General features: G+C 62.5%; 60 protein-coding genes (2 of these 60 cut by a window edge). 29 read left to right on the top strand and 31 right to left on the bottom strand.

Going from position 1 to position 54,532, the window contains the following annotated elements; genetic code table 11:
* On the top strand, nt 1-371 hold the 3' portion of the coding sequence (locus AAG092_RS01890) for a L,D-transpeptidase family protein (RefSeq protein WP_373388312.1). The gene continues 583 nt to the left of window position 1, outside the view; the window shows 371 of its 954 coding nt (coding positions 584-954); its start codon lies off the left edge, out of view; its stop codon occupies nt 369-371.
* Nucleotides 372-495: 124 nt separating this feature from the next.
* Here the strand turns inward: AAG092_RS01890 and oprI are convergent, their stop codons facing one another.
* Nucleotides 496-747, bottom strand: a complete 252-nt coding sequence (oprI, locus tag AAG092_RS01885; RefSeq protein WP_003239826.1) for an outer membrane lipoprotei OprI — start codon at nt 745-747, stop codon at nt 496-498.
* A 319-nt stretch (nt 748-1,066) separates the two neighbouring features.
* Between oprI and AAG092_RS01880 the strand changes: the two genes are divergently transcribed.
* Together AAG092_RS01880 and AAG092_RS01875 are read left to right on the top strand one after the other, a co-directional pair.
* A complete protein-coding gene (locus AAG092_RS01880) occupies nt 1,067-2,332 on the top strand; it encodes a hypothetical protein (RefSeq protein WP_373388309.1) in 1,266 nt (421 codons plus the stop codon).
* Between the two features lie 19 nt (nt 2,333-2,351).
* Entirely contained in the window at nt 2,352-2,633 is a 282-nt protein-coding gene (locus tag AAG092_RS01875) for a GNAT family N-acetyltransferase (RefSeq protein ID WP_110683175.1), read from the top strand.
* Nucleotides 2,634-2,690: 57 nt separating this feature from the next.
* Here AAG092_RS01875 and AAG092_RS01870 read toward each other — a convergent pair whose 3' ends face one another.
* Nucleotides 2,691-3,767: a 3-deoxy-7-phosphoheptulonate synthase gene (locus AAG092_RS01870; RefSeq protein WP_373388308.1), complete on the bottom strand. Its 1,077-nt coding sequence runs from the start codon at nt 3,765-3,767 to the stop codon at nt 2,691-2,693.
* 121 nt (nt 3,768-3,888) lie between these two features.
* Nucleotides 3,889-4,308 (bottom strand): PilZ domain-containing protein, encoded by a 420-nt coding sequence (locus AAG092_RS01865; RefSeq protein WP_373388307.1) that lies wholly within the window; start codon nt 4,306-4,308, stop codon nt 3,889-3,891.
* A 37-nt stretch (nt 4,309-4,345) separates the two neighbouring features.
* On the opposite strand from AAG092_RS01865, the gene AAG092_RS01860 reads away from it, so the two are divergent.
* The 5 genes from AAG092_RS01860 to cysB all read left to right on the top strand — a co-directional run bounded on the left by AAG092_RS01860 (nt 4,346) and on the right by cysB (nt 8,214).
* Nucleotides 4,346-4,693, top strand: a complete 348-nt coding sequence (locus tag AAG092_RS01860) for a thioredoxin (RefSeq protein WP_373388305.1) — start codon at nt 4,346-4,348, stop codon at nt 4,691-4,693.
* Nucleotides 4,693-5,667 carry a putative 2-dehydropantoate 2-reductase gene (locus AAG092_RS01855; protein WP_373388303.1) on the top strand — a complete coding sequence of 325 codons (975 nt, stop codon included), beginning with the start codon at nt 4,693-4,695 and terminating at the stop codon, nt 5,665-5,667. The genes AAG092_RS01860 and AAG092_RS01855 overlap by 1 nt, the downstream gene beginning before the upstream one ends.
* The gene (locus AAG092_RS01850; RefSeq protein ID WP_110683170.1) at nt 5,648-6,553 is read left to right on the top strand and encodes a 5'-nucleotidase; all 906 of its coding nucleotides are present in this window, start codon (nt 5,648-5,650) and stop codon (nt 6,551-6,553) included. The genes AAG092_RS01855 and AAG092_RS01850 overlap by 20 nt, the downstream gene beginning before the upstream one ends.
* Before the next feature lie 62 nt (nt 6,554-6,615).
* Nucleotides 6,616-7,101, top strand: a complete 486-nt coding sequence (locus AAG092_RS01845) for a universal stress protein (protein WP_373388302.1) — start codon at nt 6,616-6,618, stop codon at nt 7,099-7,101.
* A 138-nt stretch (nt 7,102-7,239) separates the two neighbouring features.
* Entirely contained in the window at nt 7,240-8,214 is a 975-nt protein-coding gene (cysB, locus tag AAG092_RS01840; RefSeq protein WP_373388301.1) for an HTH-type transcriptional regulator CysB, read from the top strand.
* Between the two features lie 45 nt (nt 8,215-8,259).
* Here cysB and AAG092_RS01835 read toward each other — a convergent pair whose 3' ends face one another.
* Nucleotides 8,260-9,042, bottom strand: a complete 783-nt coding sequence (locus AAG092_RS01835) for a phosphoadenylyl-sulfate reductase (RefSeq protein WP_258371557.1) — start codon at nt 9,040-9,042, stop codon at nt 8,260-8,262.
* Between the two features lie 140 nt (nt 9,043-9,182).
* Between AAG092_RS01835 and thrH the strand changes: the two genes are divergently transcribed.
* On the top strand, nt 9,183-9,800 hold the full coding sequence (gene thrH / locus AAG092_RS01830; protein WP_373388299.1) for a bifunctional phosphoserine phosphatase/homoserine phosphotransferase ThrH: 618 nt from the start codon (nt 9,183-9,185) through the stop codon (nt 9,798-9,800).
* 51 nt (nt 9,801-9,851) lie between these two features.
* On the opposite strand, the gene pabB is transcribed toward thrH, so the two are convergent.
* The 4 genes from pabB to AAG092_RS01810 all read right to left on the bottom strand — a co-directional run bounded on the left by pabB (nt 9,852) and on the right by AAG092_RS01810 (nt 14,339).
* A complete protein-coding gene (gene pabB, locus AAG092_RS01825; RefSeq protein ID WP_373388298.1) occupies nt 9,852-11,195 on the bottom strand; it encodes an aminodeoxychorismate synthase component I in 1,344 nt (447 codons plus the stop codon).
* Nucleotides 11,196-11,279: 84 nt separating this feature from the next.
* Nucleotides 11,280-12,263 carry an alpha-L-glutamate ligase-like protein gene (locus AAG092_RS01820; RefSeq protein ID WP_181418794.1) on the bottom strand — a complete coding sequence of 328 codons (984 nt, stop codon included), beginning with the start codon at nt 12,261-12,263 and terminating at the stop codon, nt 11,280-11,282.
* Between the two features lie 7 nt (nt 12,264-12,270).
* Nucleotides 12,271-13,797, bottom strand: coding sequence for an inactive transglutaminase family protein (locus AAG092_RS01815; RefSeq protein ID WP_373388297.1), 1,527 nt, complete (start codon nt 13,795-13,797; stop codon nt 12,271-12,273).
* A 5-nt stretch (nt 13,798-13,802) separates the two neighbouring features.
* Nucleotides 13,803-14,339 (bottom strand): ATP-dependent zinc protease, encoded by a 537-nt coding sequence (locus AAG092_RS01810; protein ID WP_110683162.1) that lies wholly within the window; start codon nt 14,337-14,339, stop codon nt 13,803-13,805.
* A gap of 274 nt (nt 14,340-14,613) precedes the next feature.
* On the opposite strand from AAG092_RS01810, the gene AAG092_RS01805 reads away from it, so the two are divergent.
* The 5 genes from AAG092_RS01805 to prpF all read left to right on the top strand — a co-directional run bounded on the left by AAG092_RS01805 (nt 14,614) and on the right by prpF (nt 21,341).
* Nucleotides 14,614-15,336: a GntR family transcriptional regulator gene (locus AAG092_RS01805; protein WP_373388295.1), complete on the top strand. Its 723-nt coding sequence runs from the start codon at nt 14,614-14,616 to the stop codon at nt 15,334-15,336.
* Nucleotides 15,333-16,220, top strand: coding sequence for a methylisocitrate lyase (gene prpB / locus AAG092_RS01800; protein WP_373388294.1), 888 nt, complete (start codon nt 15,333-15,335; stop codon nt 16,218-16,220). Before AAG092_RS01805 ends, prpB begins: the two co-directional genes overlap by 4 nt.
* A gap of 41 nt (nt 16,221-16,261) precedes the next feature.
* Nucleotides 16,262-17,422 (top strand): 2-methylcitrate synthase, encoded by a 1,161-nt coding sequence (prpC, locus tag AAG092_RS01795; RefSeq protein ID WP_373388293.1) that lies wholly within the window; start codon nt 16,262-16,264, stop codon nt 17,420-17,422.
* Complete coding sequence (gene acnD, locus AAG092_RS01790; RefSeq protein ID WP_373389544.1) at nt 17,422-20,031, top strand: Fe/S-dependent 2-methylisocitrate dehydratase AcnD; 2,610 nt, start codon at nt 17,422-17,424, stop codon at nt 20,029-20,031. The genes prpC and acnD overlap by 1 nt, the downstream gene beginning before the upstream one ends.
* Nucleotides 20,032-20,153: 122 nt before the next feature.
* Entirely contained in the window at nt 20,154-21,341 is a 1,188-nt protein-coding gene (gene prpF / locus AAG092_RS01785; protein WP_373388292.1) for a 2-methylaconitate cis-trans isomerase PrpF, read from the top strand.
* Between the two features lie 7 nt (nt 21,342-21,348).
* Here the strand turns inward: prpF and AAG092_RS01780 are convergent, their stop codons facing one another.
* Together AAG092_RS01780 and AAG092_RS01775 are read right to left on the bottom strand one after the other, a co-directional pair.
* On the bottom strand, nt 21,349-21,996 hold the full coding sequence (locus AAG092_RS01780; RefSeq protein WP_220034079.1) for a LysE family translocator: 648 nt from the start codon (nt 21,994-21,996) through the stop codon (nt 21,349-21,351).
* Nucleotides 21,997-22,019: 23 nt separating this feature from the next.
* Nucleotides 22,020-22,838 carry a pyruvate, water dikinase regulatory protein gene (locus AAG092_RS01775; RefSeq protein WP_110683156.1) on the bottom strand — a complete coding sequence of 273 codons (819 nt, stop codon included), beginning with the start codon at nt 22,836-22,838 and terminating at the stop codon, nt 22,020-22,022.
* A 155-nt stretch (nt 22,839-22,993) separates the two neighbouring features.
* Here AAG092_RS01775 and ppsA point away from each other — a divergent pair, with 155 nt between their 5' ends.
* From ppsA to galU, 11 genes are all read left to right on the top strand, one after another.
* On the top strand, nt 22,994-25,366 hold the full coding sequence (gene ppsA, locus AAG092_RS01770) for a phosphoenolpyruvate synthase (protein ID WP_373388290.1): 2,373 nt from the start codon (nt 22,994-22,996) through the stop codon (nt 25,364-25,366).
* 56 nt (nt 25,367-25,422) lie between these two features.
* The gene (locus AAG092_RS01765) at nt 25,423-26,391 is read left to right on the top strand and encodes an alpha/beta fold hydrolase (RefSeq protein WP_373388289.1); all 969 of its coding nucleotides are present in this window, start codon (nt 25,423-25,425) and stop codon (nt 26,389-26,391) included.
* Nucleotides 26,392-26,456: 65 nt separating this feature from the next.
* Complete coding sequence (locus AAG092_RS01760) at nt 26,457-26,756, top strand: Rieske (2Fe-2S) protein (RefSeq protein WP_373388288.1); 300 nt, start codon at nt 26,457-26,459, stop codon at nt 26,754-26,756.
* 24 nt (nt 26,757-26,780) lie between these two features.
* A complete protein-coding gene (rraA, locus tag AAG092_RS01755) occupies nt 26,781-27,269 on the top strand; it encodes a ribonuclease E activity regulator RraA (protein WP_373388287.1) in 489 nt (162 codons plus the stop codon).
* Between the two features lie 16 nt (nt 27,270-27,285).
* Nucleotides 27,286-28,266, top strand: a complete 981-nt coding sequence (locus AAG092_RS01750) for a zinc transporter ZntB (protein ID WP_110683151.1) — start codon at nt 27,286-27,288, stop codon at nt 28,264-28,266.
* A 55-nt stretch (nt 28,267-28,321) separates the two neighbouring features.
* Nucleotides 28,322-28,561: a CrfX protein gene (locus AAG092_RS01745; RefSeq protein WP_110683150.1), complete on the top strand. Its 240-nt coding sequence runs from the start codon at nt 28,322-28,324 to the stop codon at nt 28,559-28,561.
* Between the two features lie 2 nt (nt 28,562-28,563).
* On the top strand, nt 28,564-29,388 hold the full coding sequence (locus AAG092_RS01740; protein ID WP_110683149.1) for a mechanosensitive ion channel domain-containing protein: 825 nt from the start codon (nt 28,564-28,566) through the stop codon (nt 29,386-29,388).
* A gap of 86 nt (nt 29,389-29,474) precedes the next feature.
* The gene (gene sigX, locus AAG092_RS01735; protein WP_373388284.1) at nt 29,475-30,065 is read left to right on the top strand and encodes an RNA polymerase sigma factor SigX; all 591 of its coding nucleotides are present in this window, start codon (nt 29,475-29,477) and stop codon (nt 30,063-30,065) included.
* A 115-nt stretch (nt 30,066-30,180) separates the two neighbouring features.
* Nucleotides 30,181-31,146, top strand: a complete 966-nt coding sequence (locus tag AAG092_RS01730; RefSeq protein WP_373388283.1) for an OmpA family protein — start codon at nt 30,181-30,183, stop codon at nt 31,144-31,146.
* Between the two features lie 128 nt (nt 31,147-31,274).
* Nucleotides 31,275-32,636, top strand: coding sequence for a UDP-glucose/GDP-mannose dehydrogenase family protein (locus AAG092_RS01725; RefSeq protein WP_373388281.1), 1,362 nt, complete (start codon nt 31,275-31,277; stop codon nt 32,634-32,636).
* A gap of 45 nt (nt 32,637-32,681) precedes the next feature.
* Nucleotides 32,682-33,521 carry a UTP--glucose-1-phosphate uridylyltransferase GalU gene (gene galU, locus AAG092_RS01720; protein WP_110683145.1) on the top strand — a complete coding sequence of 280 codons (840 nt, stop codon included), beginning with the start codon at nt 32,682-32,684 and terminating at the stop codon, nt 33,519-33,521.
* 58 nt (nt 33,522-33,579) lie between these two features.
* Here galU and AAG092_RS01715 read toward each other — a convergent pair whose 3' ends face one another.
* On the bottom strand, nt 33,580-34,002 hold the full coding sequence (locus tag AAG092_RS01715) for a VOC family protein (protein ID WP_373388280.1): 423 nt from the start codon (nt 34,000-34,002) through the stop codon (nt 33,580-33,582).
* 79 nt (nt 34,003-34,081) lie between these two features.
* Here AAG092_RS01715 and gorA point away from each other — a divergent pair, with 79 nt between their 5' ends.
* The 4 genes from gorA to AAG092_RS01695 are packed head-to-tail and all read left to right on the top strand — an operon-like array spanning nt 34,082 to nt 37,470.
* A complete protein-coding gene (gene gorA / locus AAG092_RS01710) occupies nt 34,082-35,440 on the top strand; it encodes a glutathione-disulfide reductase (RefSeq protein ID WP_373388279.1) in 1,359 nt (452 codons plus the stop codon).
* 60 nt (nt 35,441-35,500) lie between these two features.
* On the top strand, nt 35,501-36,124 hold the full coding sequence (locus AAG092_RS01705) for a trimeric intracellular cation channel family protein (RefSeq protein WP_110683142.1): 624 nt from the start codon (nt 35,501-35,503) through the stop codon (nt 36,122-36,124).
* 55 nt (nt 36,125-36,179) lie between these two features.
* Entirely contained in the window at nt 36,180-36,839 is a 660-nt protein-coding gene (locus AAG092_RS01700; RefSeq protein ID WP_110683141.1) for a paraquat-inducible protein A, read from the top strand.
* A complete protein-coding gene (locus tag AAG092_RS01695) occupies nt 36,826-37,470 on the top strand; it encodes a paraquat-inducible protein A (RefSeq protein WP_373388277.1) in 645 nt (214 codons plus the stop codon). The genes AAG092_RS01700 and AAG092_RS01695 overlap by 14 nt, the downstream gene beginning before the upstream one ends.
* Before the next feature lie 17 nt (nt 37,471-37,487).
* Here the strand turns inward: AAG092_RS01695 and AAG092_RS01690 are convergent, their stop codons facing one another.
* From AAG092_RS01690 to AAG092_RS01595, 20 genes are all read right to left on the bottom strand, one after another.
* Entirely contained in the window at nt 37,488-37,694 is a 207-nt protein-coding gene (locus tag AAG092_RS01690) for a 4-oxalocrotonate tautomerase family protein (RefSeq protein WP_110683139.1), read from the bottom strand.
* Between the two features lie 306 nt (nt 37,695-38,000).
* Nucleotides 38,001-38,384 (bottom strand): hypothetical protein, encoded by a 384-nt coding sequence (locus AAG092_RS01685; RefSeq protein ID WP_373388275.1) that lies wholly within the window; start codon nt 38,382-38,384, stop codon nt 38,001-38,003.
* A 416-nt stretch (nt 38,385-38,800) separates the two neighbouring features.
* Nucleotides 38,801-39,142 carry a lysozyme inhibitor LprI family protein gene (locus tag AAG092_RS01680; protein WP_373388273.1) on the bottom strand — a complete coding sequence of 114 codons (342 nt, stop codon included), beginning with the start codon at nt 39,140-39,142 and terminating at the stop codon, nt 38,801-38,803.
* A gap of 411 nt (nt 39,143-39,553) precedes the next feature.
* A complete protein-coding gene (locus AAG092_RS01675; RefSeq protein WP_373388271.1) occupies nt 39,554-40,342 on the bottom strand; it encodes a hypothetical protein in 789 nt (262 codons plus the stop codon).
* 105 nt (nt 40,343-40,447) lie between these two features.
* Complete coding sequence (locus AAG092_RS01670; RefSeq protein ID WP_373388270.1) at nt 40,448-40,954, bottom strand: hypothetical protein; 507 nt, start codon at nt 40,952-40,954, stop codon at nt 40,448-40,450.
* Between the two features lie 90 nt (nt 40,955-41,044).
* Nucleotides 41,045-41,524, bottom strand: coding sequence for an ankyrin repeat domain-containing protein (locus tag AAG092_RS01665; protein ID WP_373388268.1), 480 nt, complete (start codon nt 41,522-41,524; stop codon nt 41,045-41,047).
* Between the two features lie 454 nt (nt 41,525-41,978).
* Nucleotides 41,979-42,467: a DUF2199 domain-containing protein gene (locus tag AAG092_RS01660; RefSeq protein ID WP_373388266.1), complete on the bottom strand. Its 489-nt coding sequence runs from the start codon at nt 42,465-42,467 to the stop codon at nt 41,979-41,981.
* Nucleotides 42,468-42,565: 98 nt separating this feature from the next.
* Nucleotides 42,566-42,922, bottom strand: coding sequence for a Ypar14, super integron cassette (locus tag AAG092_RS01655; protein WP_373388264.1), 357 nt, complete (start codon nt 42,920-42,922; stop codon nt 42,566-42,568).
* A gap of 107 nt (nt 42,923-43,029) precedes the next feature.
* Complete coding sequence (locus AAG092_RS01650; protein WP_373388263.1) at nt 43,030-43,323, bottom strand: hypothetical protein; 294 nt, start codon at nt 43,321-43,323, stop codon at nt 43,030-43,032.
* Nucleotides 43,324-43,414: 91 nt separating this feature from the next.
* The gene (locus AAG092_RS01645) at nt 43,415-43,840 is read right to left on the bottom strand and encodes an Imm50 family immunity protein (protein WP_373388262.1); all 426 of its coding nucleotides are present in this window, start codon (nt 43,838-43,840) and stop codon (nt 43,415-43,417) included.
* A gap of 109 nt (nt 43,841-43,949) precedes the next feature.
* Nucleotides 43,950-44,225, bottom strand: coding sequence for a hypothetical protein (locus AAG092_RS01640; RefSeq protein WP_373388260.1), 276 nt, complete (start codon nt 44,223-44,225; stop codon nt 43,950-43,952).
* 107 nt (nt 44,226-44,332) lie between these two features.
* Complete coding sequence (locus tag AAG092_RS01635; RefSeq protein WP_373388259.1) at nt 44,333-44,605, bottom strand: hypothetical protein; 273 nt, start codon at nt 44,603-44,605, stop codon at nt 44,333-44,335.
* 131 nt (nt 44,606-44,736) lie between these two features.
* A complete protein-coding gene (locus AAG092_RS01630; protein WP_373388258.1) occupies nt 44,737-45,159 on the bottom strand; it encodes a hypothetical protein in 423 nt (140 codons plus the stop codon).
* A 578-nt stretch (nt 45,160-45,737) separates the two neighbouring features.
* Nucleotides 45,738-45,974, bottom strand: coding sequence for a hypothetical protein (locus tag AAG092_RS01625; RefSeq protein WP_373388257.1), 237 nt, complete (start codon nt 45,972-45,974; stop codon nt 45,738-45,740).
* A gap of 96 nt (nt 45,975-46,070) precedes the next feature.
* Nucleotides 46,071-48,026 carry an acetoacetate--CoA ligase gene (locus tag AAG092_RS01620; protein WP_373388256.1) on the bottom strand — a complete coding sequence of 652 codons (1,956 nt, stop codon included), beginning with the start codon at nt 48,024-48,026 and terminating at the stop codon, nt 46,071-46,073.
* A gap of 202 nt (nt 48,027-48,228) precedes the next feature.
* On the bottom strand, nt 48,229-49,137 hold the full coding sequence (locus AAG092_RS01615) for a hydroxymethylglutaryl-CoA lyase (protein ID WP_373388255.1): 909 nt from the start codon (nt 49,135-49,137) through the stop codon (nt 48,229-48,231).
* A gap of 29 nt (nt 49,138-49,166) precedes the next feature.
* Nucleotides 49,167-51,116 (bottom strand): acetyl-CoA carboxylase biotin carboxylase subunit, encoded by a 1,950-nt coding sequence (locus tag AAG092_RS01610; protein ID WP_373388254.1) that lies wholly within the window; start codon nt 51,114-51,116, stop codon nt 49,167-49,169.
* A complete protein-coding gene (locus AAG092_RS01605) occupies nt 51,113-51,913 on the bottom strand; it encodes a gamma-carboxygeranoyl-CoA hydratase (RefSeq protein WP_373388253.1) in 801 nt (266 codons plus the stop codon). Before AAG092_RS01605 ends, AAG092_RS01610 begins: the two co-directional genes overlap by 4 nt.
* 145 nt (nt 51,914-52,058) lie before the next feature.
* Entirely contained in the window at nt 52,059-53,666 is a 1,608-nt protein-coding gene (locus AAG092_RS01600; protein WP_373388251.1) for a carboxyl transferase domain-containing protein, read from the bottom strand.
* A gap of 137 nt (nt 53,667-53,803) precedes the next feature.
* Nucleotides 53,804-54,532, bottom strand: partial view of an isovaleryl-CoA dehydrogenase gene (locus tag AAG092_RS01595; RefSeq protein WP_373388250.1) — the 3' portion only. The gene runs 435 nt beyond the window's last position; the window shows 729 of its 1,164 coding nt (coding positions 436-1,164); its start codon lies beyond the right edge, outside the window — the gene reads right to left on this strand; it ends in the stop codon at nt 53,804-53,806.

Raw genomic sequence — 54,532 nt, 5'->3', positions numbered from 1 at the left:
TCGGCATCGGCATGCGAGTCAGTCACGGCTGCTTCCGCATGCTCAACCACAACGTGCTGGAACTGGCCAAGATGGCGCCGGTGGGCACCAAGGTGCGCATCATCAATGAGCCCTACAAGTTCGGCGTGAGTGGCGGCAAGGTTTACCTGGAGGCGCATGCGCCCCTGAGCGACAGCGAGGAGCCGTCCGTGGTGGACAAGCATGCCGCGGTGATCAACGCCCTGCTGAAGAACGAGCAGCTCGGCGCCAGCATGCGTCTGGACTGGGAAATGGTGCGTGAGGTGGTGGCTTCCGAGGACGGCATGCCGATCGAGATCGCCCAGCCCCAGGAGGCCGTGGCCAGCCAGGACAGCGTGCCGCTGGAAATCTGACCGGCTCATTGCGGAAGCCCGCCAGGCGAGAGCCTCGCGGGCTTTTTGTTGTGCGCAATAATCGCGGGCATTAAAAAAGCCGACCCGGCGAACCGGGTCGGCTTCTTCAAAGCCTCGGCAAGTATTACTTGCGGCTGGCTTTTTCCAGCATGCGCAGAGCGCGCTCGTTGGCTTCGTCAGCGGTCTGCTGAGCCTTCTGAGCAGCAGCCAGAGCTTCGTCAGCCTTGCGGTAGGCTTCGTCAGCACGAGCCTGAGCGCGGGCAGCGGCGTCTTCGGTAGCGGTCAGACGGGCTTCGGTTTCTTTGGACATGCTGCTGCAACCGGTAGCCAGAACGGCGGCCAGGGCCAGAGCAGAGAATTTCAGAACGTTGTTCATCGTGTTCCCCTTAAGGTGGACTTTCCATGAAAAGCAATTTCCCGAGCGTGGGAAATTAGCCGGGCTACATACTACCCATTACTTTTAGTAAGTAAACCGACCTGAGGCAAGCGAAGCAAAAATTTTTTCGGTCTGTTCAAGTTTGACTCTTTTTTGTTTAAAAAACATACAGTTCGCTCTTTCAAAGAGCCTCTGGCGCGACACTTCATGTGGAACGGCAGTGCATATCGGATGCATGGTCTGGCGTCCGGGCAGTTGTTAAGATCAGTGTTGTCGTATCCGGCAGGATGCAATTCCCGGGCAGTTCAAGGAAGTACGGATGTCGAAACTCATCAAGTGGGGTCTGTTGGCCGTTTTGGCCGTGGCCGTGTTGATCAAGGTCTCATTGTGGCTCTCGGTGCGTTCCATCATGAACGAGGCGATCGAACAGATGGCGCCGATGATGCGGATGAGCTACGAGGGCATCACCTCATCCTTCGATGGCCGGGTCGGCATCGAGGGTATCCGGGTGGACATCCCCATGTTTCGCGATCAGTTCCGCATTGCCCATGCCGAACTGCAGTTCAAGGGGCTCAGGGATCTGCTGTCCTTCAAGGAACGCCTGGAGCAGGGCAAGTTCCCCGAACAGATGGCCGTCAACATCCGTGGGTTCGAACTGGATGTGCATGGCCCGTTCATGGAAATGATCCACCAGGCTCCGCAGCAGCCGGACCTGCAGGCGGCCATCAGCAGTGTCGCCTGCGGCAGCTCCAGGCAGATCGGTGTCGATGAGTTGCTGGAAATGGGCTATCGCACCCTGGAAACCGATGGCCAGTTCTCCTACCTGTTCCAGCCCGGCGCGCAGAAGTTGACCTTCACCCTGAATGCCGACACCCGCGACATGGGCGACTATCGCGTCAGCTTTGCCCTGGCTAACATGTCGGAGAAGCCGGGCGACCTGCGGGTGAACCCACCACGGATTGCGTCGATCACCCTGGAGATCAATGACAACCAGTATCAGCGCAAGGTCAACGATTACTGCGCCGGCAAGCTTGGGCAGTCGGCGGAGGAGTACCTGCAGACTTCCGTCGATCATCTGGATGGAGCGCTGCGTGCACAGCGTATCGCCCTGGATCCGGCGTTGCTGGAGTCGCTCAAGGGGTACTACCGCGATCCCCAGGCGTTACGCATGGAGCTTCTGCCGACCGAGGGCGTTGCCTGGAACGGCTTGCAGTTTTTCGAGCCCAAGGACGTGATCGCGATGCTGCGTCCGGTGCTGCTGATCAATCAGCAGGCGGTGGAACCTCTGGCGTTTTCCTGGGTCGATCCCCAGGCGGTCGCTGCACCTGAGCCGGACGAGCTGGTGCGTGCGCAAGAGCAAGAGCAGGAAGATGTGGGGCCGCGATACGAGTTCGTCAGTGTGGCGAGCCTACCCGGTCACGCAGGCAAGCGGCTACAGTTCATTACGCATGACGGCACCTACTATCAGGGGGTGCTGCACAAGGTGGAGAACGGCAGGGCCTTCCTGAGCGTGCAATTCGGTTCGGGATCTGCCGAGATGTTTCTTCGTCTGAAAAAGATCGATAAGGTAAGGGTTCTGCTCTAGAACCTGACGAGGAGATGAAATGAGCGAGGGGTTGTCCATCCACCATGACCAGGCGGGTCATCAGTTCGAGGCTGTCATCGACGGCCACCGCGCCTATCTGGCCTACATGGATCTGGGCAAGCAGACGCTCGACATCTATCGGACCTTCGTGCCCAACGCTCTGCGCGGGCGTGGTATCGCGGCGGCACTGACCCAGCAGGCGCTGGAGTATGCCGAGGCCATGGGCTACACGGTCATTCCGTCCTGCTCCTATGTGGAGCGCTATCTGGAGCGCCGCCAGCGCCAGCAGCTCAAGCACTGAGCGCAGGCGCACAGAAAAACGCCGGGCATTGCCCGGCGTTTTCGTTTCTGCCGCGGATCAGCCGCGCTGGCGCTTGGGCAGCACGTCCTTGAGCTTGGCATGCATGCTGCGCAGGGTCTTCTCGGTGGTGTCCCAGTCAATGCAGGCATCGGTGATGGAGACGCCGTACTTGAGATCGCTGAGGTCCTTCGGAATCGCCTGGTTGCCCCAGCCCAGGTGGCTCTCCACCATCAGGCCGACGATCGAGTTGTTGCCCTCGAGGATCTGATTGGCGACGTTCTCCATGACCAGCGGCTGCAGGGCCGGGTCCTTGTTGGAGTTGGCGTGGCTGCAGTCGACCATGATGTTCGGGCGGATCTTGGCCTTGCTCAGTTCCTGTTCGCAGATGGCCACGCTGACCGAGTCGTAGTTCGGCTTGCCGTTGCCGCCGCGCAGCACCACATGGCCGTAGGCATTGCCCTTGGTGGTGACGATGGAGACGCCGCCTTCCTGGTTGATGCCGAGGAAACGGTGCGGGCTGGATACCGATTGCAGGGCGTTGATCGCCACGGTCAGGCCGCCGTCGGTGCCGTTCTTGAAGCCCACGGCGGAGGACAGACCCGAGGCCATCTCGCGGTGGGTCTGGGATTCGGTGGTGCGCGCGCCGATGGCCGACCAGCTGATCAGGTCCTGCAGGTACTGCGGGGAGATCGGGTCGAGCGCCTCGGTGGCGGTCGGCAGGCCCATCTCGGCCAGGTCGCGCAGCAGCTGGCGACCGATGTGCAGACCGTCCTGGATCTTGAACGAGTCGTCCAGGTAGGGGTCGTTGATCAGGCCTTTCCAGCCCACGGTGGTGCGCGGCTTCTCGAAGTACACGCGCATCACCAGGAACAGGCTGTCGGACACCTCGGCAGCCAGCACCTTGAGGCGCTCGGCGTATTCGTGGGCGGCCTTGATGTCGTGGATGGAGCAGGGGCCGACCACCACGAACAGGCGGTGATCCTTGCCGTCGAGAATGTCGCGGATCACCTGGCGGCCATGGGCGACGGTGCGCTGGGCGGCTTCGGTGAGGGGGATTTCGCGCTTGAGCTGCGCCGGGGTGATCAGGGTTTCATTGGATGAAACGTTGAGATCGTCAATCGGTAAATCAGCCATCGTGGTACTCGTCAGGTCACGGGAGCCGAGCGCCTCTTCAGGCGGAATCATGGGGCGCAGCGGGGGACAGGAACCTTAACGCGTTCCAGGCCGTCTAGACAATGGCCGAAACTCGCCGGTGCTAGTGGATTTGCGTGCTGGGGAACTCGGCGGCGTGCAGGGTGATCCATTCGCGGGCGATGGTTTCCACCTCCAGTGGCCTGCCCAGCTCCTCCTCGCGCTGGTGGCGATAGTGCTCAATCTGGCAGACCTGCTCGACCATGCGGGCGCGAAACAGGGTGTCCTCGTCGATGAAGGCGATGCCGACCAGGTAATTGTCCAGCTGCCTGCGACACCAGGCCACCACGCCCGGATAACGGGCCTGCTCGCCGAGCAGGGGGATGCGCAGCTCGACGGCGGTGCCCTTGCGGAAACCCTTGCTGCAATTGCACGCGACCCCACCCAGGCTGATATTGTTCAGCCTCTGTTTCGGCAGAAAGGCGTGCTTGCGCTGGACCAGCTCCACCGGCATGTCGCTCGGGTGACGCAGAAAACGACGCATTTCGACTACTCCGGATGCCATCCCTTTGACATCAGTCATGAACAGTATAGTCCCCAGTCTGGAACTGACCGACCTGGATGCCGACCGCCGGTTGCTGGACCTGGCGGGCCGCTCCTTGCTCATATTCACTAGCATGGGCTGTGCCAGTTGCCGCTGGGCGCGCCGCGAGTTGCCCGCGATGCCGCTGGCTGTCGAGCGCCTGTGCTGGGTGGATGCCGGCCACAATGGCGGTCTGGTCGAGCGCTACGGCGTCTTCCACCTGCCCAGCCTGTTTCTGATCCGCGATGGCCAGTTTCTTGGCGCACTGCACACCCCGCTGCGCCTGCCCGAGCTGGCAGCCGCACTGCTGCAGGCCCTACGCCGTGATCCCGAGGAGCTTCCCTGATGCCGGATCAGCAACGCCCGCGCATTGGCATCATCGGCACCGGTGCCATCGGCGGTTTCTACGGCCTGATGCTGGCCAAGGCGGGGCATGACGTGCATTTCCTGCTGCGCAGCGAGTACCCGGCAGTGCGGGAGCAAGGATTGCAAATCGATAGCGCCGTGCATGGCCGTTTGCACCTGCACCCGGTGCAGGCCTGGCATAGTGCCGCCGAGATGCCGCCCTGCGACTGGCTGCTGGTGGGGGCCAAGACCACCAGCAATGCCGAAATGGCGCCGCTCATCGCCCAGGCCGCTGCCTCTGGGGCCAAGGTGGTGCTGTTGCAGAACGGCCTGGCGGTGGAGCAAGCGCTGCGCCCGCTGCTGCCGGATTCTTTGCACCTGCTCGGCGGGCTCTGCTTCATCTGCGTCCATCGTGCTGCCCCGGGGGTGGTCGAACACCAGGCCCTGGGCGCGGTGAACCTGGGCTACCACTCCGGCCCTGCGGTTTCGGCGCAAGAGCGCCAGGAGCTGGTCGAGGAGGGCGCCCGGCTGTTCCGCTCAGCCGGCGTCGAATCCACGGCCATGGCCGATCTGCAGCAGGCCCGCTGGCAGAAGCTGGTGTGGAACGTGCCCTACAACGGCCTGTCCGTGCTGTTGAATGCCAGCACCACACGGTTGATGGCCAGTGACGACAGCCGGGCGCTGATCCTTGCACTGATGCAGGAGGTGATGCAGGGGGCTGCCGCCTGCGGCCACGCGTTGCCGGATGGCTATGCGCAGCAGCTGTTGGCGGCGACCGAGCGCATGCCGGACTATATGCCCAGCATGTACCATGATTTCCGACACAAGCGTCCGCTGGAGCTACAGGCCATCTACGCCGCACCTCTGGCGGCCGCAGCGGCGGCAGGCTGCGAACTGCCGAAAATGCGCCTGTTGCATCAGGCGCTGCGCTTTCTCGAGGCCAACCGAGGCGACTATGGGCAAGGGACTGGGTGACAAGCTGGTGCTGGCGATCTCCTCGCGGGCGTTGTTCGACCTGCGTGAGAGCCACCGCATCTACGAGAACGAGGGTGTCGAGGCCTACCGGCAGTACCAGATCGATCACGAGGACGAGATTCTCACCCCGGGCGATGCCTTTCCCCTGGTGGAGAAGCTGCTGAGCCTCAATGGCAACCTCGGCCAGGCCCGGGTCGAGGTGATCCTGGTGTCGCGCAACAGCGCCGACACCGGCCTGCGGGTGTTCAACTCGATTGCCCATCATGGCCTCGGCATCTCCCGCGCGGCCTTTGTCGGCGGGCGTAGCCCCTATCCCTACCTGGCCGCCTTCGGCAGCCACCTGTTCCTCTCCACCCATGCCGAGGATGTGCGCAGTGCCCTGGAGGCCGGCTTCGCTGCCGCCACCATCCTCTCCGGCGGGCCGCGGCGTGCCGCCAGTACCGAGCTGCGCATCGCCTTCGATGGCGATGCCGTGCTGTTCTCCGACGAGTCCGAGCGGGTCTACCAGCAGGGAGGGCTGGAGGCCTTCCAGCGGCACGAAAAGGATTCGGCCCGCGAGCTGCTTGGCGGCGGTCCGTTCAAGCCGTTCCTGTCCGCCCTGAATCGACTGCAGCGCGAGTTCCCCGAGGAAACCTGCCCGATCCGCACGGCGCTGGTCACCGCCCGTTCGGCGCCGGCCCACGAGCGGGTGATCCGCACCCTGCGCGAGTGGGATATCCGCCTGGACGAGTCGCTGTTCCTCGGCGGTCTGGACAAGTCGGCCTTCCTCGAGGCCTTCGCCGCCGACGTGTTCTTCGACGACCAGACCGGTCACTGCGAGCGCGCCCGCGACGTGGTCGCCACCGGCCATGTGCCGCACGGGGTGAGCAACGAACTGCAGCCCTAGGCGACTTGCCCAGCGCTGCTAAGCTCAGAACAGGGCCGCTAGCAGGAAGTCAGGGAGGCCGCATGCTGCGTTCGATACTCTACGCCACCGACCTGGGACTCTATGCCCCCTATGTGCTGCAGCATGCCCTGGCGCTGGCCCGGGCCTTCCGGGCCGAACTCCATGTGGTGCATGCGGTGGAACCGCTGGGGCTGTTCGCCGAGTCGGTGCTGCAGACCTATCTGGACGAGAAGACCCTGCAGGAGCTGCGCAGCAAGGGGCTGACCACCGTGATGGGCAGCATCGAGCAGCGCGTGCTGGAGGGCTTTCGCGACGAGATGGGCGAGGCGCAGCAGGACATGCAGATCATCCGCAGCGTGCGCGTGGGGCAGGGCGACCCGCCCCAGGTGATTCTCGACGAGGCGCGCAAGCTCGGGGTCGATCTGCTGGTCGTGGGCAGCCACAGTCATGGTGCTCACCACGATATCCCGCTGGGGCGCACGGCAGCGCGCCTGCTGCAGCTGTCCGAGACGCCGGTCTATCTGGTGCCCATGTTGCAGCACCGCTGATGGGGCTTATCGCCAATGGCTAGACGAACGGCATGCACAGCTCGAAAAATCGTCTAGTTTTAAAGACTAAACCGCTAATATGGTTATATCGCTGAGCTGGCAAATTCAGGCGGCGTCTATCTGCTTTGAGGGGATTCTATGAAGCTGCAGCAGCTGCGCTACATCTGGGAAGTGGCGCACCATGATCTGAACGTTTCCGCCACGGCGCAGAGCCTCTATACCTCGCAGCCCGGCATCAGCAAGCAGATCCGCCTGCTGGAGGACGAGCTGGGCGTCGAGGTGTTCGCCCGCAGTGGCAAGCACCTGACCCGCGTCACCCCGGCCGGCGAGCGCATCATCACCACCGCCGGCGAAATCCTGCGCAAGGTCGAAAGTATCAAACAGATCGCCCAGGAGTTCTCCAACGAGAAGAAGGGCACCCTGTCCATCGCCACCACCCACACCCAGGCGCGCTATGCCCTGCCTGCGGTGATCAGTGGCTTCATCAAGCAATACCCAGAAGTGGCCTTGCACATGCACCAGGGCACGCCGATGCAGATCGCCGAGATGGCATCCGACGGCACCGTCGACTTCGCCATTGCCACTGAGGCGCTGGAACTGTTCGGCGACCTGGTGATGATGCCCTGCTATCGCTGGAACCGCTGCGTGATCGTGCCGCAGGGCCATCCCCTGACCAAGCTGCCCAAGCTGACCCTGGAGGCCCTGGCCGAGCACCCGATCGTCACCTACGTGTTTGGCTTCACCGGGCGCTCCAAGCTGGACGAGGCCTTCAGCCATCGCGGGCTGACGCCCAAGGTGGTGTTCACCGCGGCCGATGCCGACGTGATCAAGACTTATGTGCGCCTGGGGCTGGGGGTCGGCATAGTCGCGCGCATGGCGGTGGACGCCAAGCTCGACAGCAACCTGGTGGTGCTGGACGCCAGCGAGCTGTTCGAGCCCAGCGTGACCAAGATCGGCTTCCGCCGGGGCACCTTCCTGCGCGGATTCATGTGCGACTTCATCGAGAAGTTCGCGCCGCACCTGACCCGCGATGTGCTGGCCAAGGCGGTGCAGTGCCACACCAAGGCCGAGCTCGACGAGCTGTTCGAAGGGGTCGAGCTGCCCGTCCACTGAGACGGCTGACGAAAAAAAAGCCCGGCATGTGCCGGGCTTTTTCATTCAGGCTCTGGCAATCACGTTGCCGGCGTGCAGGCCGCATTCCTTCTGGGTTTCCTCCTCCCACCACCAGCGCCCCTCGCGCTCGTGCTGGTTGGGTAGCACGGGGCGGGTGCAGGGCTCGCAGCCGATGCTTATGAAACCGCGCTCGTGCAGGCTGTTGTAGGGCAGCTCGAGCATGCGGATATAGGCCCAGACTTCCTCGCTGCTCATTTGCGCCAGCGGGTTGAACTTGTACAGCGGTTTTTCCGGCGAGGAGAAGGCCGCGTCCAGTTCCAGCACGGATACCTGGCTGCGGGTACCGGGGCTCTGGTCGCGACGTTGGCCGGTGGCCCAGGCCCTGACGCTGGCCAGCTTGCGCTTGAGCGGTTCGATCTTGCGGATGCCGCAGCACTCGCCGTGGCCGTCCTTGTAGAAGCTGAACAGTCCCTTGGCGCGCACCAGGGCCTCCAGTTTCTCGGCGTCCGGGCTCATCACCTCGATGGCGATGCCATAGTGCTCGCGCACCTGCTCGATGAAGCGATAGGTCTCCGGGTGGAGCCGGCCGGTGTCGAGGGTGAAGACCTTGACCTGCTTGTTGATCTTCCAGGCCATGTCCAGCAGCACCACATCCTCGGCGCCACTGAAGGAAATCCACAGCTCGTCGCCGAAGTGTTCGAAGGCGAGCTTGAGGATTTCCTGGGGGGATTTGTTGGCATAGGCCGCTGCCAGTTCGGCAACGTTGAAGTTCTGGCTCATCGGGCTGGCTTCCTGGTGGTCGGCGCTCGGGCGCTCTGTGGCGGGGATCTTAGCAAGAAAGCCGTTATGCGCCTAAATAACCAAATCAGAGAGTAACTGAGGTATTCAGGTATAAGCATCGCGTTGCACCCTGTCCGGTGAATCGCTAGAGTGCCGGCTTCCTTCATTCAGCCCGTTAGGAGTCTCCCGTGGAAATCGCCTGCCTCGACCTCGAAGGTGTACTGGTTCCGGAAATCTGGATCGCCTTCGCCGAAAAAACCGGCATCGACGCGCTCAAGGCCACCACTCGCGACATTCCTGACTACGACGTGCTGATGCAGCAGCGTCTGCGCATCCTCGACGAGCACGGCCTAAAGCTGCGCGACATCCAGGAAGTGATCGCCACCCTCGAGCCGCTGGAGGGCGCAGTGGAGTTCGTCGACTGGCTGCGCGAGCGTTTCCAGGTGGTGATCCTCTCCGACACCTTCTACGAGTTCTCCCAGCCGCTGATGCGTCAGCTGGGCTTTCCGACCCTGCTGTGCCACAGACTGATCACCGACGAGACCGATCGGGTGGTGAGCTATCAGCTGCGCCAGAAGGACCCCAAGCGCCAGTCGGTGATCGCCTTCAAGAGCCTGTACTACCGCGTGATCGCCGCCGGCGATTCGTACAACGACACCACCATGCTCAGCGAGGCTCACGCCGGCATCCTGTTCCACGCCCCGGACAACGTGATCCGCGAGTTCCCGCAGTTCCCGGCGGTGCACACCTACGAGGACCTCAAGCGCGAGTTTCTCAAGGCGTCCAATCGCCAGCTCAGCCTGTAAGGTTCAGCTCAATGAAAAAGGCCCGCATTTGCGGGCCTTTTTCATGGGCGCTCAGAGCGCCTCCAGCGTCTGCAGCAGCACCTTCACCTTGGTGATGGACTCCTGGTACTCGGCCTGCCAGTCGGAGTCGGCCACTATGCCGCCGCCACCCCAGCAGCTGACCATGCCATCCTTGACCAACAGGCTGCGGATGGCGATGGAGCTGTCCAGTTCGCCGCGCACGTCGAGATAGAGCAGGGAGCCGCAGTACAGGGCGCGGCGGGTCGGCTCCAGTTCGTCGATGATCTGCATGGCGCGGATCTTCGGCGCGCCAGTGATGGAACCGCCGGGGAAGCTGCCGGCGATCAGGTCCAGCGCGTCCTTGTCCGCGGCCAGTTCGCCGGTCACGGCGCTGACCAGGTGATGCACGTTGGGATAGCTCTCCAGGGCGAACAGCTGCGGTACCCTGACCGAACCGACGCGGCAGCTGCGTCCCAGGTCGTTGCGCAGCAGGTCGACGATCATCAGGTTTTCGGCGCGGTCCTTGGCGCTGGCCTGCAGCTCAGTGGCATTGGCCGCGTCCTCGCCTGGCGTGGCGCCACGAGCCCGGGTGCCCTTGATCGGCCGGGTTTCCACCCGTCCACGGCTGACCTGGATGAAGCGCTCCGGTGACAGGCTGAGGATGGCGCCGCCGTCCTCCAGCGCCTGGAAGCCGGCGAAAGGCGTCGGGCAGGCCGCCCGCAGTGCCTGGTAGGCACTCCAGGCGTCGCCCTGGCAAGGCGCCTGGAAGCGCTGGGCGAAGTTGACCTGGTAGCAGTCGCCGGCCTGGATATAGGCTTGGATACGCTCGATGGCGTTTCGATAAGCGTCCTTATCGAGGTCGGGGTGGAAGGGGCGCCGCAGGGAAAAGGGTTGGCTAGGTGCCGGGCTGGCGGTCTCGAACAGCTGGATCAGGCGCGCGCATTCGCTCTGCGCCAGCTGTGGGTGGAACACCAGCTGGCTGGTTTGCCGATGATGGTCGCTGATCAGGGCCCAGGCGTAGAGGCCGAAGCGGGCATCGGGCAGCGCCAGGTCGTCGATTGCCTGGCTCGGCAGTCGCTCCAGGCGGCGACCGAAGTCATAGGCCAGGTAGCCGATCAGGCCGCCGGTGAAGGGCAGCTCGCAGCTGTCCGGCGCATCGGCATGGCCCAGATCCGCCAGCCCGCCGCGCAGCCGCTGGAAGAAGGCTTCGCCGCTTTCCCCAGGGTGCGGAGAGTAGCTGGCTCGCGGCCAGGCGCTGAGCAGGTCATAGCGGCCACGTTCGGCCTGCGGGCGGCCGGCGTCCAGCAGCACCGCGCCCGGTGCCTGACGCACCAGGGCGAAATAGGCAGCGGGGTCGGCCTGGTAGGGCAGCGGGTGAAGGCGACAGAGACTCATGGGCTTCTTCGGGGCTATGGAGCGTCCATTGTAAGGCTCAATGAAAAAGCCCGGCATCGCCGGGCCTGTTCCTGTCGCCGCAACTCAGATGTCCTTCGGCTTGACGTGACCGAACAGCTGCTGGGAGAAGCGCACGCGTTCCTCCACGCTTTCCTTCACGCCCTTCTTCTCCAGTTCGGCGATATGCGCCTCCACCGCGTGGGCGCGATGGGTCAGGCCGCAATCGTTGGCGATCTGGATATTCAGGCCGGGGCGGGCGTTGAGTTCGAGGATCAGCGGGCCCTTGTCCTGGTCCAGCACCATGTCCACGCCGATATAGCCGAGACCGCAGAGTTCATAGCAGCCGGCGGCCAGCTTCATGAAGCCGTCCCAGTTGGGCAGTTGCACGCCGTCCACCGCATTGGTGGTGTCCGGGTGCTTGCTGATCTTGTTGTTCAGCCAGGTACCCTTGAGGGTGATGCCGGTGGCCAGGTCGACGCCGACGCCGATGGCGCCCTGGTGCAGGTTGGCCTTGCCGTTGGACTGGCGGGTCGGCAGGCGCAGCATGGCCATCACCGGGTAGCCCATCAGCACGATGATGCGGATGTCCGGCACGCCCTCGTAGCTGATGCTCTTGAAGATCGGGTCCGGGGTCACCCGGTACTCGATCAGCACGCGGTCACGGTGCCCGCCGAGAGAGTAGAGGCCGGTGAGGATGCTGGAGAGCTGGTGCTCGATGTCTTCCTGGCTGACGATCTTCCCGGACACGGTCTTGAAGCGCCCCTCGAAGCGGTCGGCGATCACCAGGATGCCGTCGCCGCCGGCGCCCTGCGCCGGCTTGATCACGAAGTCGTTGTGGCCCTCGATGATCTTCTCGAAGTTCTCGATCTCCTTTTCCGTGGAGATGATGCCGTACAGCTCCGGCACATGGATGCCGGCCTCGATGGCCCGCTCCTTGGTGATGATCTTGTCGTCGACGATCGGGTACAGGTGCCGCTTGTTGTATTTCAGCACGTAGTCCGCGTTGCGTCGGTTGATACCCATGATGCCTTTGGCTTCAAGGGCCTTCCACGTCTTCCACAGGCCGATCATGGGTTCAATCCTTCAGGAAGGCTTTGAAGCGGAACAGTTCGGTCAGGCGGTAGCCGCGATAACGACCCATCGCCAGCATGAAGCCCACCAGGATCAGCAGCACCGCCGGGAAGGTGAAGACGAAGTAGGTCAGCTGCTCGATGGTCATCAGGGCATGCGCCAGCGAGGCGGCGATCAGGGTGCCGACGGCGACCTTGAAGGCATGATTGCCGCCACGCTCTTCCCAGGTGATGGACAGGCGCTCGATGGTCATGGTCAGGATCACCATCGGGAACAGGGCCACCGACAGGCCGCGCTCCAGGCCGAGCTTGTGGCTGAACAGGCTGATCACGGCGATCAGTACGACCACGAAGGTCAGCACCACCGACAGGCGCGGCAGCATCTGCAGCTTGAGGTGCTCCAGGTACGAGCGCAGTGACAGGCCGAGGGCGGTGATGATGGTGAACAGCACGATACCGAAGCCCAGCTGGGTTTCGCGGAAGGCCAGGGCGATCAGTACCGGGGTGAAGGTGCCGAGGGTCTGCAGGCCGCCGAGGTTGCGCAGGATCAGGATCACCAGCACGCCGATCGGGATCATGATCATGATCTGGTAGGTCTGCTGGGTCTGCAGCGGCAGGCCGTACAGCGAGTACTCGAGGAAGTCGACGTCGGTGTTCTCGTCAGTCAGCTTGGCCAGGCGGATGGCGTTCATCTCGCTGTTGTTGAGGGTGAAGCTGACCTGCGGCTTCTTGCCGCCTTCGATGGTCACCAGCGGCTCGTCACCGGTCCACCAGACCACGCGGTCGCTGGGCAGGCCCTGTTCGCCGCTTTCCGGGTTGAAGTACAGCCAGTTCTCGCCATTGAAGCTGCGCAGCCACAGCTCCGGGCTCTGCTGGGCATCGGCGACCAGGCGAATGGTGTGCACACGCTCCATCGGTACGTGGGCGATGGACAGCAGCAGGTCGATCACCTTGGCCTTGTTGGCGGTGGAGGCATCGCCACCGAGCAGCAGCTTGACGTTGTCGTCGTTGACGTTATTGACGCGCTTGATGGTCTCGCTGATGAAGGTCTGTACGTCCGCCGAGTGCTGGCGGATGGGGGCGAGCAGTGCTTCGGCGGCGATCTTCTCCGGGCCTTCGACCGGGATGCTGTCACGGAAGATCGGGCCCTTGGCCTTGGCCGGTTCGCCGCTGTAGCGCTTGGTCAGCACCAGGCGGTAGTAGAGGGTCTGGTTGCCGTTGGCGCGGCGGGCCGACCAGGTCAGCTTGCGGTTGCCATCGACGCGGTTGACGCTGACGCCGTAGTTGTTGGAGATGAAGCTCTCGTTGAGGCTGACATAGTCCTGGTTCAGCGGCGGCACGAACATCTGCACCTTGACCGGCTCGCGCGGGCTGGCCTGGAACTCGACCTTGGCGTCGATGTTCCACAGGTCATCGGTCTCGTCTTCGGTCACCGGGATGCCGAGGATGAAGATCTGATAGGCCGTGACCAGAATGCCCACCGTCACCAGGAGGGTGATAAGGACTTTCAGATGCAGGGTAAGAGAGCGCATGTGAGTTACTCGGCAGAGTTTGCGTCAGGGGTGCAGCCGGGTTTGCCGGCCGCATATTTAAGGCTGGGGTCGACCACGGCATCCAGGCGTTTCAGCGCCTCGGAGCCGATCAGCAGCGGGTATTGGAAAGCGCTGCGGTCGGTCAGGTTCACTTCGATGGTGCGCAGGGACTTGCCCATGCACACCTGCAGTTCGATCACCGGGCGGGCAGTGTAGGTCTTGCCTTCTTCCGGATCATAGTCGCCGGCGCGCCGCTTGATCTTGCTGATGCGTGCCAGCGGCCGCTCGATCGGGTGCTCGTGGGCGTCATCGATGGCCAGGTAGAAGCGCACCCAGGTCTCGCCGTCACGCTTGAAGCGCTTGATGTCGCGGGCGCTGAGGGAGGCGGTCTTGGCGCCGGTGTCCAGTTTGGCAGCGACCTCCAGGTCGAGGTCGGCAAGGTGGATGTATTCGTTCAGACCATAGACGGTCTTTTCGGCGGCGAGACTCAGGCCGGGAAGCAGGCTGCAGCAGAGGAAGATGGCGAGAGACTGGAGTCGCATAAATCCTTGGATGGTCGCGTCGTCGGGGGCGGCGGCGGGGCGCAACAGCCGGCGGGTGAAGTCTAGCAGGTGCGGCCAATGGCCTGCGCCGGCTCGAGCGGTCGGCATTCTAACATGGGGTTTTTCTGCGGCGACAGCCGCTTATGAGCGTTTCTGCAGGTGAAGTGCACGATTCGATGGCAAGAACCGCTCGGGCAGATTGTCGACAATACGCCTTGACCATGAGCTTCTCTGGGCGTAATTTCCGATCATCTGTGAATTGGTGTCGACAATCATGCTCGAGCATCTCGAACCCCCGATCGCCGATCAGGCGGACTCGGAAACCCTGGCGGAGTCCGTCTTCCGACGTATCCAGGCCGCCATCGTGTGTGGCGAGATCGCCCCGGGCAGCAAGATTTCCGAACCCGAGCTGGCGCGCACCTATGGCATCAGTCGCGGGCCGCTACGTGAGGCGATCCACCGCCTGGAGGGGCAGCGCCTGCTGGTGCGGGTCCCCCATGTTGGTGCGCGGGTGGTCTCGCTCAGCCACGCCGAGCTGATCGAGCTGTACGAGATCCGCGAGTCGCTGGAGGGCATGGCCTGCCGTCTGGCGGCCGAACGCATGACCCAGGGGGAAATCGACGAGCTGCGCCGGGTGCTCGATCTGCATGAGCGCGATGCCGCGTTCCAGGCCGGGGTCGGCTACTACCAGCAGGAAGGCGACTTCGACTTCCACTACCGGATCATCCAGGGCAGCGGCAACAAGACCCTGGCCCAGATGCTCTGCGGCGAGCTGTACCAGCTGGTGCGCATGTACCGCCTGCAGTTCTCCGCCACGCCCAACCGGCCGCGCCAGGCCTTCGCCGAACACCACCGCATTCTCGATGCCATCGCCGAGCGTGACGGCGAACTGGCCGAGCTGCTGATGCGCCGTCACATCGGCGCTTCCAAGCGCAACATCGAGCGTCACTACCTGGATGCTCAGTCCAAGACAGCCAAACCACGAGGTGAGTCATGAGTCAGCTTTCCCCCGGCCAGCGCTTCCGCCAGGCCCTGGCCGAAGAAAAGCCCCTGCAGGTCATCGGCGCGATCAACGCCAACCACGCGCTGCTGGCCAAGCGTGCCGGCTTCCGGGCCATCTACCTCTCCGGGGGCGGCGTTGCGGCAGGATCGCTCGGCCTGCCGGACCTGGGGATCAACACCCTGGACGACGTGCTCACCGACGTGCGCCGCATCACCGATGTCTGCGACCTGCCGTTGCTGGTGGACATCGACACCGGTTTCGGCCCCAGCGCCTTCAATATCGAGCGCACCATCAAGAACCTGATCAAGGCCGGCGCCGCCGCCGCCCATATCGAGGACCAGGTCGGCGCCAAGCGCTGCGGTCACCGCCCGGGCAAGGAAATCGTCTCCTGCGAGGAGATGGTCGACCGCGTCAAGGCCGCCGCCGATGCCAAGACCGACCCGAACTTCTTCCTGATCGCCCGCACCGACGCCATCCAGGCCGAGGGCGTGGACGCCGCCATCGAGCGTTGCCAGCGCTACGTGGAGGCGGGCGCCGACGGCATCTTTGCCGAGGCCGCCTACGACCTGCCGACCTACCAGCGCTTCGTCGATGCGCTGAAGGTGCCGGTGCTGGCCAACATCACCGAGTTCGGTGCTACCCCGCTGTTCACCCGCGACGAGCTGGCCTCGGTCGGCGTGTCCATCCAGCTCTACCCGCTGTCGGCCTTCCGCGCCGCCAACAAGGCCGCGGAAACCGTCTACACCTCGATTCGCCAGAACGGCCACCAGAAGGACGTGATCGAGCTGATGCAGACCCGTGCCGAGCTGTACGACCGCATCGGTTACCACGCCTTCGAGCAGAAGCTCGACGCGCTGTTCGCCGCCGGCAAGAAGTAAGCGGCCCGCCCACAACAATAAGCAGTCTTGAGGAGATCGCGATGAGCGCCAGCGAAACCACCACTGCCGGCTTCAAGCCCAAGAAATCCGTGGCCCTGAGCGGCACCGCCGCCGGCAACACCGCCCTGTGCACCGTCGGTCGCAGCGGCAACGACCTGCACTACCGCGGCTACGACATCCTGGATGTCGCCACCACCTGCGAGTTCGAGGAAATCGCCCACCTGCTGGTGCATGGCAAGCTGCCCAATGTCGCCGAGCTGGCCAGCTACAAGGCCAAGCTCAAGGCCCTGCGCGGTCTGCCGGCTGCCCTCAAGGCCGCCCTGGAGCAGCTGCCGCCCTCCGCCCACCCGATGGATGTGATGCGCACCGGCGTGTCCGTGCTCGGCTGCCTGCAGCCGGAGAAGGATGACCACAACCATCCGGGTGCCCGTGACATTTCCGACAAGCTGATGGCCTCGCTGGGCTCCATGCTGCTGTACTGGTATCACTTCAGCCACAACGGCAAGCGTATCGAGGTGGAGACCGATGACGACTCCATCGGCGGCCATTTCCTCCATCTGCTGCATGGTGAGAAGCCGCGCGAGTCCTGGGTGCGCGCCATGCACACCTCGCTGATCCTGTATGCCGAGCATGAGTTCAACGCCTCCACCTTCACCTCGCGGGTGATCGCCGGCACCGGCTCCGACATGTTCTCCTGCATCGCCGGTGGCATCGGCGCGCTGCGCGGGCCCAAGCACGGCGGCGCCAACGAAGTGGCCTTCGAGATCCAGAAGCGCTACGACGACCCGGACGAAGCCGAGGCCGATATCCGCGAGCGGGTAGGGCGCAAGGAAGTGGTGATCGGTTTCGGTCACCCGGTCTACACCGTGAGTGACCCGCGCAACAAGGTGATCAAGGAAGTGGCGCGCCAGCTCAGCGCCGAGCAGGGCAACAGCAAGATGTTCGATATCGCCGAGCGCCTGGAAAGCGTGATGTGGGAAATCAAGAAGATGTTCCCCAACCTCGACTGGTTCAGCGCCGTCAGCTACCACATGATGGGCGTACCGACCGCCATGTTCACCCCGCTGTTCGTCATCGCCCGCACCTCGGGTTGGTCTTCGCACGTCATCGAGCAGCGCATCGACGGCAAGATCATTCGCCCGAGCGCCAACTACGTCGGCCCGGAAGATCTGAAGTTCGTGCCGCTGAAGGACCGCAAATGATGAACACTCAATACCGCAAGCACCTGGCCGGCACCGCCCTGGACTACTTCGACACTCGCGAGGCGGTCGACGCCATCGCCCCAGGCGCCTACGCCAAGCTGCCGTACACCTCGCGCGTGCTGGCCGAGCAGCTGGTGCGCCGCTGCGAGCCGGAGCTGCTGAGCGATGCGCTCAAGCAACTGATCGAACGCAAGCGCGACCTCGATTTTCCCTGGTACCCGGCACGCGTGGTGTGCCACGACATCCTCGGCCAGACCGCACTGGTCGACCTGGCCGGCCTGCGTGACGCCATCGCCGAGAAGGGCGGCGATCCGTCCAAGGTCAACCCGGTGGTGCCGACCCAGCTGATCGTCGACCACTCGCTGGCCGTGGAGGCGCCGGGCTTCGACCCGGACGCCTTCGACAAGAACCGCGCCATCGAGGAGCGCCGCAACGAGGATCGTTTCCACTTCATCGAGTGGACCAAGACGGCGTTCAAGAACGTCGACGTGATCCCGGCCGGCAACGGCATCATGCACCAGATCAACCTGGAGAAGATGTCGCCGGTGATCCAGGCCCGAGGCGGCGTGGCCTTCCCGGATACCTGCGTGGGCACCGACTCGCACACCCCGCACGTCGACGCCCTGGGCGTGATCGCCATCGGCGTCGGCGGCCTGGAGGCCGAGACCGTGATGCTCGGCCATCCGTCGATGATGCGCCTGCCCGACATCGTCGGCGTCAGGCTGAGCGGCAAGCGCCAGCCCGGCATCACCGCCACCGACATCGTCCTGGCCCTGACCGAGTTTCTGCGCAAGGAGCGCGTGGTCGGCGCCTATGTCGAGTTCTTCGGCGAGGGCGCGGACAGCCTGTCGATCGGTGATCGCGCGACCATCTCCAACATGTGCCCGGAATACGGCGCCACCGCGGCGATGTTCTACATCGACCAGCAGACCATCGACTACCTCAAGCTGACTGGTCGCGAGCCGGAGCAGGTTGCCCTGGTCGAGCAGTACGCCAAGACCACCGGTCTGTGGGCCACCGCCCTGGAGACGGCCGAGTACGAGCGCGTACTCGAATTCGACCTGTCCAGCGTGGTGCGCAACATGGCCGGCCCGAGCAACCCGCACAAGCGCCTGCCGACCTCGGCACTGCACGAGCGCGGCATCGCCGACGAGGCCAAGCTGGCGGCGGCCAAGACCGAGGAAGCCCAGGGGCTGCTGCCCGATGGCGCGGTGATCATCGCCGCCATCACCAGCTGCACCAACACCTCCAACCCGCGCAACGTGGTGGCGGCCGGGCTGTTGGCGAAGAAAGCCAATGCGCTGGGCCTGGTGCGCAAGCCCTGGGTCAAGACCTCCTTCGCGCCGGGTTCGAAAGTGGCCAAGCTGTACCTGGAGGAGGCCGGCCTGCTGAGCGAGCTGGAAAAGCTCGGCTTCGGCATCGTCGGTTACGCCTGCACCACCTGCAACGGCATGTCCGGCGCGCTGGACCCGAAGATCCAGCAGGAGATCATCGACCGCGACCTGTATGCCACCGCCGTACTCTCCGGCAACCGCAACTTCGATGGGCGCATCCACCCCTACGCCAAGCAGGCCTTCCTGGCCTCGCCGCCGCTGGTGGTGGCCTATGCCATCGCCGGTACCGTGCGTTTCGATATCGAGCAGGACGTGCTGGGCACCGACCAGAACGGCAAGCCGATCACCCTGAAGGACCTGTGGCCGAGCGACGAGGAGATCGACGCCATAGTCGCCGCCAGCGTCAAGCCGGAGCAGTTCAAGCAGGTCTATATCCCGATGTTCGACCTGGGCGCCGTCAAGGAAGCCGAGAGCCCGCTGTACGACTGGCGCCCGATGTCCACCTACATCCGCCGCCCGCCATACTGGGAAGGCGCCCTGGCCGGCGAGCGCACCCTCAAGGGCATGCGCCCGCTGGCAATCCTGCCGGACAACATCACCACCGACCACCTGTCGCCGTCCAACGCCATCCTGGCGGATTCGGCCGCCGGCGAGTACCTGGCGAAGATGGGCCTGCCGGAGGAGGACTTCAACTCCTACGCCACCCACCGCGGCGACCATCTGACCGCCCAGCGCGCCACCTTCGCCAACCCGCAACTGGTCAACGAGATGGTGGTGGTCGACGGCGCGGTGAAGAAGGGCTCGCTGGCGCGCGTCGAGCCGGAAGGCCAGGTGATGCGCATGTGGGAAGCCATCGAAACCTACATGAACCGCAAGCAGAACCTGATCATCGTCGCCGGCGCCGACTACGGTCAGGGCAGCTCGCGTGACTGGGCTGCCAAGGGCGTGCGTCTGGCTGGTGTGGAGGTCATCGTCGCCGAAGGCTTCGAGCGCATCCACCGCACCAACCTGGTGGGCATGGGCGTGCTGCCGGTGGAGTTCAAGCCGGGCACCACCCGCCTGACCCTGGGGCTGGACGGCACCGAGACCTACGACATCGAAGGCGAGCCGTCGCCGCGCTGCGACCTGACTCTGGTGGTCAATCGCCGCAATGGTGAAGTGCTCAGGGTGCCGGTGACCTGCCGCCTGGATACCGCCGCCGAGGTGCGCGTGTACAAGGCCGGCGGCGTGCTGCAGCGCTTCGCCCAGGACTTCCTCGAGTCCACTGCCGGCTGAGGCCGGCACTGACCCCCTCTCCCTCGGGAGAGGGGCTTCAGCCTGTAGCCCGGATGCAATCCGGGGTGCTCCAGTCCTCCCGGATTGCATCCGGGCTACCTTGACTCAGCCAGGACGAAATCATGGCTCATCAACCCCAGATCAAGATTCCCGCCACCTACATGAGGGGCGGTACCAGCAAGGGCGTGTTCTTCCGCCTGCAGGACCTGCCCGAGCGCTGTCAGGTGCCGGGTCCGGCCCGCGACGCGCTGTTCATGCGGGTGATCGGCAGTCCCGATCCCTATGCCGCGCATATCGACGGCATGGGTGGCGCCACGTCCTCGACCTCCAAGTGCGTGATCCTGTCGAAAAGCAGCCAGCCGGACCACGACGTCGACTACCTCTACGGCCAGGTCTCCATCGACAAGGCCTTTGTCGACTGGAGCGGCAACTGCGGCAACCTGTCCACCGCCGCCGGGGCCTTCGCCATCCAGGCCGGGCTGGTCGATCCGGCGCGCATTCCGGACAACGGCGTGTGCGTGGTGCGCATCTGGCAAGCCAATATCCACAAGACCATCATCGCCCATGTGCCGGTCAGCAATGGCCAGGTGCAGGAGACCGGCGACTTCGAGCTGGACGGGGTGACCTTCCCGGCAGCGGAGATCGTGCTGGAGTTCCTCGATCCGTCCGACGATGGCGAGGAGGGCGGCTCGATGTTCCCCACCGGCAACCTGGTCGATGAACTGGAAGTGCCCGGCGTCGGCACCTTCAAGGCGACCATGATCAGCGCCGGCATCCCCACCGTGTTCGTCAATGCCGAGGACATCGGCTACCAGGGCACCGAACTGCGCGAGGCCATCAATGGCGATCCGGCGCAGCTGGCGCGCTTCGAGCAGATCCGCGTGGCCGGCGCCCTGCGCATGGGCCTGATCAAGACGGCCGAAGAGGCTACTACTCGCCAGCACACACCGAAGATCGCCTTCGTGAGCAAGCCCAAGAGCTACCAGGCCTCCAGCGGCAAGCGCATCGAGGCGAACGAGGTCGACCTGCTGGTACGGGCGCTGTCCATGGGCAAGCTGCACCACGCCATGATGGGCACCTGCGCGGTGGCCATCGGCACGGCGGCGGCGGTGCCCGGTACCCTGGTCAACCTGGCGGCGGGCGGCGGCGAGCGCGAGGCGGTGCGCTTCGGTCATCCGTCCGGCACCCTGCGGGTCGGCGCCCAGGCCAGGCAGGTTGACGGTCAGTGGACGGTGACCAAGGCCATCATGTCGCGCTCGGCGCGCATCCTGATGGAAGGCTGGGTGCGGGTGCCGGGCGACGCTTTCTGAGGCGTCGTCAGCGGTTGTTGACGCCCAGCATCAGGCCGCCGGCGCCGACGAAGAAGGCGCCGGTGCCCTTGTTCAGGCGGCTGATGCCCTTGCGGCTGCGTACCAGGCGACGGATCTGCATGCCGAACAGGGCGTAGGTGAAGGTGGCGACGCAGAGTTCGGCCAATAGGTAGGTGCTGCCCAGGTAGAGAAACTGCTCGGCCGCCGGCTGATCCGGCTTGATGAACTGCGGGAAGATCGCGGCGAACAGCAGGATGGCCTTGGGGTTGCTGATGCCGATCAGGAATTCGTTGAGCATCAGGCGGGCTATCGGAGCCTTCACCGGCTGGCGTTGCAGTGGCTCCTCGTCGCTCAGCTGCAGGCCGCTGAAGCTGGTGCTGCGCCAGGTCTTGATGCCCAGGTAGACCAGGTAGGCGGCGCCGACCCACTTGATGATGGTGAAGGCGGTTTCCGAGGCCAGCAGCATGGCTCCCAGGCCGACGGCGGAGATGAACAGGAAGATGGCGAAAGCTGCCAGCCGGCCGAAGGTGGCCAGCAGGGCGGCACGGAAGCCGTAGTTGATGCCGTTGTTCAGGGCGCAGAAGTTGTTCGGCCCGGGGCCGAGCGAGATGAGTGCGGCAATCGGCGCGAACAGGACTGCATCCATCAGGGTCATGGCGGCCACCAGGCGGCTGAAGGTTATTTGAGGCGGCGTTCCACGCCTTTTTCCACCAGGATCTTGGCGGAAATCTCTTCCACCGAGAAGTGGGTGGAGTTGATGAAAGGCAGGCCCTCGCGGCGGAACAGGTTTTCCACCTCGCGCACCTCGAACTCGCACTGCGCGTAGCTGGCGTAGCGGCTGTTGGGTTTGCGCTCGTGGCGGATGGCGGTGAGCCGGTCCGGGTCGATGGTCAGGCCGAACAGCTTGTGCTTGTAGGGCTTGAGCGCGGCCGGCAGCTGCAGGCGCTCCATGTCCTCTTCGGTCAGCGGGTAGTTGGCGGCGCGGATGCCGAACTGCATCGCCATGTACAGGCAGGTGGGCGTCTTGCCGCAGCGCGACACGCCGACCAGGATCAGGTCGGCCTTGTCGTAGTAATGGGTGCGGGCGCCGTCATCGTTGTCCAGGGCGAAGTTGACCGCCTCGATGCGCTCCATGTAGTTGCTGTTGCTGTCGATGGAGTGGGACTTGCCGACCGAATAGGAGGAGTGCTCGCTGAGCTCGGCCTCCAGGGGGGCGAGGAAGGTCGAGAAGATGTCGATCATGAAACCGTCGGACTTGGCCAGGATGTCGCGAATCTCCTGGTTGACCACGGTATCGAAGATGATCGGCCGGGCGCCGTCTTTCTCGGCAGCCTGGTTGATTTGCTGTACCATGGCCCGCGCTTTTTCGATGCTGTCGATATAAGGGCGCGTGAGCTTGGTGAAGCTGATGGCCTCGAATTGCGCCAGCAGGCTTTGCCCGAGGGTTTCGGCGGTGATGCCGGTGCCGTCGGAGATGAAGAAAGCGGTACGTTTCATTGATGCCGGAGGCCTTAAGTCAGGAACGATTCTTGGCTATCATAGGCCCCCTTTGCCGGGCCCGTACTGGCCGGCATTGTGACTTATTTCCTTGAGGCAAAGCCAGGCTGCGGCGGCGCTGCGGCGGCTCTGCCACATACAGTGGAGAGTTCACCTTGGTAGAGTATGTCATTTCCCTCGATAAGCTCGGCGTCCACGATGTGGAGCGTGTAGGGGGCAAGAATGCATCCCTCGGCGAGATGATCAGCAACCTCGCCGGTGCTGGCGTATCGGTGCCCGGCGGCTTCGCCACCACCGCCCAGGCCTACCGTGACTTCCTCGAACAGAGCGGTCTGAACGACCGCATCCACGCCGCCCTCGACGCGCTGGACGTGGACGATGTCAATGCCCTGGCCAAGACCGGCGCGCAGATCCGCCAGTGGGTGATGGACGCCGAGTTCCCGGCCCAGCTGGACGCCGACATCCGCAAGGCCTTCGCCGAGATGAGCGGCGGCAACGAGCAGATGGCTGTGGCCGTGCGTTCCTCCGCCACCGCCGAAGACCTGCCGGACGCCTCCTTCGCCGGCCAGCAGGAGACCTTCCTCAACATCCGCGGCGTGGACAACGTGATCCGCGCGGCCAAGGAAGTCTTCGCCTCCTTGTTCAACGACCGCGCCATCGCCTACCGCGTGCACCAGGGCTTCGACCACAAGCTGGTCGCCTTGTCCGCCGGCGTGCAGCGCATGGTGCGCTCGGAAACCGGCACCGCCGGCGTGATGTTCACCCTGGATACCGAGTCCGGCTTCCGCGACGTGGTCTTCATCACCGGCGCCTACGGCCTCGGCGAGACCGTGGTGCAGGGGGCGGTGAACCCCGACGAATTCTACGTGCACAAGCCCACCCTGGAAGCCGGTCGCCCGGCCATCCTGCGCCGCAACCTGGGCAGCAAGGCGATCAAGATGGTCTACGGCGACGAGGCCAAGGCCGGTCGATCGGTCAAGACCGTCGACGTCGACCGTGCCGACCGTGCCCGTTTCTGCATCAGCGACGCCGAAGTGGCCGAACTGGCCAAGCAGGCACTGATCATCGAGAAGCACTACGGCCGCCCGATGGACATCGAGTGGGCCAAGGACGGCGACGACGGCAAGCTCTACATCGTCCAGGCCCGCCCGGAAACCGTGAAGAGCCGCGCCAGCGCTACCGTGATGGAGCGCTACCTGCTCAAGGAGAAGGGCAAGGTTCTGGTCGAGGGCCGCGCCATCGGCCAGCGTATCGGCGCCGGTCGCGTGCGCGTGATCCACGACGTCTCCGAGATGGACAAGGTGCAGCCGGGCGACGTACTGGTCTCCGACATGACCGACCCGGACTGGGAGCCGGTGATGAAGCGCGCCAGCGCCATCGTCACCAACCGTGGCGGTCGTACCTGCCATGCGGCGATCATCGCCCGCGAGCTGGGCATTCCGGCCGTGGTCGGCTGCGGCAATGCCACCCAGGTGCTGCAGGATGGCCAGGGCGTGACCGTGTCCTGCGCCGAGGGCGACACCGGCTTCATCTTCGAGGGCGAACTGGGCTTCGACATCCGCAAGAACTCGGTCGACGCCATGCCCGAGCTGCCGTTCAAGATCATGATGAACGTCGGCAACCCGGACCGCGCCTTCGACTTCGCCCAGCTGCCCAACGAGGGCGTGGGCCTGGCCCGCCTGGAATTCATCATCAACCGCATGATCGGCGTGCACCCCAAGGCGCTGCTGAACTTCGCCAGCCTGCCGGCGGAGATCAAGGACAGCGTGGAGAAGCGCATCGCCGGCTACGACGACCCGGTCGGCTTCTACGTCGAGAAGCTGGTCGAGGGCATCAGCACCCTGGCCGCGGCCTTCTGGCCGAAGAAGGTCATCGTGCGCCTGTCGGACTTCAAGTCCAACGAATACGCCAACCTGATCGGCGGCAAGCTCTACGAGCCGGAAGAAGAAAACCCCATGCTCGGCTTCCGCGGCGCCTCGCGCTACATCAGCGAGAGCTTCCGTGACTGCTTCGAGCTGGAATGCCGCGCGCTGAAGAAGGTGCGCAACGAGATGGGCCTGACCAACGTCGAGATCATGGTGCCCTTCGTGCGCACCCTCGGCGAGGCGTCGCAGGTGGTCGAGCTGCTGGCCAGCAACGGCCTGGCCCGCGGGCAGAATGGCCTGAAGGTCATCATGATGTGCGAACTGCCGTCCAACGCGCTGCTGGCCGACGAGTTCCTCGAATTCTTCGACGGCTTCTCCATCGGCTCCAACGACCTGACCCAGCTGACTCTGGGCCTGGATCGCGACTCCGGCATCGTCGCCCATCTGTTCGACGAGCGTAACCCGGCGGTGAAGAAGCTGCTGGCCAACGCCATCGCCGCCTGCAACAAGGCCGGCAAGTACATCGGCATCTGCGGCCAGGGCCCCTCGGACCACCCGGACCTGGCCAAGTGGCTGATGGAGCAGGGCATCGAGAGCGTCTCGCTGAACCCCGACTCGGTACTGGATACCTGGTTCTTCCTCGCCGAAGGCCAGTCCGCCTGAGTCATCCTCACCGGTAAAGGCGGGAGCGATCCCGCCTTTTTTATGCAAGATCGAAGATGCAAAGCAGTAGCGAATTGTTTCCCGTCGCCCTGGTTAGCGCCGAGCTGCGTGGCGATCTGAGTGAAGATGTCTATCGCCTCAAGCCCGGCAACAGCCCGGATTTCTCCGTCGAGCTGGCGCTGACCCGCCTGGGCCTGGCCGACCAGGCGCACACCGGCGTGCCGGTGATCCTGCTGCATGGCAGCTTCTCCAACCGGCGCTTCTGGTACTCGCCGCGCGGCATCGGCCTCGGTCCTTATCTGGCCCGGGCCGGTTTCGACGTGTGGATCGCCGAGATGCGTGGCCACGGCCTGTCGCCGCGTAACCAGGCGTACAAGCACAACACGGTGGCCGACTACGCGCGCTACGACCTGCCGGCCATCGCCGCCTTCGTCCGCGAGCAGACCGGGCAGACGCCGCACTGGGTCGGTCACTCCCTGGGCGGCACCACCCTGGCCGCGGCACTGGGTGGCGGCTACCTGAATACCGAGGATGCCGCCTCGGCAGCCCTGTTCGGCACGCAGATCAGCCGCATCTACTGGCCGCTCAAGGTGCCGCCGGTGGAGTGGGGTAGCCGGCTGCTGCTCAAGGGCTTCCATCATATCTCCGGCGCCCGCTTCAAGCGCGGCCCCGAGGACGAGCCGATCGGCCTGGCCCTGGAAAGCCTGCGCTGGCACCGCCTGTTCGGCCGTTTCGGCGATCGCGAGCGCGACTGGTGGGCCGGCATGGCCGAAGTGCAGGTGCCGCTGCTGGCGGTGAGCGCCGTCGGCGACCTGCAGGACCCGGCCTGGGCCTGTCGCAAGCTGTTCGAACAGTTCGTCGCCGCGCCGCGCAGCTTCCTGCTGCTGGGCAAGGACAAGGGCTTCTCCAGCGACTTCGGGCATGTCGAGATGCTGGTCAGCAAGGAGGCGCAGAGCGAGGTCTGGCCGCTGGTCGAGCACTGGCTGCGGGAACTGCGGCTGCCGGCGGAAAAGCAGCAGGATTGAGCTTACAAGCGCTCTGGCATGCGGCTAAGATGTGACGAAAACCGCTGCAATGGTCACGTTTCCCCATGTTCGTTGCCCTGGAGCGCCTGATCAACCTGCAGGATGGCTATCGGCGCACCTTCCAGGTCGCCGGTCGCGATCTGCTGTTGCTGGTGGTCGACGGACAGCCTCTGCTGCTGGAGAACCGTTGCCCGCATCAGGGCGCGCCGCTGCACAACGCCACGCTGAGCGGCCGGGTACTGCGCTGTGCGCGCCATGGCCTGGAGTTCGACCTGCACAGCGGCCGGTCGCTCAACGGTCGCTGTGCGCCACTGAGCCGGTTCAGCCTGGCCTATGATGGCGACCGCATCGGTATCGATATCTGAGTTTCAACCCCAAGGAGCTTTCCCATGCAATACGTCACCCCCGATCTGTGCGACGCCTATCCGGAGCTGGTGCAGGTGGTCGAGCCGATGTTCGCCAATTTCGGCGGCCGCGACTCCTTCGGCGGCGAGATCGTCACCGTCAAGTGCCACGAGGATAACTCGCTGGTGAAGTCCCAGGCCGACCAGCCGGGCAAGGGCAAGGTGCTGGTGGTCGACGGTGGCGGCTCCCTGCGTCGCGCCCTGCTGGGCGACATGATCGCCGAGAAGGCGGCGAAGAACGGCTGGGAAGGCATGGTGATCTACGGCTGCGTGCGTGACGTCGACGTGCTGGCGCAGACCGATCTGGGCGTGCAGGCCCTGGGCAGCCACCCGATGAAGACCGACAAGCGCAACATCGGCGACCTCAACATACCGGTGACCTTCGGTGGCGTGACCTTCAAGCCGGGCCACTACGTATATGCCGACAACAACGGCATCATCGTCGCCCCCGAACCGCTGCAGATGCCGGAGTAAGGCCGCGGGCCCGGAGATGTACGAGAAGGACAACCTGCAGTGGGGGCTGGTACATGCCTTCATCCTCGATGGCCAGGGTGGCGCCCGGGCCATCGAGCGCGAACGGCTCGACGCCCTGCAGCTGGCCGAGGGCGAGAGCCTCTGGCTGCACTGGGATCGTGGTCACCCGCAGACCCAGGCCTGGCTGCGCCAGGACAGCGGCCTCGGCGAGTTCAGTTGTGACCTGCTGCTGGAGGAGAACACCCGGCCGCGCTTGCTGACCTTGCCCGAGCACCAGCTGCTGTTGTTCCTGCGCGGCGTCAACCTGAACCCGGGTGCCGAGCCCGAAGACATGGTCTCGGTGCGCATCTTCGCCGATGCCCGTCGGGTCATCTCCCTGCGCCTGCGGCCACTGCGAGCCACCGAGGAGCTGATCGCCCTGCTGGAAAAGGGCCAGGGGCCGCGCGACGCTGCCGAGCTGGTGCTGCAGCTGGCGCATCACATGACCGACCGGGTCGACGGGCTGATCGAGGATCTCTCCGAGCAGCTGGAAGGGCAGGAGGAGCGCCTCGACAGCGATGCGCGCTTCATGCCCGACCATGGCCTGGTCCTGCATGTGCGCCGTCGCGCCGCCGGCCTGCGGCGCTTCCTGGCGCCGCAGCGCGACATCTTCGCCCAGCTGACGCGTAACGGTTTCGGTGACGGCGACCAGTGGAACGAGCTGAACAACCGCCTGACCCGCTACCTGGAAGAGCTGGAGATGGTGCGCGAGCGGGTGGGGCTGGTGCTGGAGTCCGAGCACCGGCGGATGAACGAGAAGATGAACCGGGCCATGTACCTGCTCGGGGTGACCACGGTGTTCTTCCTGCCGATGAGCTTTCTCACCGGGCTGCTCGGCATCAACGTCGGCGGCATTCCCGGCGCGGACAGCGAGTATGGCTTCCTGCTGATCTGCGCCATCCTGTCCAGCGTCGGCGCCCTGCAATGGTGGTTGTTCCGCCGCTGGCGCTGGCTCTAGATGTGACCCGTGGCCGGCTCGCCACGTCTAGGCAACAAATCCGTGCGAGGTACGCATGTACGATCCCTTTGAAGAGTCCCTGCGCGACCTGTTGAAGTCCGCGCCAGCGGAGCATGACGACGATGCGACCCTCGGGCGCGTGCTCAAGACGGCCAATCGCCAGGTTGGCGTCGGCGATCTGTTCGGCCTCATGGGTCGTGGCCTGGAGGCTTTGATGATCGCCCTCAACAATGGCTCGGCCCATGTGATGCCGGTATCCCGCTCCACCGCCCGTTCTGCAGACAAGGCTGACTGAATATGGAACTCGATCCCTGGACCCAAGCTCTGGTTGCGGCCATGACCACCCTCTGGAGCAAGATCGCGGGCTTCATCCCCAACCTGTTCGTGGCGCTGATCCTCGGCCTGCTCGGTTTCGTGGTGGCCAAGCTGCTCGACACCCTGATCTCCAAGCTGCTGGCCAAGCTCGGCCTGGACCGTCTGATGAACGGCACCGGACTGACCAAGCTGATGGCGCGGGTCGGCATCCAGGTCTCGGTCTCGACCCTGATCGGCAAGATCATCTACTGGTTCGTGCTGCTGATCTTCCTGGTCTCGGCCGCCGAGTCGCTGGGCCTGCAGCGGGTTTCCGCGACCCTGGACGTGTTGGCCCTGTACCTGCCCAAGGTGTTCGGTGCCGCCCTGGTGCTGCTCGCCGGCGTGCTGCTGGCGCAGTTGGTCAGCAGCCTGGTACGCGGCGCCGCCGAAGGCGTGGGCCTGGACTATGCCGCCGGCCTGGGGCGCATCGCCCAGGGCCTGGTGATCATCATCAGCATCTCGGTGGCCATTGGTCAGCTGGAGGTGAAGACCGACCTGCTGAACAACGTCATCGCCATCGTGCTGATTTCCGTGGGCCTGGCCGTGGCCCTGGCCCTCGGCCTGGGCAGCCGCGAGATTGCCGGACAGATCCTGGCCGGCATCTATGTGCGCGAACTCTACGAGGTTGGGCAACAAGTGAAGATCGGTGAGGTCGAAGGCCAGATCGAGGAGATCGGCACGGTGAAGACCGTTCTGCTCACCGAGGAGGGCGAGCTGGTTTCGCTGGCCAACCGTACCCTGCTCGAGCAGCGCGTCAGCAGCCGCTGATCCGTCAATCCCTGCTAATGTATGCGACCAGCGCAGCCCGCGTTGCGGGCTGGCGCTGTCATCTGACCTGACCGGCACGAGTCGTTTTGAACAAGGCCCAATCGCTCCCCACGCGGTATGACCCACGCGAGCTCTCGGATGAAGAGCTGGTGCAGCGCGCCCATGTCGAGCTGTTCCACGTTACCCGCGCCTATGAAGAGTTGATGCGCCGTTACCAGCGTACACTGTTCAATGTCTGTGCTCGTTACCTTGGCAATGATCGCGACGCCGACGATGTTTGCCAGGAAGTGATGTTGAAAGTGCTGTACGGTCTGAAGAACTTCGAGGGCAAGTCGAAGTTCAAGACATGGCTATATAGCATCACTTATAACGAGTGCATTACCCAGTATCGCAAAGAGCGGCGCAAGCGCCGTTTGCTCGATGCACTGAGTCTCGATCCGCTTGAGGAAGCCTCCGATGAGAAGGCCCCCAAGCTGGAAGAGAAGGGCGGCCTGGATCGCTGGCTGGTGCATGTCAATCCGATCGATCGGGAAATTCTGGTATTGCGCTTCGTTGCCGAACTGGAGTTCCAGGAAATTGCCGACATCATGCACATGGGCCTGAGTGCCACCAAGATGCGCTATAAGCGCGCGCTCGATCGTCTGCGCGAAAAGTTTGGCAGCACGGCGGAAACTTAATCTGCGACAAACAATCTCACACGCGGCGCTGTGTATTTTTGTTACACTGCGCGCCAAGTTGTTCCCGGCCTGAAGGTGGGCAACTCATAACCGCATTATTGATGGGGATTTACGGATGAAACTGAAAAACACCTTGGGCGTCGTCATCGGTTCGCTGGTGGCTGCCACTTCTCTGAACGTGCTGGCTCAAGGCCAAGGCGCCGTTGAAATCGAAGGCTTCGCCAAGAAGCAGTACTTCGACAGCGCCCGAGATTTCGAAAACAACGGCAACCTGTTCGGCGGCTCCATCGGTTACTTCCTGACCGACGACGTCGAACTGCGCCTGGGCTACGACGAAGTGCACAACGCCCGTGCCGAAGATGGCCGCAACATCAAGGGCTCCAACACCGCCCTGGATGCCCTGTACCACTTCAATGCCCCGGGTGACAGCCTGCGTCCGTACATCTCCGCCGGCTTCTCCGACCAGAGCATCGGCCAGAACGGCCGCGGTGGCCGCAACGGTTCCACCTTCGCCAACCTGGGCGGTGGTGCCAAGCTGTACTTCACCGAGAACTTCTACGCCCGTGCCGGCGTCGAGGCTCAGTACAACATCGACCAGGGCGACACCGAGTGGGCCCCGAGCATCGGTATCGGCCTGAACTTCGGTGGCGGCTCCAAGCCGGCCCCGGTAGCCGAGCCGGTAGCCGAGCCGGTTGTTGAAGAAGTCGCGCCGACTCCTGAGCCGGCCGAAACCGTTCGCGTCGAGCTGGACGTGAAGTTCGACTTCGACAAGGCCAAGGTCAAGGAAGAAAGCTACGGCGACATCAAGAACCTGGCCGACTTCATGAACCAGTACCCGCAGACCAGCACCACCGTTGAAGGCCACACCGACTCCGTCGGCACTGACGCCTACAACCAGAAGCTGTCCGAGCGCCGTGCCGGTGCCGTTCGCGAAGTCCTGGTCAACCAGTACGGCGTGGGCGCCGAGCGCGTGGGTTCGGTCGGCTACGGCGAGTCCCGCCCGGTTGCCGACAACGCCACCGAAGCTGGCCGCGCGGTGAACCGTCGCGTGGAAGCCGCCGTGGAAGCCCAGGCCAAGTAACAGGCCCAGGCGCTAAGCAAGAAACCCGGCCCCGGCCGGGTTTTTTGTTGCCTGCGATTTGTCATGCCGGCGTCATCAGATCGCCATGCCCCTGCGTTGCAATCGATGCAAACGACGAGGGCCGGGCTATGCGACTGTGCGTGATCGGGGCGGGGTATGTGGGGCTGGTGACGGCGTGCTGCTTCGCCGAAATGGGCAACCGGGTGGTCTGCGTCGAGCGCGACCCGTTTCGCGTGGCGCGCCTGCAGCGCGGCGAGGTGCCGATCTACGAACCCGGCCTGGAGCCCCTGCTGCGGGCCCATCTCGCCAGCGGCCAACTGAGCTTCACCAGCGAACTGGCCGAGGGCCTGGCAGGCGCCGAGATCGTGTTCATCGCCGTCGGCACGCCGACCGGCGAGGATGGCTCGGCCGACCTTAGCCATGTGCTGGCGGTGGCCGACCAGCTTGGCCGCCAGCTGACGGCCCCTTGCCTGGTGGTCGACAAGTCCACCGTGCCGGTCGGCACGGCCGAACGGGTGGCCCAGCGCATCCAGCGTGGCCTGAGCGCCCGCGGGCTGCGCGTGCGCGTGCGCGTGGCGAGCAATCCCGAGTTCCTCAAGGAGGGCAGCGCCGTCGACGACTTCATGCGCCCGGACCGCGTGGTGCTGGGCTGCGACGAGGGCGAGAGCGCCGAGCAGCTGCGCCGGCTCTACGCCCCGTTCCTGCGCAACCACGAGCGGGTGCTGCTGATGGGCGTGCGCGCGGCCGAGTTCACCAAGTACGCGGCCAATGCCTTCCTCGCCACCAAGATCTCCTTCATGAACGAGATGGCCGGGATCTGCGCGCGTCTCGGCGTGGATATCGAGGACGTGCGCCGCGGTATCGGCAGCGACAAGCGTATCGGCACCCACTTCATCTATGCCGGCTGCGGCTACGGCGGCTCGTGCTTTCCCAAGGACGTGCGCGCGCTGATCCGCACGGCCGAACTGGAGGGCTTCGAGCCCGGCATCCTGCGGGCCGTGGAGGCGCGCAACGCGCTGCAGAAGACCCTGCTGTTCCAGGCCCTGCGCGAGCACTTCAACGGTCATCTGCAGGGGCGGGTGGTGGCGCTCTGGGGGCTGGCCTTCAAGCCGGGCACCGACGACCTGCGCGAGGCCCCCAGCCTGGTGCTGCTCGATGCCCTGCTGGCGGCCGGCGCACGGGTACAGGCCTGCGATCCGGTGGCCTGCGGTGCGCTGGCCGGGCGTTACGCCGAGGCGCTGGAGAGCGGCCAGCTGCGCCTGAGCGAATCGCTTTACGCGGCGGTGGAGGGGGCCGACGCCCTGGTGCTGGTGACCGAGTGGAAACAGTTCCGCCAGCCGGACTTCGCGCGCATCCGCGGAGCGATGCGCATGCCGGTGCTGTTCGACGGGCGCAATATCTACGAGCCGGCGGAAATCGCCGCCCTGGGCTTTCTCTACCGTGGCATCGGCCGGCCGCAGGCGGGGCATTGTAAGGCCAGCGCCGCCTGATTAGACTGCGCGGCAATTCAGCCCCTCGCAGTACCAAGGATTGCCATGATCAAGAAATGTCTGTTTCCGGCTGCCGGCTACGGCACCCGCTTCCTGCCGGCCACCAAGGCCATGCCCAAGGAGATGCTGCCGGTGGTCAACAAGCCGCTGATCCAGTACGGCGTCGAGGAAGCCCTGGAGGCGGGCTTGAGCGAGATCGCCATGGTCACCGGCCGCGGCAAGCGCGCCCTGGAAGACCACTTCGACATCAGCTACGAGCTGGAGCATCAGATCCAGGGCACCGACAAGGAGAAATACCTGGTCGGCATCCGCCGCCTGATCGACGAGTGCAGCTTCTCCTACACCCGCCAGGTCGAGATGAAGGGCCTGGGCCACGCCATCCTCAGCGGTCGCCCGCTTATCGGTGACGAGCCGTTCGCCGTGGTGCTGGCCGACGACCTGTGCTTCAACCTCGAAGGCGACGGCGTGCTGCAGCAGATGGTCAAGCTGTACAACCAGTTCCGCTGCTCCATCGTCGCCATCCAGGAAGTGCCGAAGGAAGAGACCTCCAAGTACGGCGTGATCGCCGGCGAGATGATCCGCGACGATATCTACCGGGTGAACAGCATGGTCGAGAAGCCCAAGCCGGAGGACGCCCCGTCCAACCTGGCGATCATCGGCCGCTACATCCTCACCCCGGACATCTTCGAGCTGATCGAGCAGACCGAGCCGGGCAAGGGCGGCGAGATCCAGATCACCGACGCGCTGATGAAGCAGGCCCAGGACGGCTGCGTGATCGCCTACAAGTTCAAGGGCAAGCGCTTCGACTGCGGTGGCGCCGAGGGCTACATCGAGGCCACCAACTTCTGCTACGAGAATCTGTACAAGACCGGCCGGGCCTACTGAGTCTGACCGTCTGCCACGAGGCCACCTGCGGGTGGCCTCGTCGTTTCGGGCTTTTCTATCAGGGGATGGGCATCGCCTCGGAGCCCGGTCCCAGCGGCTGGCCGTAGCTGAACTCGACGTAGTTGCCGGCCGGGTCGCGCAGGCCGCAGTAGTAGCCGACCGGGTAGGGCTCGTCGCGCGGCGCCCAGATCAGGCAGCCGGCCGCGGCGGCGCGGGCTGCGATGGCGTCCACCGCCGCGCGGCTGTCCAGGGCGAAGCCGAAGTGGCTGTAGTCGTCTGCGGCCAGGTTGCGGTCGCTGCCGCCGGGCATGATGACGAAGATGAACTCGTGCTCCTTGCCCGGCTCGGCCATCCACACGATGCGCGAGCCCTTGCCGGCGCGTTCGTGGATTACCCGCAGGGCGCAGAAGTCGCGGTAGAAGGCGATGCAGGCGTCCAGGTCGGGCACATGCAGGGCGATATGGGTGAGGGTGGGGCGCATGGCGAATCCTCCGCAGTCGCTTTCAGCATACACGCGAGCCTTCTCCGGTATGCTTGCGCGATTGCAAGGAGACCCGTCCATGACCCATGACTTCGACCTGTTCGTGATCGGCGCCGGCTCCGGTGGCGTGCGCGCCGCCCGTTTCGCCGCCGGCTTCGGTGCCCGCGTGGCGGTGGCCGAGAGCCGCTACCTGGGCGGCACCTGCGTAAACGTCGGCTGCGTGCCGAAGAAGCTGCTGGTCTATGGCGCGCACTTCGCCGAGGACTTCGAGCAGGCCGCCGGCTTCGGCTGGAGCCTGGCCGAGGCGGACTTCGACTGGCCGACCCTGATCGCCAACAAGAACCGCGAGATCCAGCGCCTCAACGGCATCTACCGCAACCTGCTGGTCGGCAGTGGCGTCAGCCTGCTGGAAGGCCACGCGCGCATCCTCGACCCGCACTGCGTCGAAGTGAACGGCCAGCGCTACAGCGCCAGACACATCCTCATCGCCACCGGCGGCTGGCCGCAGCTGCCGGACATCCCCGGCAAGGAACTGGCGATCGGCTCCAACGAGGCCTTCCACCTGCAGCAGCTGCCGCGCCGCGTGCTGGTGGTCGGCGGCGGCTACATCGCCGTCGAATTTGCCTCGATCTTCCACGGCTTCGGCGCGCAGACCTCGCTGCTCTATCGCGGCGAGCTGTTCCTGCGCGGTTTCGACGGCGCAGTGCGCCGCCACCTGCGCGAGGAACTGGAGAGGAAGGGCCTCGACCTGCAGTTCAACAGCGATATCGCGCGCATCGAGCGCCAGGCCGACGGCAGCCTGCTGGCCACCCTGCGCGACGGCCGCCGGCTGGAAACCGACTGCGTGTTCTACGCCACCGGCCGCAGGCCCATGCTGGACAACCTGGGCCTGGAAAATACCGGCGTCGAGCTGGACGAGCGCGGCTTCATCCGCGTCGACGAGCAGTACCAGACCGCCGAGCCGTCGATCCTCGCCCTGGGCGACGTGATCGGCCGGGTGCAGCTGACCCCCGTGGCTCTGGCCGAGGGCATGGCCGTGGCGCGCCGGCTGTTCCGCCCCGAGGAATACCGTCCGGTGGATTACCGCAACATTCCCACCGCCGTGTTCAGCCTGCCGAACATCGCCACCGTCGGCCTTACCGAGGAACAGGCGCGGGCCGAGTGCTATGCGGTGAAGGTCTTCGAGAGCCGCTTCCGGCCGATGAAGCTGACCCTCACCGAATGCCAGGAGCGCACCCTGATGAAGCTGGTGGTGGATGCCGACACCGACCGCGTACTGGGCTGCCACATGGTCGGCCCGGAGGCGGGCGAGATCATCCAGGGCCTGGCGGTGGCGATCAAGGCCGGTGCCACCAAGCGCGTGTTCGACGACACCCTGGGCATCCATCCGACGGCGGCCGAGGAGTTCGTCACCCTGCGCACGCCGGTGGGAGCCTGATGCCGGCACGGCGGGCCTTGAGGTAAACTCCGCGGCCCGCCACCGTCCGTGAACTCCGCCATGCAGCAGCTTTTCTACCTCTCCGACCTGTTCGGCGTCGCCGTCTTCGCCATCACCGGCGCCCTGATGGCCGGGCGCAAGTCCATGGACCTGTTCGGCGTGCTGGTCATCGCCATCATCACCGCCCTCGGCGGCGGCACCCTGCGCGACCTGATTCTCGACAACCATCCGGTCAGCTGGATCCGCAACGACACCTACATCCTCATCGCCTCCATCGCCGCGGTCGGCACCGTGCTCTGGGTGCGCCTGACCCAGCCGATCCACGAGCGCGGCTTGCTGATCGCCGACGCCTTCGGCCTGGCCGTATTCACCGTGATCGGTACCGAAGTGGCGCTGCAGCACAACGTGCCCTACAGCACCGCGGTGATCATGGGTGTGATGACCGGCGTGGCCGGTGGGGTGATGCGCGACGTGATCTGCAACGAGATCCCGCTGATCTTCCAGAAGGAAATCTACGCCACCGCCTGTATCCTCGGCTCGCTGGTGTTCATCGGCCTGCGCGAGCTGGATACCCCGCACTGGCTGGACACCGGCATCGCCATGCTGGTGGTGCTGCTGACCCGCCTGGCGGCGATCCGCTGGCACCTGTCGCTGCCGCGTTTCCATTTGCTGGACCGCGACTGAGCAATTTTCCCGGCTTTCACCCAGACTATTCGGCAACTGCGAGGCGAGGTGGCCAATGGAACCGATGCTGGATGAGCGCGGCAAGCTGCCGCCACTGGAACGACTGATCGCCTGCCACGAGTGCGACCTGCTGATGCTCCATCCGCACCTGGACGAGGAGCAGAAGGCCTGCTGCCCGCGCTGTGGCTACGAGATGCTGGTACGCCGCGCGCACATGCGCCGGCGCGCCCTGGCCCTGGTGCTGACCGCGCTGATCCTGTTCGTGCCGGCCAACTTCCTGCCCATCATGAGCCTCAACCTGCTCGGCCAGAACGCCGTGGATACGGTGTGGAGCGCGGTGGTCGGCATGTATCACACGGATATGCAGGGCGTTGCCGTGGTGGTGTTCCTGTGCAGCATGCTGATCCCGCTGCTCAAGCTGCTGTGCCAGCTGTTCGTCCTGCTCAGCCTGCCCAGGCCCGCCTGGCGGCCCTACGCCATTGGCTACTATCGCCTCTATCACCACCTGCGCGAGTGGGGGATGCTGGAGGTCTACCTGTTCGGCATCATCGTCTCCATCGTCAAGCTGATCGACATGGCCGAGCTGCACCTGGGCATCGGCCTGGCCTGCTTCATCGCCCTGATGCTGGCGCAGATCTGGCTGGAGGTGACCATGTCGCCGCACCAGGTATGGGAAGCCCTGGACGGCGCGGAGGATGAACATGCGCGCGCTTGATGCCGGCATCATCGTCTGCGACGAATGCCACAAGCTGGAATACCTGCGTGAAGGCGAGGAGCAGCACTGCGGCCGTTGCGGCGCCCGCCTGCACGCCCGCCGGCCCAACAGCATCGCGCGCACCTGGGCGCTGCTGATCACCGCCGCCATCCTCTACATCCCGGCCAACCTGCTGCCGATCATGACCGTCAGCTTCCTCGGCAAGGGCATGCCCTCGACCATCATGGGCGGCGTCATCGAGCTGATCCAGGCCGACATGCTGCCGATCGCCCTGGTGGTGTTCGTCGCCAGTATCCTGGTGCCCACCTTCAAGCTGGTCGGCATCGCCCTGCTGCTTTACTCGGTGCAGCGCCACCAGCCGATGTCGGCGCGCCAGCGCATCCTCATGTACCGCTTCATCGAATGGATCGGGCGCTGGTCGATGCTCGACATCTTCGTCATCGCCATCCTGGTGGCGCTGGTCAACTTCGGCAACCTGGCGACCATCTCCGCCGACCTCGGCGCCGCCGCCTTCGCCACGGTGGTGATCCTGACCATGCTGGCGGCGGTGACCTTCGACCCACGCCTGATCTGGGACAACACCGACACCGAACAGGAAGAGACCGCCAGCCCGCAGGCCAGCCAGGGCTGAGTGCCGGCGCGGGCCCCTCAGTCCGGGCGCTGCGCCTTCTTCCAGTCGTCGGTCAGCAGGCCGGCGAAGCCCCAGTCCTCCTCGGCGATTTCCTGAATCACCACATGGGTGTGTTCGGGCTTCTTGCCCAGGACGCGCACCAGCGAATCGGTGATGTCCTTGACCAGCTGCGCCTTCTGCTCGCGGCTGGCGCCTCGGGTGATCTGCACATTGACGTAGGGCATAGGGAATGGCTCCTAAAGAAGAAGAGGAGGGTGGGGGCATGATGCACGACTGTCAGTCGATGATGTCTGGCCTGCCGAGTGGACTTCTTGGCCGAGTGACCACTGAGGGACACGCCCTGATGCTACGGCTTATAGCTGAAATGCAATAACTGCCAGCATCTAAAAGCCAAGAGTGGCAAGAAAGTTGGCTGTAAAAACCAGGCCGTACAGACGCACAGTCGTTGTGCATATCTGTCCGTAGTGTATTACCTAACGATTAAGCTAACGGGCGGCGGCACGCCGTCCCAGCGAATGAAATGAGCGGCTTCAGCGCCTAGTTAGGAGCGAGCCAATGCCTATGAGTAATACACCAGCTGTAGTGCTCAGGATAGGTACAAAAAATAGCATTTGCCGCAGATAAAAAACCAATGATTCATTTGTGAATTGTAGGTAAGCGTAGCCAGTTATGAGCAATAATAAAGCTGCCGCAATAGTAAATAAAACTGAGCGCGCAAGTGTTGATTTTGTACTAAATAGTTTTTTACTCAGCCACCAGAAAGCAAGGTATGGAGTGAGTGTATATATAAGCCATGGAATGGATTTTGGCGAGAATTCAATCCACTCACGAGTCCAGTAAAATAATGCCGCATAGAGCGCAATTGTTGCTGCAATAAGATTTATGAATTGAGTGATTCTTTTAGCCACAGCCATGTGGGCTCCTAACGTTTGGTTAAGGGGCGGGCTTTAGCCCGTCCCAGTGAGCGAAGCGAACGGTTTGAACCAGTTGTTAGGCGTAGCTACGGCCGATGATCTTCTTCGCTGTTATCTTGATTTCCCCATGCAGATCCCATGAGATAGCTAATAATCATAAATATTACGACCGCACCTATGAAAAAAAACACCTCTTCGGATTGGAGTGTTCCTCGACCGAAGCTAGGCGATGCGTCTGGTGGGGGCGCAGCAAGAATGGAAGAGCTTAAGGTGAGCATGGTTATGAATATGAATTTATACATAAATTCCTTTTTGAGTTTTAAATATCCTAGAGGCTGTTACTTGCCTAACGTTTGGTTAAGGGGCCGGCTTTAGCCGGTCCCGCAGTGAGCGAAGCGAACGACATGAACCATTTGTTAGGGGTGCTCGATGTACCATTTCAGATACTTGACTCGCTCTTGTGTCTTTTCTAAAAGACAAGCAGTGTAGATTGTTCCAAAACCGCTGCCTGTGATTGATTCGTAGGTCTCAAAGTCGCAGCTTTCATCTCGAAATTTTATCCAGGAAATTTGAGTTTCTTTGAGATAACTTTCTTGAGGTTTTATTCCTTGAATCGGCGATGGTTCATTGTTTTTATATCTTGCAGTGAGTACCTTGTATGCCTGATTTAAAGCGGTGTCAGCTTCTTTGAGTTGATGCTTTAGGCATTCGTGCATTTCTATTTCAGTGGCTGCAGAGCTGCATGCGCGTTCTTTCATAGGGGCTGCATAAGCGACACCTGCGAAAGCTCCAATAAAGATAAGTATTGTTGCCAGCTTTCGGTTAATTATTCCCCTAACGTTTGGCTAAGGGGCGGCCGCAAGCTCTGCTTGCGGACGTCCAAGTGAGCGGAGCGAACGACTTGAGACAATTGTTAGGCTCGGAGCTGAGCCGAACACTGCTGCTGCAAACCCCGCATTTGCTTTACCGCAATGGCCTTGCAAGCGGCGCGATGGCTGCAGTCGTGAACTTAATCTTCTGCTTATTTGCTGCACGATTTTGAAGATGGCCTGCGCGCTTTCCATGCGTTTACTTTCCTGATTGCTCTTGCTGCCTAACGATTAAGCTAAGGGGCCGGCTTTAGCCGGTCCCGGCGAACGGAGTGAGCGATTTGAGCGCATTGTTGGGCGTCATTCGGTGTATATTCTAAATCCAAATAATTTCCAAGAAATTCCCTCATAGATGAATTGCTGCTCAAAATAGAGATGCACTGGTGTTGTCTCATAGTGTCCTTTGATTTTAAGGATTCCGTTTTCATCAATCCCGGACTCTGCATCAATTATTGGCAGCAAAGGGTTTACAACTGATAGATCCATTCCAGAGTTGAATATTTCACCGAAAGTTTCATCTAGTTTCTTGGCGGTGACTTGTGCCTTCCAGGAGTTTGAGATGGTGCTGTGGAAGTGCTCCATGCTCTTTTTTTCAACTGACAATGCGAAGTCGTAAAGGGATTTCTTAACTAGCTCGACCTGCTCTTTTGGAGTTGGGGCTGAAAGTGATGAATTTTCAGATTGAACGCCGGCAGATGGCTTCTGCATGGAGTAAATTTTCCACGTCTCACCCTCTTTTACGAAGGTGATTTTAATCGGTACATTTCCGCCAGAATTTGTAATTACCGAGCCCTCTAGATCGCCTTGCCCATTGGTTACACTTCTACTGACCCAGTCTGCCTCTTTGAAGTTCAGTATTGCGCTTTTGGAAAGATATTCCTTTAAGGCTTGTTCGTCGGTGCTAGTGCGAAATTCCTCAGATAGGAAGGTTCGGGCTTTAGCAAAGTCTTGAGATTTAATTGATTCGAAAAAATTATCTGCTGTCTCTGTCATGCCGGAGGTCATGTGGAAGACAACAGCTATAAGAGTCCCAATAAGGGCGGCTGCGGCGAGAAGGGCTAATGTAACTATCTTGATAGTCTTGCTCATAAATTGACTCTAGTGGTTTCGGGATAGGCTTGACGCCCAACGTTTGGTTAAGGGGCCGGCTTTAGCCGGTCCCGAGTGAGCGAAGCGAACGACTTGAACCAATTGTTATAGGGCTTTCTCACAGCTTGGAGAGCCTCCGAACTGTGTTTGACGAACGCAGAAGAAGCCTTTTTTAACTAGTGTTATTGTGACGTTTCCACAGTCACTTTCTGAGTTAAGTTCCTGGATGGAAATTTTTTCAGCGCGCTTTGGTTGTGGGATATGTATATCGCAGTGTCCACTACTTAGAGAGAATGCGGTGTAAGCTAGGTTGTCTTCTCTGTCAGATTTTATAGAAAACTCTGGGCATGTTTTATTTTTTATTGTGACGATTATTTCTTTACTTGGCTTTTCTGAAAGGTAGAACACGGGGATAAAGTAAGGGGCGATTATTTGGCTAGAAGACGATGTTGCGCCATTGGTTTCTATTTTATTGCTCATGCACTGAGTTGGGCTTTTTTTGTTAAGTTTTAAATTTTTTTCTTCAAGTACCCAGTAATTGCCGGATTTGTAATCTGCAGATATGCATCCGCTAGATACGATGGCTATGAGAATTATTAATGCAGTGCGCACGATAGTCCTATAACGATTAAGCTAACGGGCAGACAAAAGCGTAGCTTTTGGCTGTCCAGCGAACGAAGTGAGCGACAGTTGAGCGCATTGTTATGCGCTTGCCACGCCATATTGCTTTTCTATTCTAGCTATTTCTCTCTTGAGATAGCTTATTTGTGCTTTAGCCCAAACAGTCGGGTCTTTCTGTTGCACCTTGTTCATCTCTGCGCCCAGGTAATCGCAGATGTCATCTTTTTTCGAGAAGCGAGCAAGCGTGAATGGAGGGTTTCCTTCAGTGAGTGCATGCAGATCTGCGCCAGATTCAACAAGCAGTTTTACCATTGAGAGATCGCACATCGAGGCAGCTTCGTGCAAAGGTGTATGACCGAGGTCGCCGCGGGCATTGATTTCAATACCAAGTTCAATTAGCTCTTTAGCCAGAGATAGTTCGTTTCTTATAACGGCGATATGTAGGGCATTTTCGCCCTCATGATTGCACCAGTTTATGTCCGTAAAATCTGCTTCCTCGAATGACGGCAAGTCAGATTTCAGGCCGTTGAGAAACTTTTGCAAATTTTGGCTGCGTTCCATGCGAATTTCCTGCAGTGCATAACGATTAAGCTAACGGGCGGCCAAAAGCGTAGCTTTTGGACGTCCAGCGAACGAAGTGCGCGATAGTTGAGCGCATTGTTAGGCGCTGCCTCGATGTTGCATGAGTTTATATATAGCCCAAGAGCCGGCTGTGCTGAGTATTGGCGCCCCAATACAGGCTAAGCCGAACGCTGCCATAAGGGGTTGTCCACATTCTGGATAGGCTGCTGAGCAAGAAAAGGCATAAGAAAAAACTACAAATATAGTGATGCCAAACACTCCAAGTGTTGCAAGAAATGCAAATGCTGTGATCGTTAATTTGGTTTTCGTAGTCAATTCTTTCATGTGCGACGCTGTCTTTTATTTTTTGTAGCCTAACATTTGGTTAAGGGGCCGGCTTTAGCCGGTCCCAGTGAGCGCAGCGAACGATTTGAACCATTTGTTAGACCATTGGCTAGCCAAACAAAGAGCTATATTCATGAGCGCGATGTGCTGTTATGCCGTTTGACTGTTCGTCGTAGAGTTGATGTTGTTGCTGCTTAACTTGAATAGTTGGTCTTGTTGTTGGGCCTGTGAGTTGTAGGTAACCAACAAGGTCTACAGTGCTTGATAAGGTAGGTATGTTATTGGCTATTTTTACAATGAAAGATGATTCGTTTCCTTGCTCTGGATCAGACCAAAGGTCGTAAACCCGCTCAAACGTCGATTGGTCAGCCTCAACCCATATGCCGATGTTATATGGCAAATCGCGGCCTTTGACTGGTAATGGCAACAACGCACGAATAAAGAATCTAGCATCTGAAATTACACAAAGATCGTCATTTTCGTGAACTGATTCTTCACGCTCCTTCTTGGAGAGGCTGACAACATCGTCGGGACGGCGAAATGTTAGCTCAAGCTCCTCAAGTGGGTGGTCCTTTCCACAGCATTCACATATCAACACGGTACTCCTTGTGGTCTAACGATTAAGCTAAGGGGCCGGCTTCGCCGGTCCCAGCGAGTGAAATGAGCGATTTGAGCGCATTGTTATAAGCCACCAAGCTAGTAAAGCTCAATGCGAATATTTGGGTTCGCATACACGCGAACACCGTAAGGGATTGCCGACTCACCGTCGTACCGATTACCAAAACATTTTGCAGGTGCAAACTCCAAATACTCAGTAGGCCATTTTTTAACGTAACGTACGCCCGAGTATTCAAGAAGCTTCATGGAGAAGAGTGGTTGTTCAGCGTCTTTATGATAAAGATCAAAGTAAACATCCCCGTCGTACGGGTATATCGATAAGTCTAACTTAGCTCCGCTTTTTTCTACCTTGTAGCGATAGCAGATACCTTCGGTTTCGATTTCCGGAATAGTTTCAAGGCAGGTCAATACATCACTTTCGTCCCAGGCAAGCACGCAAATCCCTCCGTGGCTTATAACGATTAAGCTAACGGGCAGGCAAAAGCGCAGCTTTTGGCTGTCCAGTGAACGAAGTGAGCGACGGTTGAGCGCATTGTTAGAGCTTACACCTCGTGGATAATTATGTGCTCTGGTTTAAAGATGTTGGCTTGACCTGACTCATGTTCCTTCAGGCGCCATCTATAGCCGCCGGCTCGAATGAGCTTTACAGCCTCGGCGATATCGGTAATGCCAGAAACTTTGTTTTCTGCTTTTTGGATTTTGTCGCTTGAGTTCAGGGCTTGAAGTTCTTCGGAGAAAATAGGGAATGATCCGTCTTTTTCACGATATGGGACGAATATGGCGTCTATCACTTGGCCTTTCATGCCGACGGCGTAGATTATGTAGTTTACTGGCATGTGATTAGCTCTAACGATTAAGCTAACGGGCGGCCAAAAGCACTGCTTTTGGACGTCCAGCGAACGGAGTGAGCGGCAGTTGAGCGCATTGTTAGGCGCACACAACTGGTAGCTCTTGTACGGACTCAATTGAGGCCGAGCTGCATTTGATTTTGCCACCAAAGCCCCAAATTGATTCAATTAGGACGATTAATTCTCCATCCTCTGTGGGTGTGAACTGAATTGAGTCTATGGCGTTTTGGTGGTTGAACTCTGATATGGATATGTCACTGAGGCCGCCAAATGAAAAATTTACCAACACGCTTTTGGTGACTGCGAGCTCATAGTCGGCGGTTCCTACGCCAACTTCTGTGTACTGCCTAACATGGACGCACAAATTTGCAACTGGCGAATTGGCGTTTAGCGGCAGCGCACGCGATGCGGAAAAAGATATGACTTCGGCATCATGAAAACCTGGCCACCCACCTAGGGCTTCGACCACTTTCTCCGATCCGTGGATTAGCTTTGTAGTTTCCATGTGAGCCTAACGATTAAGCTAACGGGCGAGCAAAAGCGCAGCTTTTGCGAGTCCAGCGAACGAAGTGAGCGGCAGTTGAGCGCATTGTTATGTTTCTCCTACACCGATGCTAGTCTAGGAAGTCCACTGGGACTGTATTCATAAACTCTTTAGCTCTATTAATGAGAGCTTCCCACTCGGCTTTAGGCTTTTCGGTTACGCCATTTTCACTAAGTGACTTCTCAAGTAAGTCAGCTAGCCCCCAGATAGCTCTCTTTTCCTCATTTGAGAGGCTGTCGTATGGCTGCAGGTCTGAAAACTTGTCAGAGATTACCTCCCAGGCGAGTAGGAGGTGGCCAAGGGGTATTTTGATCGATGCTTCTTTAGAGAAATCTTCGGTGTCCATTTTGGAGATTTCCTGCACTTGAAACATAACGTTTGGTTAAGGGGCCGGCTTTAGCCGGTCCCGAGTGAGCGAAGCGAGCGACTTGAACCATTTGTTAGGGCTCCACATTACTCAACCACTATTGTGTTGTCCGAAAAGGTGGCGCAAAAGGCTTCAGGCCCCGAATAGTCTTGTGGCAAGAGAGATATTGAAATAGTGGAGCCGTTTAAAAAATTAAGCTCGAAGTGCTGGTTTTCTTGAAATGATACGGCGCAAACCTCTGAATTGATGATTTCTGATAGTTGTTTGCTTAGCGATACCGGGTTGAATGCGGCCAGTGCGCAATTGCTAAATTGAAAGCCTGCACCATCCGCAGATACTTCAGCATCCAGCAATTTCATGCCAACAAGCCGCTCAAGTGGGCGCATGTGGATCCCTAACGTTTGGTTAAGGGGCCGGCTTTAGCCGGTCCCGAGTGAGCGGAGCGAACGACTTGAACCAGTTGTTAGGCTCGCGCTGGAGCCTAGGCCATTCATGTGGAAGGCTCCACAGTGGCATCTATTAGATCTTTGCGCTGGCCGATTTCGAGTTCTTCCTCGTGGCAGTAGAAAAGGACTGTCGATGAGAGATTGTGCAGAACTACAGCATCGTCTCGTGCGGGTAGGAAGATCTCATGCCAACGCTCAACGAACTCTGCGGCTTCCACCACCGCAACTTCTGATTCGCTGTAGATGATTTGAACTGTGCCAGTAGATGGAATTCTTTTGGCTAACCAAGCCTTGGCGACTGCATAGCTTTCAATAATTAGGCGATCAATGGTTGCAACGCTTTCTTCATTTAGCCCATATCGTTTTGGGTGACTGTACTTGAGCGCATAATCATACGCATGCTGAGCTTTTAAAGGCTCTAGCCACCTGGCTTTAACTCCTGCGTCCGAATACTCTTTTGCGTACATTTGATAGAGCCTAACGGTTAAGCTAACGGGCGTCCAAAAGCGCAGCTTTTGGACGTCCAGCGAACGAAGTGAGCGACAGTTGAGCGTATTGTTAGGCGCTGGTGGACTTCCATTTCTTGATTCCCTGTCTTGCGAGTAAAACTCCCGTGCTAAAGCAGATTGCACAGAAAATGGTTAAATGTAGCCAGGTAAATGTAGTGCACTCTGCGCTTGATGTTGTGGAGCAGATGCGGAAGAAATAATCACTGCTTGAGCTTTGCGCTTCAATTAGAGCGCGCCATGCAAGCGATATAGACACTAAAAATAGTGAGAGTGGGAGCATTGCCGTTATCAGTAAAGCAATGGCTGGAATTTTTCCTTGGCTCATTTGAAGTGCCTAACTAGTGTTTATACGACATGCCTAGGGGTAGGCATATTGTTCGTAGCTGGGTGTTTCTGGCTATTACTGGGCATATTGATGTCTACATATGGCAATTATGTCCAGATGATCCGCTCTGCCAGCCCCAGCCTCTCTGCCTCGCTTCGTTCTATCAGCCATACCTGATTCTCGCGGTCCCATTTGCCGCCGGCGCTTCTGATCAGTCGCTGGAGGTCGCTCTCATGGCGAAAAATGCGCAGTGCCACCGGGGCGCAGGGGCTTGTGGCGGGGCTTTGAACAGGGCGAATTTCTGTTCGACGATCAGTTCGACCGTGGTGTAGTGGGTGTTGGTCTTGCGGTCGAGACGGTAGCGTACGTTGACCAGCTGTTTGCCGTAGCGCTCGAGCAGTGCCTTGGTGCCGGGTTTTCCGGGCTTGAGGGTTTTGACAACTTCCATATTGTCCCCGGGGATGTGGGTATTGCTCGGCAGTCTGCCCCAGTGCCGGCAATTTGCTCAAGCCGGCAGCGCGGGGAAGCGCTGCCGCTAGGTGAGTTAGTCGCGCAGTTCCGCTAGATCGCGGTACAGCTCCAGCGCCTGGGGGTTGGCCAGGGCGTCGGTGTTCTTCACCGGCTTGCCATGCACCACGTTGCGCACCGCCAGTTCGACGATCTTGCCGCTGATGGTGCGCGGGATGTCGGCCACGGCGACGATCTTGGCCGGTACATGGCGCGGGGTGGTGTTGGCGCGGATCACCTGGCAGATGCGCTGCTTGAGCTCGTCGTTCAGCGTCACGCCTTCACGCAGGCGTACGAACAGCACCACGCGCACGTCGCCGTCCCAGTCCTGGCCGATGGCGATTGACTCCAGCACTTCTTCGACCTTTTCCACCTGGCGGTAGATCTCGGCGGTGCCGATGCGCACGCCGCCGGGGTTGAGCACGGCGTCGGAGCGACCGTGGATCACCAGGCCGCCGTGCTCGGTCTGCTCGGCGTAGTCGCCGTGGGCCCACACGCCAGGGAAGGTCTCGAAGTAGGCAGCGTGGAACTTGGCGCCGCCTTCGTCGTTCCAGAAGCCCACCGGCATGGAGGGGAAGTGGCGGGCGCAGACAAGCTCGCCTTTCTCGCCGATGACCGGCTGGCCGGCCTCGTTCCACACCTGCACATCCATGCCCAGGCCCTTGCATTGCAGCTCGCCGCGCCACACCGGCAGGGTCGGGTTGCCGAGGGCGAAGCAGGAGACGATGTCGGTGCCGCCGGAGATGGAGGACAGGCAGAGGTCCGCCTTGATGTCGCGGTAGACGTATTCGAAGCTCTCGTGGGCCAGCGGCGAGCCGGTGGAGAGGATAGCCTTCAGCCGGCTCAGTTCGTGCGTTGCGCGCGGTTTGGCGCCGGCCTTTTCCAAGGCGGCGATGAACTTGGCGCTGGTGCCGAAGAGGGAGATGCTCTCGGCGTCGATCAGGTCGATCAGGCGCTCGGCCGTGGGATGGAACGGCGATCCATCGAACAGCACCAGGGTGGCGCCCAGGGCTAACCCTGAGACCAGCCAGTTCCACATCATCCAGCCGCAGGTGGTGTAGTAGAACAGGGTGTCGTTGGCCGTCAGGTCCGTATGCAGGCCGAGTTCCTTGACGTGCTGCAGCAGGGTGCCGCCGACGCCATGGACGATGCACTTGGGCACGCCCGTGGTGCCGCTGGAGTAGAGGATGTACAGCGGCTGTTCGAAGGGCACCGGGGTGAAGCCGGGCTCGCCGCCGGCCTGGTAGAAGTCTTGCCACAGGCTGACACGGGCGGCGGTGCGGAAGTCGCTCGCCTGGGCTTCGAGGCGGGAGTAGGGCACCACCACCAGTTGCTGCAGCGAGGGCAGGCGTTCGAGGATTTCGTTGAGCTTGGTGGTCAGGTCAAGGTTCTTGCCAGCGTAGCGGTAGCCGGCGGCGGCGATCAGCACCTTGGGTTCGATCTGGCCGAAGCGGTCGATCACGCCCTGGGTGCCGAAGTCCGGCGAGCAGGACGACCAGGTTGCGCCGAGGCTGGCGGTGGCGAGCATGCCGACCACCGTCTGCCAGGTGTTGGGCATGAAGGCGGCGACGCGATCGCCAACCCCGACACCGGCGGCCTTGAGGCTCTGTTGCAGGCCGGCGACATGGGCGGCCAGCTCGGCGTAGGAGAGCTGCTCGCGCGAGCCGTCCTCGCCGATGGCGACCAGCGCCGGTTGGCCATCGCGGCGACGCAGCAGGTGTTCGGCGAAGTTCAGGGTGGCGCCGGGGAACCAGTGCGCGCTGGGCATGGCCGCACCCTCGCGCAGCAGCGCCTCGGGCTGGCGCGTGAAGCGCACCTCGAAGAAGTCGACGATGGCCTGCCAGAACGCCTCGCGCTGCGCCACGCTCCAGGCGTGCAGGGCCGGGTAGTCGGCCAGTTGCAGCCCATGGCGCTGGTTGATGAAGCGACGGAACGCGTCCATGCGGGTGGCGGCGATGCGTTCGGCAGACGGTGTCCAGAGCGGTTGTTGCATCTCTATTCCTCGGTGGTTCTTGTCGTGCACAGCCTAAAGAGTTGATCGCTGCCCGCTACAGGCTGTGCCGCGGGGCTGCGCGATCCCCCGCAATGCCTCCGTGGCGTGGCTGCTACGGGGCGGTGCTTGCGGCATTCGGCCTGCGTTGCGGGCTTTACAGCCTGTCAGGAAAAGCTGACAGGGCCTCGGGCCGATCATTCGTTCAGCGCTGTTGCTGGGCCAGCCGGGCCTTGGCCACGCGCGAGCCGTTGTCGCGGCCGAGCACCTGGCAGATGCGTGCGCCGGCGTCGATCAGCTTGTCCAGGTCGATGCCGGTTTGGATGCCCATGCCCTGCAGCAGGTACAGCACGTCCTCGGTGGCGACGTTGCCGGTGGCGCCCTTGGCGTAGGGGCAGCCGCCCAGGCCGGCAACCGAGCTGTCGAACACGGCGATGCCTTCCAGCAGGCTTGCGTAGATATTGGCCAGGGCCTGGCCGTAGGTGTCGTGGAAGTGCCCGGCCAGCTTGTCGCGCGGAATCTCGCGGCCGACCACCTCGAACAGGTGGCGGGTCTTGCCGGCGGTGCCGGTGCCGATGGTGTCGCCCAGCGAAACCTCGTAGCAGCCCATGGCGAACAGCTCACGCGCCACGGCGGCGACTTGCTCCGGCGCCACTTCACCTTCGTAGGGGCAACCGAGTACGCAGGAGACATAGCCGCGCACGCTAATGCCGTGGGCCTTGGCCGCCTCCATCACCGGCACGAAGCGCTGCAGACTCTCGGCGATGGAGCAGTTGATGTTCTTCTGCGAGAAGGCTTCGCTGGCGGCGGCGAATACCGCCACTTCCTTCACGCCGGCCTCGACGGCAGACTCGAAGCCCTTGAGGTTGGGGGTAAGGGCGCCGTAGACCACCCCCGGCTTGCGCTGGATGCCGGCGAACACCTCGGCACTGCCGGCCATCTGCGGCACCCACTTGGGCGAGACGAAGCTGCCCACCTCGATATAGCTCAGGCCGGCGGCGCTCAGGTCGTCGGTCAGGCGCACCTTGTCGGCCACGCTGATCGGCTGTTTCTCGTTCTGCAGGCCGTCGCGCGGGCCGACCTCGACCAGGCGGACATGTTGCGGCAGGTTCATCGCATTCTCTCTCGCTTCGTGGGTGGCCCTCAGGCCTCTTCCAGCTCTACCAGGGCGGCGCCTTCGCCGACCATGTCGCCCTCGGCGCAGTACAGTGCCTTGACCGTGCCGGCGTGGGGCGCGCGGATGCTGTGCTCCATCTTCATGGCCTCCAGCACCACCAGGGCGGCGCCAGCCTCCACGGCCTGGCCGGGTTCGACCAGCACGCGCACGATACTGCCGTTCATCGGTGCCGTCAGCCCGCCGTGCTGGGCGTGGCTGGCCTCGGCCTCGGCGATCGGGTCGACGCGGCGCACCTCGTGCAGGCGGCCCTGCCATTCCAGATACAGCGTATCGCCGCGGCGGATGGCTCGGTGGGCAAGGCGCAGACCGCCCTGTTCGATCCACAGTTGTTCGCCCAGCAGCTTCGACTGCAGCGCACCGCGCAGATGTACGGTCTGGCGCTGCTCGCCGCAGCTCAGCTGCAGGTCGGTCTCGCTGGCCAGGCCGGCGCGCCAGCCGAGGTTGCCGCTCCACGGTGAGTGATAATCCTCATGGCTGCGGCGCGGCGCTTCGCTGTGCAACCAGGCTTCGCCGGCCAGTTGCCAGAACTCGGTGGGCAGCTCGGCCACGGTCGGCAGCAGTTGTTCCTGGTGACGGGCGATAAAGCCAGTATCCAGTTCCGCGTTGGCGAAGGCCGGGTGGGCCAGCACGCGGCGCAGGAACGGCAGGTTGCTGGCGAAGCCCCCGACGACGGTTTCCTCCAGCATGGCCAGCAGGCGCTGGCGGGCCTGTTCGCGGTCCTCGCCCCAGGCGACCAGCTTGGCCAGCATGGGGTCGTAGAAGGGCGAGACGGTGTCGCCCTCGGCCACGCCGCTGTCCACCCGGCGGCCTGGGCCTGCGGTCGGTTCGCGATACAGCTTCAGGTCGCCGGAGGCGGGCAGGAAGTCGTGGTCGGTGTCCTCGGCGTACAGGCGCACTTCGATGGCGTGGCCATTGAGCGGCACCTGTTCCTGGGTGATCGGCAGCGCCTCGCCACGGGCCACGCGAATTTGCCAGGCCACCAGGTCGAGGCCGGTGATGGCCTCGGTAACTGGGTGTTCAACTTGGAGCCTTGTATTCATTTCCATAAAGAAGAACTGGCCGCGTGCATCGAGCAGGAATTCCACGGTGCCGGCGCCGACATAGCCGATGGCCTGGGCGGCCTTGACCGCCGCCTCACCCATGGCGCGGCGCAGCTCGGGTGAGAGGCCCGGAGCCGGCGCTTCCTCGACCACCTTCTGGTGACGGCGCTGGATCGAGCAGTCGCGTTCGTTGAGGTACAGGCAGTTGCCGTGGCTGTCGGCGAACACCTGGATCTCCACGTGGCGCGGCTGCAACACGTATTTCTCCACCAGCATGCGCGAGTCGCCGAAGGCGGACTGGGCTTCGCGCTGGGCGGATTCGAGGGTTTCGGCCAGCTCGCTCTCGCGCTCGACCACCTTCATGCCCTTGCCGCCTCCACCAGCAGCGGCCTTGAGCAGCACCGGGTAGCCGATGCGCTCGGCGGCAACGCGGAAGGTTTCCACGTCCTGGGCCTCGCCGTGGTAGCCGGGCACCAGGGGCACGCCGGCGTCTTCCATCAGCGCCTTGGCCGCGGACTTGCTGCCCATGGCGTCGATGGCGGTGGCAGGCGGGCCGAGGAACACCAGGCCGGCGGCCTCGATGGCGCGGGCGAAGCCGGCGTTCTCGGAGAGGAAGCCGTAGCCCGGGTGGATGGCCTGGGCGCCGCTGGCCTTGGCCGCGGCGATGATCTTGTCCACCAGCAGGTAGCTGTCGGCCGGCTTGGCGCCGCCGAGATTGACCGCCACATCGGCCTCGCGCACATGGCGTGCATGGGCGTCGATGGCGCTGTGCACGGCCACGGTCTTCAGGCCCAGGGCCTTGGCGGTGCGCATTACCCGGCAGGCGATCTCGCCACGGTTGGCCACCAGCAGGGTGTCAATGTGCTTGCGGCTCATGCTTGCGGCTCCTGCCAGGCGGGCGTGCGTTTTTCCAGGAAGGCGTTGAGCCCCTCCTGGCCTTCGGGGCTGACGCGGATGCGGGCGATGGCGTTCTCGGTGTAGCGGCGCAGGGGCGGGGAGAGCACGCCGCTGGCCACTTCGCGCAGCAGGTCCTTGCTGGCCTGCATGGCCTGCGGGCTGTTGAGCAGCAGGTTGCCGACCCAGGCCTCGACCTGGGCGTCCAGTTCGGCGGCGGGGTAGGCCTCGGCCAGCAGGCCCAGCTCGCGGGCGCGGTTGCCGGAGAAGCGTTCGGCGGTCAGCGCATAGCGGCGCGCGGCGCGCTCGCCGAGGGCCTGGACCACGAAGGGGCTGATCACCGCCGGGGCCAGGCCGATGCGCACTTCGGACAGGCTGAACAGCGCGTCGTCCGCGCCGATGGCCATATCGCAGCAGCTGACCAGACCCACCGCACCGCCGAAAGCCGCGCCCTGGACCACGGCCAGGGTCGGAATCTTCAGGGCGTTGAGGTTGTACATCAGCTCGGCCAGCTCGCGGGCATCATTCAGGTTGGCGTTGTAGTCGAGCTTGGCCGAGGCCTGCATCCAGGCCAGGTCGGCGCCGGCGGAGAAGTGCCTGCCACGGCCGCGCAGCAGCAGGAAGCGCAGGGTCTTGTCAGCGGCGATCAAGTCGAGGGCGAGGATCAGCTCGCGGATCATTTCGGCGTTGAACGCGTTGTTCTTCTCCGGACGGTTCAGCCACAGGGTGGCGAAGCCGCGCGGGTCTTTTTCCAGCTGTACGGTAGTGAAGTCGGTCATAGCGGCTCCAGGTATTCTGCTGTTGCTCCCTCGCCCCCTGCTGCATAAACAGGTGCAGGGAGAGGGCTTGGGAGAGGGTGGCTGTGGCAGCGCTTTTTCCCTCTCCCCCGGCCCCTCTCCCGCAAGCGGAAGAGGGGAGTTGATGTCACATCCGGAACACGCCGAACTGGGTCGGCTCGATGGGCGCATTGAGGCTGGCGGACAGGGCCAGGCCGAGCACGTCGCGGGTCTGCGCCGGGTCGATCACGCCGTCGTCCCACAGGCGGGCGCTGGAGTAGTAGGCGTGGGCCTGCTGTTCGTACTGGGCGACTATGGGCTGCTTGATGCGCGCCTCCTCCTCGTCGCTGAACGGGTGGCCGGCGCGGGCGGCCTGCTCGCGCTTGACCTGCACTAGCACACCGGCGGCCTGCTCGGCACCCATCACGCCGATGCGCGCGTTGGGCCACATCCACAGGAAGCGTGGGTCGTAGGCACGGCCGCACATGCCGTAGTTACCGGCGCCGAAGCTGCCACCGATGATCACGGTGAACTTCGGCACCTTGGCACAGGCCACGGCAGTGACCAGCTTGGCGCCGTGCTTGGCGATACCGCCCTCTTCATACTTTTTCCCGACCATAAAGCCGGTGATGTTTTGCAGGAACAGCAGGGGGATGCCGCGCTGGCAGGCCAGCTCGATGAAGTGCGCGCCTTTCTGCGCGGCTTCCGCAAACAGAATGCCGTTGTTCGCCAGGATGGCCACCGGGTAGCCGTGGATATGGGCAAAGCCGCAGACCAGGGTGGTGCCGAACAGCGCCTTGAACTCATCGAATTCGCTGCCGTCGACCACGCGGGCGATCACCTCGCGCACATCGAAGGGCTGCTTGGCGTCGGCCGGGATCACCCCGTACAGCTCCTCGCTGCCATACAGCGGGGCGATTGGCGTACGGGCCTGCAACTGGCCAAGCTTGCGCCAGTTGAGGTTGGCGATGCAGCGACGGGCCAGGGCCAGGGCATGGGCATCGTCATCGGCATAGTGATCGGCAACGCCACTGGTCTTGCAGTGCACGTCGGCGCCGCCCAGCTCCTCGGCGGTCACCACCTCGCCGGTGGCGGCCTTCACCAGGGGCGGGCCGGCCAGGAAGATGGTGGCCTGGTTGCGTACCATGATGGTCTCGTCGCTCATCGCCGGCACATAGGCGCCGCCGGCGGTGCAGGAGCCCATCACGACTGCAATTTGGGGAATCCCCATCGCGCTCATATTGGCCTGGTTGAAGAAGATCCGGCCGAAGTGCTCGCGATCCGGGAACACCTCTTCCTGGCGCGGCAGGTTGGCGCCGCCGGAGTCCACCAGGTAGATGCACGGCAGGCGGTTCTGCTGGGCGATGGTCTGCGCGCGCAGGTGCTTCTTCACGGTAAGCGGGTAGTAGCTGCCGCCTTTCACCGTGGCGTCGTTGGCGATGATCATGCACTCGACGCCCTCCACGCGGCCGATGCCGGCGACCACGCCGGCGGCCGGCACGTCCTCGCCGTACACCTCATGGGCAGCCAGCTGACCGACTTCGAGGAACGGCGAGCCTAGGTCGAGCAGGCGGTTGATGCGTTCGCGCGGCAGCAACTTGCCGCGCGAGGTGTGGCGTTCCTGGGCCTTGGCGCCGCCGCCCTCGTGGATGCGGGCGAGCAGGGCACGCAGGTCGCTGACCTGGGCGAGCATGGCGGCCTGGTTGGCGGCGAACTCCGGCGAACGGGTGTTGATCTGGGTATGCAGGATGGCCATCTGGCGCGCTCCGATTTTGCTGTTATCTCCCCTCTGCCCGCTTGCGGGAGAGGGGCCGGGGGAGAGGGGTGAGCCGGCGACTCAGAGCCCCTCTCCCTAACCCTCTCCCACAAGTGGGAGAGGGGACTGTCCGTGCCTTACTTGGTCTCGTGGAACAGCTCGCGGCCGATCAGCATGCGGCGGATCTCGCTGGTGCCGGCGCCGATCTCGTACAGCTTGGCGTCACGCAGCAGGCGGCCGGCCGGGTACTCGTTGGTGTAGCCGTTGCCGCCGAGCAGCTGGATGGTGTCCAGGGCCATCTTGGTGGCCATTTCGGCGGTGTAGAGGATCACCGCGGCGGCGTCCTTGCGTGACTCCTCGCCGCGGTCGCAGGCCTTGGCCACGTTGTACAGGTAGGACTTGGAGGCGTTCATGCCGGCGTACATGTCGGCCAGCTTGCCCTGCACCAGCTGGAACTCGCCGATCGACTGCTTGAACTGCTGGCGCTCGTGCACGTAGGGCAGCACCACGTCCATGCAGGCGCTCATGATCCCGGTCGGGCCGCCGGAGAGCACGGTGCGCTCGTAGTCCAGGCCGCTCATCAGCACGCGCACGCCGGCACCCTCGGCGCCGAGGATGTTCTCCTCCGGCACTTCGCAGTCCTCGAACACCAGTTCGCAGGTGTTGGAGCCGCGCATGCCCAGCTTGTCCAGCTTCTGGTGGCGGGAGAAGCCCTTGTAGTCGCGCTCGACGATGAAGGCGGTCATGCCGCGCGAGCCGGCGTTTATGTCGGTCTTGGCGTAGATCACGTAGGTGTGGGCGTCCGGGCCGTTGGTGATCCACATCTTGTTGCCGTTGAGCACGTAGCGGTCGCCGCGCTTCTCGGC

The organism is Pseudomonas alcaligenes (assembly GCF_041729615.1).
Taxonomy (GTDB): Bacteria; Pseudomonadota; Gammaproteobacteria; order Pseudomonadales; family Pseudomonadaceae; genus Aquipseudomonas; species Aquipseudomonas alcaligenes_B.
Note: the sequence above shows the minus strand (reverse complement) of the source record. Positions and strands in the feature narration are given on the sequence as shown.

Bases quoted from the DNA above. Each gene is read 5' to 3' on its own strand.
- AAG092_RS01845 (WP_373388302.1), top strand. From the start codon at position 6,616: ATGCTGCGTTCGATACTCTACGCCACCGACCTGGGACTCTATGCCCCC.
- AAG092_RS01615 (WP_373388255.1), bottom strand. From the start codon at position 49,137: ATGAACCTGCCGCAACATGTCCGCCTGGTCGAGGTCGGCCCGCGCGAC.
- AAG092_RS01645 (WP_373388262.1), bottom strand. From the start codon at position 43,840: ATGGAAACTACAAAGCTAATCCACGGATCGGAGAAAGTGGTCGAAGCC.
- AAG092_RS01750 (WP_110683151.1), top strand. From the start codon at position 27,286: ATGTACGAGAAGGACAACCTGCAGTGGGGGCTGGTACATGCCTTCATC.
- AAG092_RS01695 (WP_373388277.1), top strand. From the start codon at position 36,826: ATGCGCGCGCTTGATGCCGGCATCATCGTCTGCGACGAATGCCACAAG.
- AAG092_RS01875 (WP_110683175.1), top strand. From the start codon at position 2,352: ATGAGCGAGGGGTTGTCCATCCACCATGACCAGGCGGGTCATCAGTTC.
- AAG092_RS01805 (WP_373388295.1), top strand. From the start codon at position 14,614: ATGCTCGAGCATCTCGAACCCCCGATCGCCGATCAGGCGGACTCGGAA.
- AAG092_RS01635 (WP_373388259.1), bottom strand. From the start codon at position 44,605: ATGAAATTGCTGGATGCTGAAGTATCTGCGGATGGTGCAGGCTTTCAA.
- AAG092_RS01810 (WP_110683162.1), bottom strand. From the start codon at position 14,339: ATGCGACTCCAGTCTCTCGCCATCTTCCTCTGCTGCAGCCTGCTTCCC.
- AAG092_RS01730 (WP_373388283.1), top strand. From the start codon at position 30,181: ATGAAACTGAAAAACACCTTGGGCGTCGTCATCGGTTCGCTGGTGGCT.
- AAG092_RS01860 (WP_373388305.1), top strand. From the start codon at position 4,346: ATGAACAGTATAGTCCCCAGTCTGGAACTGACCGACCTGGATGCCGAC.
- AAG092_RS01780 (WP_220034079.1), bottom strand. From the start codon at position 21,996: ATGACCCTGATGGATGCAGTCCTGTTCGCGCCGATTGCCGCACTCATC.
- prpC (WP_373388293.1), top strand. From the start codon at position 16,262: ATGAGCGCCAGCGAAACCACCACTGCCGGCTTCAAGCCCAAGAAATCC.
- AAG092_RS01700 (WP_110683141.1), top strand. From the start codon at position 36,180: ATGGAACCGATGCTGGATGAGCGCGGCAAGCTGCCGCCACTGGAACGA.
- AAG092_RS01725 (WP_373388281.1), top strand. From the start codon at position 31,275: ATGCGACTGTGCGTGATCGGGGCGGGGTATGTGGGGCTGGTGACGGCG.
- AAG092_RS01705 (WP_110683142.1), top strand. From the start codon at position 35,501: ATGCAGCAGCTTTTCTACCTCTCCGACCTGTTCGGCGTCGCCGTCTTC.
- AAG092_RS01640 (WP_373388260.1), bottom strand. From the start codon at position 44,225: ATGGACACCGAAGATTTCTCTAAAGAAGCATCGATCAAAATACCCCTT.
- AAG092_RS01855 (WP_373388303.1), top strand. From the start codon at position 4,693: ATGCCGGATCAGCAACGCCCGCGCATTGGCATCATCGGCACCGGTGCC.
- prpB (WP_373388294.1), top strand. From the start codon at position 15,333: ATGAGTCAGCTTTCCCCCGGCCAGCGCTTCCGCCAGGCCCTGGCCGAA.
- AAG092_RS01650 (WP_373388263.1), bottom strand. From the start codon at position 43,323: ATGCCAGTAAACTACATAATCTACGCCGTCGGCATGAAAGGCCAAGTG.
- AAG092_RS01715 (WP_373388280.1), bottom strand. From the start codon at position 34,002: ATGCGCCCCACCCTCACCCATATCGCCCTGCATGTGCCCGACCTGGAC.
- prpF (WP_373388292.1), top strand. From the start codon at position 20,154: ATGGCTCATCAACCCCAGATCAAGATTCCCGCCACCTACATGAGGGGC.
- AAG092_RS01775 (WP_110683156.1), bottom strand. From the start codon at position 22,838: ATGAAACGTACCGCTTTCTTCATCTCCGACGGCACCGGCATCACCGCC.
- AAG092_RS01610 (WP_373388254.1), bottom strand. From the start codon at position 51,116: ATGAGCCGCAAGCACATTGACACCCTGCTGGTGGCCAACCGTGGCGAG.
- AAG092_RS01665 (WP_373388268.1), bottom strand. From the start codon at position 41,524: ATGGAACGCAGCCAAAATTTGCAAAAGTTTCTCAACGGCCTGAAATCT.
- AAG092_RS01815 (WP_373388297.1), bottom strand. From the start codon at position 13,797: ATGCGCTCTCTTACCCTGCATCTGAAAGTCCTTATCACCCTCCTGGTG.
- AAG092_RS01600 (WP_373388251.1), bottom strand. From the start codon at position 53,666: ATGGCCATCCTGCATACCCAGATCAACACCCGTTCGCCGGAGTTCGCC.
- AAG092_RS01675 (WP_373388271.1), bottom strand. From the start codon at position 40,342: ATGAGCAAGACTATCAAGATAGTTACATTAGCCCTTCTCGCCGCAGCC.
- AAG092_RS01620 (WP_373388256.1), bottom strand. From the start codon at position 48,026: ATGCAACAACCGCTCTGGACACCGTCTGCCGAACGCATCGCCGCCACC.
- galU (WP_110683145.1), top strand. From the start codon at position 32,682: ATGATCAAGAAATGTCTGTTTCCGGCTGCCGGCTACGGCACCCGCTTC.
- AAG092_RS01850 (WP_110683170.1), top strand. From the start codon at position 5,648: ATGGGCAAGGGACTGGGTGACAAGCTGGTGCTGGCGATCTCCTCGCGG.
- AAG092_RS01685 (WP_373388275.1), bottom strand. From the start codon at position 38,384: ATGGCTGTGGCTAAAAGAATCACTCAATTCATAAATCTTATTGCAGCA.
- AAG092_RS01605 (WP_373388253.1), bottom strand. From the start codon at position 51,913: ATGACCGACTTCACTACCGTACAGCTGGAAAAAGACCCGCGCGGCTTC.
- AAG092_RS01870 (WP_373388308.1), bottom strand. From the start codon at position 3,767: ATGGCTGATTTACCGATTGACGATCTCAACGTTTCATCCAATGAAACC.
- AAG092_RS01760 (WP_373388288.1), top strand. From the start codon at position 26,457: ATGTTCGTTGCCCTGGAGCGCCTGATCAACCTGCAGGATGGCTATCGG.
- AAG092_RS01745 (WP_110683150.1), top strand. From the start codon at position 28,322: ATGTACGATCCCTTTGAAGAGTCCCTGCGCGACCTGTTGAAGTCCGCG.
- AAG092_RS01740 (WP_110683149.1), top strand. From the start codon at position 28,564: ATGGAACTCGATCCCTGGACCCAAGCTCTGGTTGCGGCCATGACCACC.
- rraA (WP_373388287.1), top strand. From the start codon at position 26,781: ATGCAATACGTCACCCCCGATCTGTGCGACGCCTATCCGGAGCTGGTG.
- AAG092_RS01765 (WP_373388289.1), top strand. From the start codon at position 25,423: ATGCAAAGCAGTAGCGAATTGTTTCCCGTCGCCCTGGTTAGCGCCGAG.
- oprI (WP_003239826.1), bottom strand. From the start codon at position 747: ATGAACAACGTTCTGAAATTCTCTGCTCTGGCCCTGGCCGCCGTTCTG.
- AAG092_RS01865 (WP_373388307.1), bottom strand. From the start codon at position 4,308: ATGCGTCGTTTTCTGCGTCACCCGAGCGACATGCCGGTGGAGCTGGTC.
- acnD (WP_373389544.1), top strand. From the start codon at position 17,422: ATGAACACTCAATACCGCAAGCACCTGGCCGGCACCGCCCTGGACTAC.
- pabB (WP_373388298.1), bottom strand. From the start codon at position 11,195: ATGAGTCTCTGTCGCCTTCACCCGCTGCCCTACCAGGCCGACCCCGCT.
- AAG092_RS01630 (WP_373388258.1), bottom strand. From the start codon at position 45,159: ATGTACGCAAAAGAGTATTCGGACGCAGGAGTTAAAGCCAGGTGGCTA.
- AAG092_RS01690 (WP_110683139.1), bottom strand. From the start codon at position 37,694: ATGCCCTACGTCAATGTGCAGATCACCCGAGGCGCCAGCCGCGAGCAG.
- cysB (WP_373388301.1), top strand. From the start codon at position 7,240: ATGAAGCTGCAGCAGCTGCGCTACATCTGGGAAGTGGCGCACCATGAT.
- gorA (WP_373388279.1), top strand. From the start codon at position 34,082: ATGACCCATGACTTCGACCTGTTCGTGATCGGCGCCGGCTCCGGTGGC.
- AAG092_RS01625 (WP_373388257.1), bottom strand. From the start codon at position 45,974: ATGGAAGTTGTCAAAACCCTCAAGCCCGGAAAACCCGGCACCAAGGCA.
- AAG092_RS01880 (WP_373388309.1), top strand. From the start codon at position 1,067: ATGTCGAAACTCATCAAGTGGGGTCTGTTGGCCGTTTTGGCCGTGGCC.
- AAG092_RS01680 (WP_373388273.1), bottom strand. From the start codon at position 39,142: ATGAAAGAACGCGCATGCAGCTCTGCAGCCACTGAAATAGAAATGCAC.